Raw genomic sequence first — 55,441 nt, forward strand, 5'->3', positions numbered from 1 at the left:
GCCGAGAAACAGGAAGGAGGCGCGCGCCCCGCTGACCAACGTGCAGACGATCAACGCTGCAAACGTTGCCGCCGCCAAAATGCGGTGCCTCGGCCTGGTCTTGCGTGCTTCGAAGATGCCGAGCGCGAACGGCGCGCACATTGCCGCGAACGTGACGAAGCCCGCGGTGAAGCTGAAAGTGCCCGTCGTTCGTACCACGCCCGCCGTCAATTGGAAGACTTCGTCGACGTCATCGCCGAGCGACTTGTTGATGAAGCTCTCGGGCGGTGCCTGGCGCTGCAGCGCGACGAGCGGGGCCATCAGCAACAGGGCCAGCATGAGGACGCGCAAGGCGACGACGTAGTCGCGTTCGTTCATGCCCGCGGCGGCAGCGACTGCGAACCAGAACGAGAGCAGCCAGAAGCGCAGGCCGATCAGGAAGACGGTGAAGGTGCTTTCGCCGAGGGTCAGCTGCAGCAGGCCCCAGCCGACGACGCAGCAGGTCCACAGCAGCATCGCCCGCGACAGGAGGGGCAGGCGGGCGAAATGACCCAGCCAGAAGGCGCGGCCGATGGTGAAGACGACCAGCAGGTCGCGCAGCCCGATCAGCGGCGTCGACATGGCGTTGGACACCCATTTGCGCACCGCTCCCTCGTAGATCAGGATGAGCATCACGGCAATGAATAGCTTGCCCGTGGTCGAAACCCGGCCCGCGACGGCAAGCCTCGGCGGCGCAGTCCCGGGGGCAGCGGCCGGCCTGCCGGTGAAGCTCGGCGTCATGGCGTGGCGCATATCAGTTCCCGCAGGGACATGGCGTGGGCTTCGGCGCGGTGCGGCTGGTACCAGGCGAAGGCGGCCTCGCCGACGGACTGCGCTTCGGACTGCGCCTGGCCGAGTGCCGCGGTGCCGGCCAGGTAATGGCGGCCCGCCGACAGCCCGTCATGCAGCGGGTACCGTTGCGTCAGCAGCAGGGTGCACACGCCATGCGCGCAGTACGCGGCATAGACCCCGCTCTTGGCCAGCACGTGCGTGGGATAGGACAGGACGCCGAACCGGGCCTGTGCCAGGTGGCGGCTGACATCCGCGGCCGGCAGGGGGCCGTGGGCCTGGATCTGGCCGGTCGTTACCAGCTCGCGGTAGCCCTGCGAGTCGATGACCGGGCCGATGTCATGGATCTCCAGGCCTTCGCTGCGAACCCATTGCCAGAACGAAGGGTCCAGACGGGCGTAGGCCATCGCGCGAATCTGGGGGCCGCCAAATACCACCACCGTGTTCGAGCGCGGCCCGGGTAGCGCTTCAGGTTCACCTACGTTGGAGCAGACCGGCAGCACCCGGTTCGGCACTTGCGGGCAGTGTCCGCGCAGCCAGCGGGCTCCCGCGTCATAGCTGGTCAGCCAGTAGCTCGACAATCCGCCCAGTTCGCCGGCGATGTGCCGTTGCAGCGGGGCGAGCCAGAAGGCCGAACGCCACGGCACGGTGGCCCCCATGAACAATTCGTGGAAGTAGATGCCGATACGCGCACCGCGCTCGCGCAGTTGCCGCATGCGCGTCACCAGCCACGTTGGAATGCCGCGCGGATGGTAGCCGTAGCCGCTGAAGTGCAGCACGATGTCGCCATCGCCGTAGTCGGCCAGCGCGGTCTGCGGCGTCGGCGCAAGTATGCGGCTCGCCATGCGGCGCCCCAGGATCTGCGCGTAGTCGTGAACGCCGCCGGTTCCCGCCGGGATGAGCGAGACGACTTCCCTGGGCATGGTGCGGCTGTGTACGGCAAGGCTGGACATCGGCTGTTTCGCCTGTGCGTCGGCCGGCGCTCAGGCGGCGTGGGCGCTGGCGGCCTCCTGGGCATGCCGCGCCTGGAAGTCGGCGTAGGCGCGCTCCAGCCCGTCGCGCAAGGAGGTGCTGGCCTGCCATCCGAGCCGTCGCAGCAGGCCGACGTCGAGCAGTTTGCGCGGTGCCCCGTCGGGCTTGGAGGAGTCGTACTCGAGCCTGCCGCCGAAACCCACCACGTCGGCCACGAGTGCGGCCAGTTCGGCGATCGACAGGTCGTCGCCGGTGCCGACATTGACGTGGCTCTGCATCGGCCGCGTGTGGGCGGCCAGCTCGTGTGCCGGGAGGTTCATGACGTGAACGCAGGCCTCGGCCATGTCGTCGACGTAGAGGAACTCGCGCCGCGGCTTGCCGCTGCCCCAGATGGCCACGGAAGGCGCGTCGGCCAGCCTGGCGTCGTGCAGGCGCCGGATCAGCGCGGGCACCACGTGGCTGTTCTCGGGGTGGTAGTTGTCGCCCGGCCCGTAGAGGTTGGTCGGCATCACGCTGCGATAGTCGGTGCCGTATTGACGGTTGTAGCTCTCGCACATCTTGATGCCGGCGATCTTGGCGATCGCGTACGGCTCGTTGGTCGGCTCGAGACTGCCCTGGAGCAATGCCGATTCGTCCATGGGCTGGGCCGCCATGCGCGGATAGATGCAACTCGATCCGAGGAACAGCAGCTTGCGCACGCCGCTGCGCCATGCCTCGTGGATCACGTTGGCCTGCACCATCAGGTTGCCGTGAATGAACTCCGCCGGATAGGTGTTGTTCGCGTGGATGCCCCCCACCCGCGCGGCGGCCAGATACACCTCGTCGGGACGCTCGCTTTCGAACAGCGCGCGCACGTCGGCCTGTTGCGTGAGGTCCAACTCGGCATGCGTGCGCGTAATGATGTGGGCATGTTCCTGGCGTTGCAGGCAGCGCACGATCGCGCTGCCGACCATGCCGCGGTGACCGGCGACGTAGATGCGTTTTCGGATGTTGGGCATGGGGTGATGGGTCCCGGAATGCGGCGGCGATGCTGGCGGCCGCTCAGCGCGAGCCGTCACCGGTGAAGACCACCACAACCGTCTTCACGAGGATCTTGCAGTCCAGCCAGAGCGACCAGTGCGTCACATAGTACGCGTCGAGCTCGACCCGCCTGGCGTAGGGCAGCCGGTTGCGTCCGCTGACCTGCCACAGGCCGGTGATGCCGGGTCGCATGGCGCAGTAATGCTGCCAATCGCGGCCGTAGAGCGTGCGCTGGCGCTCCATGCAGGGGCGAGGCCCGACCAGGCTCATGTCGCCCTTGAGGACGTTCCAGAATTGCGGCAGCTCGTCCATGCTGAGCTTGCGAATGAGCTTGCCGATCGGCGTGATGCGGGGATCCCGCTCGAGCTTCTGGAAAGTATCCCATTCGGTCCTGGCCACGTCGTTCTTGCTCAGGAAGTGATCGAGCACCGCGTCGGAGTCCTGCACCATCGACCTGAACTTGTAGAAGCGGAAACGCCGCCCATCCTGGCCGAGCCGAATCTGGCCGAAGTGGACCGGGGCGCCCATGCTCACGCGCACGCACAGCGCAGTCAGCAGGTACAGCGGACCCAGGAGGATGAAGAACAGCAGCGCGCCGACGATGTCCATGCTGCGCTTGGCGGCCCGTTCCAGCAGGTTCAGGCGTTGCGGCGCGGCCGGCGCGCCAAAGGGCAGGGAGTGACCGCCTCCATCTGAAGGGAACTCTCGGTTCAGATGGCCGTGGGCACTGGAGTCGGGACGGAACATGCAGATTCCTTGTACGGGCGGCGCGGAAGCGTTCTAAAGGCCATGTAACGCTTTGCTACTACTGGCAAGAATTTGAACACAAAAGATAACTTATGTCCCGCCGTCGAACGGCGTACGCCAAACGATGCATGTCTCTCCGCTGCACCCCTACACGCGAGGCATACGCAACTCAGAAAACCGGGTCGCCCGCACGCCAAATGTGTAGTACTTTAGGTTTTAGCATGAGTAACGGAAGTCTGGAAATATTTGTTGTGTGTGTGCACCGACTTCTTCCAAAACGTTAACGAGAATCAATGTGCGGGGCAGGCCCATTCGCGTCGGCCAACCATGAAAAAAGGGCGGCCCGGAATGCTCCGGGCCGCCCTTGCGGACTTTGTTTGACGGCCGAGGGGCCGTCCGACTGATCAGGCCGCCGGTGTGTCGGCGCCCTTCTGGTCCTCGAACGGCAGGACCACGTTCGACAGGTCGCGCCGGGTTTCGACCAGGATCACGTCGTCGTCGAACTTGACCGGCACGGGCCGTTCGCGCGGCACATGGATCGGCTTCGGTTCGGCCGCGATGGAGGCCTGCACCTGCGCCACGCGTTCGGCGTCGGAATTGACCCATTGCAGTCCGGCACCTTGTGCGATCTGGGCCAGGTCGGCCGTCGGCAGGGCGAACGGCGTCACCCGTGGCATGGCGCCCCGGCCGGCCGATGCCTCGGCAGGCGCGGCGACCGGTGCGGCGGCGCTGGCCGTCGTCCCGACCGACTCCAGCACCGGCGCCGGGGCGACCGGAGCGGCGATCTGGACTGCGGGCGCGGCAACCTGCTCGTCCCGTGCCGTCATCGGCTCGGCGGCGGAGGTGTCCGGCGAGCCGGCTTCGTCGCGCGGGGCACGCTCGCGGCGATCGCGGCCATAGCGGTCTCGCGAGCGCGGACGGCGTTCCTCGCGTTCCGCGTCCTGCCCTGCAGCCGTGTTCACTTCTCCCGGCTGCACTTGCGCTGCGTCGGCCACTGGCTCCTGAGGAGCCTGGGCGTCTGCCTCGGCACGCTGGTCTTCGCGCGGGGCGCGTTCGGCACGGTCGCCACGCTCACCACGCTCACCACGCTCACGACGCGGGCGCTGTGCGCGTTCGCGCGGCGCTTCGTCGGTGAATCCTTCGCGCTCCGGTGCGGTCGACAGGGCTTCAGGCGCAGCGTCGGTCACGCCGTCCTGGCTGGGTGCCAGGGCTCGGACGTCATTGCCACGGCGTTCGCCGCGACCGCCACGGCGCTCGCCGTCGCGTCCTTCGCGCCGGTCGCCTTCACGCCCCTCGCGGCGCTCGTCACTGCGTACTTCGCGGCGCTCATCGCTGCGTCCTTCACGACGCTCACCGTCGCGCGCCTCACGGCGTTCGCCGTCGCGTGCTTCACCGCGTGCCTCACGGCGCTCGCCGTCCCGCCCTTCACGGCGCTCGTCGCCGCGTCCTTCGCGACGGTCGCCCTCGCGGCGCTCGCCTTCGCGCCCTTCACGGTTTTCCCGTGCCGGGCGGCCTTCGCGATCCTCGCGGCGCTCGCGCACCTCGGCGCCTTCGCGGTTGTCGCGGGCTTCGCGGACGGGCTGCTCACGCCCTTCGCGACCCGACTGGCCTTCCGGTCGCGCGTCCCGGCGCTGCTCGCCGTTGCGGCCACCGCGTCGGTCACCGCGTCCGCGGCCTTCGCCATCGCGGCCACCGGCACGGCGGGCTTCGCCGTCACGGCTGCGGCCGTCGCCTTCGCGGCGGCCGTCTCGCCGGCCCTGCCTGGGGGCTTCGGCCGGGGCAGCGACAGGAGCCGGGGCGGGCGCAGGCGCCGGAGCGGGGCTGATGCCGAACAGGCTCTTGATCCAGGCAATGAAGCCATGCTCGGCCGGAGCTGCGGTCGACGCAGCCGTCGCGGCGGCCGGCGCGGGTGCGGCGACAGGCGCGGCCGGCGCGCGGGCAGCCACTTCGGGGCGCGGGGTGGCGACCGGCGCCGGCGCGTCGGGCAGCACGCCCTTGATGACCGGTGTCTGGCGGTTCGTCGGCTCCTGCGAGCGGCGGGTGACGTCCGTCGGGTCCTCGACCGTGTCGGCCATCTTGTAGCTGGTCTTCACGTGGTCCAGGCGCGGATCGTCGTGCTTGAGGCGCTCGAGCTTGTAGTTGGGCGTTTCGAGCGACTTGTTGGGCACCATCAGCACGGTGACGCGCTGCTTGTATTCGATCTTGGCGATCTCGGGGCGCTTCTCGTTGAGCAGGAAGGAAGCCACTTCCACCGGCACCTGCACGTGCACGGCGGCGGTGTTGTCCTTCATCGACTCTTCCTGAATGATGCGCAGGATCTGCAGCGCGCTCGATTCGGTGTCGCGGATGTGCCCGGAGCCGCCGCAGCGCGGGCAGGGCACCGAGGCGCCTTCGCTCAGCGCGGGCTTGAGGCGCTGGCGGCTCATTTCCATCAGGCCGAACTTGCTGATCGAGCCGAACTGCACGCGCGCACGATCCTGGCGCAGCGCTTCGCGCAGGCGGTTTTCCACCTCGCGGCGATTCTTCGACTCGTCCATGTCGATGAAATCGATGACGATCAGCCCGCCCAGGTCGCGCAGGCGCATCTGGCGCGCCACTTCGTCGGCCGCTTCCAGGTTGGTGCGGGTAGCGGTTTCCTCGATGTCGCCGCCCTTGATGGCGCGTGCCGAGTTGACGTCGATGGACACCAGCGCTTCGGTGTGGTCGATCACGATGGCGCCGCCGCTGGGCAATTGCACCGTGCGGGCGTAGGCCGATTCGATCTGGTGCTCAATCTGGAAGCGAGAGAACAGGGCGGCGTCGTCGCGGTAGCGTTTGACGCGGGCGGCATGCTCGGGCATGACGTGCGCCATGAACTGCTGCGCCTGCTCGTAGATGTCATCGGTGTCGATCAGGATGTCGCCGATGTCATGGTTGAAATAGTCGCGGATGGCGCGGATGACCAGGCTCGATTCCTGGTAGATCAGGAAGGCGCCCTTGCCGCCCTTGGCGGCGCCGTCGATGGCGGTCCACAGCTTGAGCAGGTAGTTCAGGTCCCACTGCAGTTCGGGCGCGGTGCGGCCGATGCCGGCGGTGCGCGCGATCATGCTCATGCCCTTGGGGTACTCGAGCTGGTCCATCGCCTCCTTGAGCTCGGCCCGGTCGTCGCCCTCGATGCGCCGGCTGACGCCGCCGCCGCGCGGGTTGTTGGGCATCAGCACGACATAGCGGCCGGCCAGCGAGATGAAGGTGGTGAGCGCCGCGCCCTTGTTGCCGCGCTCTTCCTTCTCGACCTGGACGACCAGTTCCTGGCCTTCCTTGATCGCCTCGTTGATGCGCGCCGAGCTGGCGGAGACGCCGTCGGCGAAGTATTGCTTGGAGATTTCCTTGAACGGCAGGAAGCCGTGGCGGTCTTCGCCGTAGTCGACGAAGCAGGCTTCCAGGGAGGGCTCGACGCGGGTGACGACGGCCTTGTAGATGTTGCCCTTGCGCTGTTCGCGCCCTTCGATCTCGATCTCGTAGTCGAGGAGCTTCTGCCCGTCGACGATGGCCAGGCGGCGTTCTTCGGCCTGCGTGGCGTTGATCAGCATCCGTTTCATGATGCGTTGTCCTTGTTTCTATCGCTGTCACATGCCCATGACGGGCCAACGATGCACGGACGCTCGCTCGCGAAACGACGGGATTGCCGCTGGACTCCGGTTGCGCCAGGCATGTCGGCAGGCCTCGAGGCATGCCGACGGCCCGAGCATCAGCTCGTCAACCGGAGTGGGGGCGCGTGGATGGGGGCGAGCCCGATGTGATGCCGATGGGCCGCCGCTCGGGTGGCCTTGGGCGCAGCGCGGGGCGCTCGCACAAACGCCGACTCCACGGCCGCCGCCGCCGGTCGGAACCGGTGCAGTAGCCATTGAATCAGCATCATCAACACAAGAAAGCTCGCTTCGATCCGTCGGCAGAAGATGTCTGCCGACTGGGAATTCCGTAAGGTGTTTCGTGGGCGTCGCCTTGGCTCGTGCGGGATACCTGCCACCCACGGTGCTGGGGCACGGGGTTTGCCGGTACTCCGCCTAAGCGGCATCGACCTTCCGGCGCGGACCCTCCTTGTGCTCTAAACTTCTTCGCTTAAATCAAGCACTTACTAGACCGCGCTGGTGAAGAACATTATAGGTGGGAAGCAGGCGCCTGCGACAAGGCAGGCGCGGCCCGGCGCCGACGCCGTCAGGCACCTGACGGTCGACGAGTCGGGGGCCGGCCAGCGCCTGGACAATTTCCTGTTCCGCTCACTCAAGGGCGTTCCCAAGACGCATGTCTACCGGATCATCCGCTCCGGCGAGGTGCGAGTGAACAAGGGCCGTGCGCAGGCTGAGACCCGGGTAGAAGACGGCGATGTCGTGCGGCTGCCGCCGGTAAGGGTTTCCGAGCGTGCCACCGAGCCCGGCGCCGGGCCGCAGGCGCCAGCGCGGGAATTCGCGCTGTTGCATGAAGACGACGCATTGCTGGCGGTCGACAAGCCCGCCGGCGTCGCCGTCCATGGCGGCAGCGGGGTGAGCTTCGGGGTGATCGAGCAGTTGCGGGCCGCCCGGCCGGCTGCCCGCTTCCTTGAGCTGGTGCACCGGCTCGACCGGGAAACGTCCGGCGTCCTGCTGGTGGCCAAGAAGCGCAGCGCCTTGACGCGGCTGCAGGACCAGTTCCGGGAGCGCGAGACCGGCAAGACCTACCTGGCGCTGGTGCTCGGCGACTGGCCGGCCAACAAGAAGGTGCTGGACGCGTCGCTGGCGCGCTACCTGGTCAGCGGCGCGCCGGACGGCAAGGCCGAAGGCGAGCGGCGCGTGCGGGTGGTGCCCAAGGACCACCCCGACGCCATGCGGGCCGTGACCCTGGTGCGGGTGCTGGCGCGGACCACCGCCGGGCCCGAGGCGATGCCGCTGAGCCTGCTGGCCGTCACCATCAAGACCGGCCGAACGCACCAGATCCGCGTTCACCTGGCGTCGGCCGGCCACCCGATCGCCGGCGACGAGAAATACGGCGATTTCGCCGTCAACCGTGCCTTGCAGAAGGCAGGCCTCAAGCGCATGTTCCTGCATGCCTGGCGCCTGCGATTCACCCATCCCGCGAGCGGCGAGCCGATGGCGCTGGAGGCGGCCCTGCCCGCCGACCTGTCCGGTGTGCTGGCGCCCGCCGTCCTGACTGAAATATCTTCCGATGCCCGAATCTCCTGACCGCCGTTTCGACCTGATCGCCTTCGACTGGGACGGAACGCTCTTCGACTCCACCGCGATCATCGTGCGCTGCATCCAGTCGGCCGTGGTCGACGTCGGAGGCGCCCGCCCGGGCGACCGGGAGGCCGCCTGGGTGATCGGCCTGGGCCTGGCCGAAGCGCTGGCCAGGGTGGCACCCGACGTGGCCCCCGACCGGTACGTGGAACTGGGCGCCCGCTACCGCTTCCACTACACTCGCCACCAGGACGACCTGGTGCTGTTCGAGGGCGTGCTCGAGATGCTCGATGCCCTGCGCGGCCGCGGCCACCGGTTGGCGGTGGCGACCGGAAAGTCGCGCAAGGGTTTGAATGCGGCACTGGCGTCCACCGCGCTGCAGGGACGGTTCGACGGCTCGCGCACCGCCGACGAGACCGCCGGCAAGCCGCATCCGCGCATGTTGTTCGAGTTGATGGAGGCGCACGGCGTGTCCGCGGAGCGCACCCTCATGATCGGCGACACCACGCACGACCTGCAGATGGCGCGCAACGCCGGTTGCGCGAGCGTCGGCGTGAGCTACGGCGCGCACGCGCCGGACGCCTTCAACGCGCTCGGGCCTCTTTTCGTGGCGCATTCCGTGTCCGGCCTGCGCGACTGGCTGGCGGAAAACGCCTGAGCGGGCGAAGACCGGCATGGATGCACCGGGGGATCCCGTCGCGCTGTGTCGTTCGGCCGACCTGGCAGAGGGCGGCCGTGCGGTTTCCTTCGACGTCGTCTATGGCGGGCAGAGCTGCCGCGCGTTCGCCGTGCGCTTCGAGGGCGCCGTGCATGCCTATCTCAATCGCTGCTCGCACGTGGCCATGGAGCTCGATTTCAAGCCGGACCATTTCTTCGACGACACCGGCCAATGGCTGCTGTGCGCCACTCACGGGGCGGTGTACCGCCCCGACAGCGGCGAGTGCATGGGTGGACCCTGTCGCGGGGGGCTGGTGAAGATCGAGATCAGCGAACGCGACGGCGTGGTGCACTGGCATACTGCCTGGAACCTCAAGCCTCTCGTCTTTTGAGCACTTCATGACAGATTCGAACCGCACCGAGCCACGTGGGCTCGATACCTTTGCCGCTCAGGGCGCATCTCCGGGCACGGTCGCCCCTGGAGGCGAGGGCTCGGCGCGGCGCAGTTGGGAGCGAGACACGCTGGAGCGGCTGGCCTTCGCGGCATTGGCCGAGCAGCGCGCCGCCCGTCGCTGGAAGATCGGCTTGCGCCTGGCTTGGCTGGTCCTCATCCTGGCGCTGATCTGGATGGGCCTGTCGCGCAGCGCGACCACCGCGGCCGTCTCGACCAGCCCGCACACGGCCGTGATCGAGGTCAAGGGCGAGATTGCCGATGGCGCCGACGCCAGCGCCGAGGCCATCGTTGCCTCGATGAAGAGCGCCTTCGAGGACACCGGCGCCAAGGCGCTCGTACTGCTGATCAACTCGCCCGGCGGCAGCCCCGTCCAGGCCGGCATCGTCGCCGACGAGATCAAGCGCATGCGCCAGCGCTACAAGAAGCCGATCTACGCCGTGGTCGAAGAGAGCTGCACCTCGGCGGCCTACTACATCGCCTCGGCGACCGACAAGATCTTCGTCGACAAGGCCAGCCTGGTCGGCAGCATCGGCGTGCTGATCGACGGCTTCGGCTTCACCGGTGTCATGAATCGCGTCGGTGTCGAGCGGCGCCTGATCATCTCCGGCGAGAACAAGGGCTTCCTCGATCCGTTCACCCCGATGAGCGACGAGCAGCGGGCGCACGCGCAGCAGATGATCGACCAGATCCACGAGCAGTTCATCAATGTCGTCAAGGCGGGGCGAGGCGACCGGCTGAAGGCCCAGACACCCGGCTTGTTCAGCGGCCTGTTCTGGACAGGCCAGCAGGCGGTCGACATCGGCCTGGCGGATCAGCTCGGCAGCATCGACTACGTGGCCCGCGAAGTGGTCAAGGCCGAGGAAGTCGTCGACTACACCCGGCACGAGAACGTGGCCGAGCGCCTGGCGCGCCGTTTCGGGGCCACGCTGGCCGATGCGGCCTTCGGCGCCGTCTCCTCGCGCGCTGCGCCGTCCGTGCGCTAGGTATGCGCGAATCCGCCGCGGCTCACCGGCGGCGATTCAGGGTCCGAACGCAAACACCGTAGGCAGGCGGCTCGCCTCCTGCGGTGTCGCGGCTCGCCATGCCTTGACGGTGCGGCAGGTCACGGCGGCGCCGGGCAAGGTCAGGCCCGCCGCCAGGGCCAGCCGCGTGCCGGGCTGCAGCGTCTGCAGCAGTGCCTGCAGCAGCGCGGCGTTGCGGTAGGGCGTTTCGATGAACAACTGGGTCTGGCCGGTTCGCAGCGCCAGCGATTCGAGCTCCCGCACACGCTGGGCCCGCTGCGCCGGGTCCTGGGGCAGGTACCCGACGAAGGCAAAGTTCTGGCCGTTCAGCCCGCTGGCTGCCAGCGCCAGCAACAGCGAGACCGGGCCCGTCAGTGGGGTTACCGGCACTCCGGCTTCGTGCGCCGCCCGCACGACCGAGCTGCCCGGGTCCGCGACGGCCGGCATGCCCGCCTCGCTGAGCAGCCCGAGGTCGTGGCCTTCCAGCGCGGGTGCGAGCAACGCGCGGGCGTCGAACTGGCCGGCGTGGTCACCTTTCTTGTGGACAAGGCGGGGCAATTCCTGGATGTGCTGGGCCTGCAGCGGCACTGCCAGCGGATGCAGCTCGTTGATGCGCTTGAGGTAGGCGCGCGCCGACTTGGCGTTCTCGCAGATCCAATGGGTGATGCCGGCGGCGATGCCGAGCGTGCCGGCCGGCAGCACCTCCTGCAAGGGGGCCTGGACCTCGCAGCCGAAATCCAGCGGCGCCGGCACCAGGTACAGCGTGGCGGGCCGGGTCAAAGCAGGTCCACTCCTGCGGCGCGCAACATGCGGCACGTGCGGATCAGCGGCAGGCCGACCAGGGCGGTCGGGTCGTCGCTCTCGATGGCTTCGAGCAGGCCGATCCCCATGCCTTCGCTCTTGGCGCTGCCGGCGCAGTCGTATGGTTGCTCGGTGCGCAGGTAATGTTCGATGGCGGCATCGCCGAGGTCGCGGAACACGACACGCACCGGTGCGATGTCCTGCTGGCAGAAGCCTGCGTCCAGGCACACGACGGCGAGGGCCGTGTGGAAGATCAAGGTCTGCCCGCGCATCCGGCGCAACTGTTCGACGGCCCGCTCGTGGTTGCCCGGCTTGCCCAGCGCTTGCCCGTCCAGGTCGGCGACCTGGTCGGAGCCGATCACCACGGCCCCCGGAAACCGCGCGGCGACCGCCTGCGCCTTGGCGAGCGCCAGGCGCCGGGCCAGTTCGCGCGGCGCTTCGCCCGGCAGTGCCGTTTCGTCCACGCCCGGCGCGTGGACGTCGAATGGCAGGCGCAAGCGCTCGAGAAGTTCGCGCCGGTAGCGCGAAGTGGAAGCCAGGATGACGGTCCGGGTATGCATGGCTGGCGATTGTGCGTGATCGCGCGGCTCGGGTTTAGACTGCACCGATGACCCGAGTTTTTTCACCTGAGCGACTGGACGTTGCCGCCTTTGCGCAGGCCGGGGCGCGGTTGGCCGGCCAGGATCCGCTGACCCGCTACGTGCGCCTGTCGGCCGAGGCCGCGGTGCCGTCGCAGGAAACTTCCGTGCACTGGGAGGCGGCAGGCGAGTCGCGCCAGGACGGCGCCGGCCGGGCTGAGCCCTGGCTGCATCTTTTCGCGCACACGCGCGTGCCGCTGGTGTGCCAGCGTTGCCTGGCGCCGGTCCAGGTGCCGCTGGAGGTCGACCGCTGGTTCCGTTTCGCACCCGACGAGGCAACGGCGGCGCTGCTGGATGAGGAGGCCGAGGAGGACGTCCTGGCCGTCAGCCGTGATTTCGACCTCCATGCCCTGGTCGAAGACGAACTGCTCATGGCCTTGCCGATCACCCCGCTGCATGACGAGTGCCCGCAGGCGCTGCCTGCCTCGGCCATCGACCCCGAGTTCGAGCAGGCGCAGGAAGGCAAGCCCAACCCGTTCGCCGGCCTGGCCAAGCTTCGGCGCGACAGTGGTCACTGAGGCGTGTCGGCCAGGGCAGGCGGACGCGTGCCCAGGGCTGGCGCGGCGCGGAGGGCATGCGCTATAATCGAAGGCTTCGTGCGTGCGAACTGGCGAATTGGCGCCTGCGTCCGGGCCGTGCCGACAGGCGGGGCTGGACCAGCCGAGAAGCCCGGGCAGAGGCGAGTGAGTTGGCCAACTTCAGTTGATCAACTTAAGTAACTCGAATTTGGTCTGGGTGATATCTGGGTAAGTCTCGCAGATATCTGCCAAGGTAGGCGGCCGTTGTGTAATGGTCGTTGAATAATGGCCGTTGAGTGCGCGCCCCACGAGCATCGAGCTCACTTTAAGCAACCAACCGAATTCCAGGAGCCGACCATGGCCGTCCAGCAAAACAAGAAGTCGCCGTCCAAGCGCGGCATGCACCGTTCGCACAATGCATTGAACGTTCCCGGCATTGCCGTGGAGCCGACCACGGGCGAGACGCACCTGCGTCACCACATCAGCCCCAACGGCTTCTACCGCGGCCGCAAGGTTCTCAAGACCAAGTCCGAAGCCTGATCCATATTTCAGGCCAAGGCCCGAGGCTACCCAGGCTGTAGCGTCGGGCCTTTGTTTTTGATGGCTACGCCTTCTTCTTCCGCGCCCGCTTCGCAATCGGTGGTCACGCTGGCCGTCGACTGCATGGGCGGCGATCATGGGCCGTCCGTGACATTGGCGGCCTGCAGGGCTTTCCTGGCTCGCCACGAGCAGGCTTCGCTGCTTCTCGTGGGCAAGCCCGAGGCGCTCTCGTCCTTCTCGCATCCGCGGGCGCGCATCGTGCCGGCCAGCGAAGTGGTCGGCATGGACGACCCGATCGAGATCGCCCTGCGCAAGAAAAAGGACTCCTCGATGCGCCTGGCCATTGCCCAGGTGAAGGACGGTGCCGCGCAGGCCGCGGTGTCGGCCGGCAACACCGGCGCCCTGATGGCAATCGCCCGCTACCTGCTCAAGACCATGGACGGCATCGATCGGCCGGCCATCGCGCCGCAGCTGCCCAACATGAAGGGCGGCGCCACGACGGTGCTCGACCTTGGCGCGAATGTGGATTGCGACGCCGAGGATCTGCTGCAGTTCGCCGTCCTGGGCTCCGCGCTGGTGTCGGCCTTGACGGGCAACGACTCGCCATCGGTGGGCCTTCTCAATGTCGGCGAGGAGGCCATCAAGGGCAGCGAGACGATCAAGAAGGCTTCGCAACTGCTGCGCGAAGCCGGCCAGTCGCAGGATCTGAACTTCCACGGCAATGTGGAAGGCAATGACATCTACAAGGGCACGACCGATATCGTGGTGTGCGACGGCTTCGTCGGCAACGTGGCGCTCAAGGCCAGCGAGGGCGTCGCGACGATGATCAGCGACTTCATGCGCTTCGAGTTTTCGCGCAGCATATTCACGAAACTCGCCGCAATCGTCGCCTATCCGGTTCTAAGTTCCCTGAAAAAGCGACTTGATCACCGTCGTTACAACGGTGCGGCGCTGCTGGGCCTGCGCGGGCTGGTGTTCAAGAGCCATGGCTCGGCCGACGAGATGGCTTTCGGCTACGCCCTCGATCGCGCTTATGATGCCGCTCGCAACAACCTGCTCGAACGTGTTCGGGCCCGCATCGCGCACGCCGCACCACTCCTGGGGCGCCACGAAGCCGAAGCGCCGGCCGACGTGACGGCGCTTCAAGATTGATGTCCAGCTATTCCAGAATCACCGGCACCGGCAGCTACCTGCCGCCGCGCCGCGTCACCAACGACGACCTCGCGCGCGAACTGGCGCAGCGTGGCATCGAGACTTCCGACCAATGGATCGTCGAGCGCACGGGCATTCGTGCGCGCCACTTTGCCGCGCCGGACGTCGCCAGCAGCGAACTGGGCTACCAGGCTGCGCGCCACGCGCTGGAAGCCGCAGGGCGCACCGCCGCCGAGGTGGACCTGATCATCGTGGCCACGTCCACGCCGGACATGGTCTTCCCGTCCACGGCCGCAATCCTGCAGAACAAGCTCGGCATCGCCGGCTGTCCTGCGTTCGACGTGCAGGCCGTGTGCAGCGGGTTCGTGTACGCGCTTACCGTGGCCGACGCGATGATCCGCACCGGCAGCGCGAAGTGCGCGCTTGTCATCGGCGCCGAGGTTTTCTCGCGCATCCTCGATTTCAATGACCGCACGACCTGCGTGCTGTTCGGCGACGGGGCCGGGGCAGTCGTGCTCGAAGCCAGCGAAACGCCCGGCATCCTGGCCAGCGACCTGCACGCGGACGGCAAGCACGTGGGCATCCTTTGCGTTCCGGGCCATGTCTCCGGCGGCGACGTGCTGGGCAAGCCCCTGCTTCACATGGACGGCCAGGCGGTGTTCAAGCTGGCGGTCCGGGTGCTGGAAGAGGCCGCCCGGACCACCTTGGCGAAGGCCGGCCGCACCGATGCCGACATCGACTGGCTCATCCCCCACCAGGCCAACATCCGCATCATGGAAGGCACGGCCAAGAAGCTGAAGCTGCCGCGCGAGAAGCTGGTGGTCACCGTGCACGAGCACGGGAATACCTCGGCCGCCTCGATCCCGCTGGCGCTCGACCAGGCGGTGCGCGAGGGCAAGGTCAAGCCGGGTGACACCGTCATGCTCGAAGGCGTGGGCGGGGGCTTCACCTGGGGAGCCGTGCTGCTCGACATGTGAGCACCGGCCGCCGATGCGGCGGCGCGGACGCCAAGCAGGAGACTGACATCACAATGAATTCGTTTGCCTTTGTTTTTCCGGGACAGGGTTCGCAAGCCGTCGGCATGCTCGACGCGTGGGGCGACCATCCGGCCGTGCGCGACACCCTGGCCGAGGCCTCCGAGGCGCTCGGCGAGGACGTCGCCAAACTGATCCACGAAGGGCCCAAGGAGGCGCTGGCGCTGACGACCAACACCCAGCCGGTGATGCTGGTGTCGGCCATCGCCGCCTGGCGTGCCTGGCTGGCCGAGGGTGGCGCTGCGCCATCGATGCTCGCCGGCCATTCGCTGGGCGAGTATTCGGCGCTGGTCGCGTCGGGCGTCCTGACCTTGACCCAGGCCGCTCCGCTGGTGCGTTTTCGGGCGCAGGCCATGCAGCAGGCGGTGCCCGTCGGTGTCGGTGCCATGGCGGCGGTGCTGGGCATGGACGCTGCCAAGGTCGTGGCCGGCTGTGCCGAGGTGACGGCGTCCTTCGGCGCCGGCTCTGCCGAGGTCGTCGAGGCGGTCAACTTCAATGATCCGATGCAGACGGTGATCGCCGGCAGCAAGGCCGCCGTCGACAAGGCCTGCGAAGCCCTCAAGGCCAACGGCGCCAAGCGCGCGCTGCCGCTGCCGGTGTCGGCCCCGTTCCATTCGAGCCTCATGAAGCCGGCCGCCGACGCGCTGCGCGAGCGCCTGGCCGACGTGGCGTTCGCCGCGCCCCGGATCCCCGTGCTCAACAACATCGACGTCCAGGCCGAGACCGATCCTGCGCGCATCCGCGACGCCCTGGTACGCCAGGCGGCCGGCCCGGTGCGCTGGGTCGAGACGGTGCAGGGCTTGCAGGCGCGCGGCGCCCAGGCCATCATCGAATGCGGTCCGGGCAAGGTGCTCGCCGGCATGGCCAAGCGCATCGCGCCGGAGCTGGCCTCGGGCAGCATCTACGATCCGGCTTCGCTGGCCAGCGTTCGCCAGCAACTGGCGCCAAATACCTGATTCCATGAGCAACACCATTTCCATCGAAGGCCAGGTCGCCCTGGTGACCGGCGCCACGCGCGGCATCGGCGCTGCCATCGCCCTGGAGCTGGCGCGACGCGGCTACAAGGTCATCGGTACCGGCACCACCGAACAGGGCGCGGCTGCCATCTCGACGGCGCTCTCGGCGCACGGCGGCGTGGGATGCGCGTTCAACGTCAACGACCTCGCGGCCACCGATGCGCTGGTGGACGAGATCGTCAAGGTCCACGGCGGACTGCATGTGCTGGTGAACAACGCCGGCATCACGCGCGACACGCTGGCCATGCGCTTGAAGGACGACGACTGGGACGCCGTGCTCGACACCAACCTCAAGGCGGTGTTCCGTCTGTCGCGGGCCGTCATTCGCCCGATGATGAAGCAGCGCTATGGCCGCATCGTCAACATCACCAGCGTGGTGGGCGCATCCGGCAACCCGGGGCAATCGAACTACGCGGCGGCCAAGGCCGGCGTCGCAGGCATGGCCCGCGCATTGGCGCGCGAACTCGGCAGCCGCAACATCACCGTCAACTGCGTGGCGCCCGGCTTCATCGAGACCGACATGACCGCCTCGCTGCCGGAAGCGCAGCAGCAAGCCCTGTTGTCCCAGATCCCGCTGGGACACCTGGGCAAGCCGGCGGACATCGCGCACGCGGTCGCCTACCTGGCGTCGCCACAGGCGGCATACGTGACAGGCCAGGAATTGCACGTCAACGGCGGCATGTATATGTAGGCCCATTCGGGCCCCCAGATTTCTCCCAAGCGGCGGGTGGCGGGACAATGTGTCCGGCCCGCTAAAATCCACCGGTTTACTTACAACCCTTAGAGGGAACCAAATGAGCGATATCGAAGCACGTGTCAAGAAAATCATCGCCGAGCAACTCGGCGTCGAAGAGTCCCAGGTCACCAATGAAAAGGCCTTCGTGGCCGATCTGGGTGCGGACTCGCTGGACACGGTCGAACTGGTGATGGCGCTCGAGGACGAGTTCGGCATCGAGATTCCCGACGAGGACGCCGAGAAGATCACCACCGTGCAGAACGCCGTCGACTACGCCGTCAAGCACCAGAAGGCCTGAACGGCAACGCCAGTATCCGTTTCGGACGCGTCGCCCCGCTTCGGGCGCGATGCACCGGCGGACGTCATCTCCCCAGAAAGGTTTGCCGGCATGACCAAACGCCGCGTTGTCGTAACCGGGCTGGGTTGCCTGGCCCCCGTCGGGAACACCGTCGGGGAAGCCTGGGCCAACCTGTTGGCCGGTCGCTCGGGTATCGACACGATCAGCAGCTTCGATGCCTCGAACCTGGCCTGCCGCTTCGCCGGTGAGGTCAAGGGTTTCGACATCACCCAATACATTCCCGAGAAGGAAGCGCGCCACATGGACCGCTTCATCCATCTCGGGCTGGCGGCGGCCGTCCAGGCCGTGCACGACAGCGGCCTGCCGACCGGCGACGCGCTGTCGCCCGACCTGGCCGTGCGCATCGGCTGCAACATCGGCTCGGGCATCGGCGGACTGCCGATGATCGAGCAGACCCATGCCGAACTGACCAACCGCGGACCGCGTCGCATTTCGCCGTTCTTCGTGCCGGCGTCGATCATCAACATGATCTCGGGCCACGTGTCGATCAAGTTCGGCTTCAAGGGGCCCAACATTGCGGTGGTCACGGCCTGCACGACCGGGCTGCACGCCATCGGCATGGCCGCGCGCATGATCGAGTACGGCGATGCCGACGTGATGATCGCCGGCGGCGCCGAGTCCACCGTCTCCCCGCTGGGCATTGGCGGGTTCGCCGCGGCGCGTGCGTTGAGCACACGCAACGACGATCCCAAGACCGCCTCCCGCCCCTGGGACAAGGATCGCGACGGCTTCGTGCTGGGCGAGGGCGCCGGCGTCATGGTCATCGAAGAGTACGAGCACGCCAAGGCGCGCGGCGCGAAGATCTACGCCGAGGTTGCCGGTTTCGGGATGTCGGGCGACGCCTATCACATGACGGCGCCGGACGTGGACGGCCCGCGCCGCTCGATGGCCAACGCACTTGCCAACGCCGGCGTCAACGCCGACGAGGTGATGTACGTCAATGCGCACGGCACGTCGACGCCGCTGGGCGACGTGAACGAGACCAACGCCATCAAGCTCGCCTTCGGCGACCAGGCGAAGAAGATGGTTGTGAATTCCACCAAGTCGATGACGGGACACCTGCTCGGCGGTGCCGGCGGCATCGAGTCGGTGTTCACGGCGCTGGCGGTGCATCACCAGAAGAGCCCGCCGACCATCAACATCTTCAACCAGGATCCGGAGTGCGATCTCGACTACTGCGCCAACGAGGCGCGTGATCTGAAGATCGACGTGGCCGTCAAGAACAACTTCGGCTTCGGCGGCACCAACGGCACGCTGGTGTTCAAGCGCGTTTGAGTTCTGTATCTGCCCTGAGCATCGCACCATGCGCAGCGCCCCATCGGTGATCTATCCGGTGGGGCGTTCGCGCTTGGCGGGCGGCCTGTTGCTGGGCCTTTGGCTGCTGGGCGCCGGGGCTGCGGCTGCCTGGTGTTCGCAGGCGGCCCTGGCTCCCTGGCAAGGGGCGCTGCTGGCTGCGGCGCTTGCGACCGCCGCGGGCGGGGCCATGCGTGCGGCGCGTCTGGGCGCGGGCATGCGCCTGCGCTGGGACGGCCGCGAATGGCGCATCGAAGGACGCGCCGCACCGGGTACGGGCGAAGCGGTGGTTCACCTGGATTTCCAGTCGCTGCTGCTGGTGCGCCTGCGGCGGGCCGGCGCGCCATCGGCCTGGATGTGGGCGGAACGCGCAGCCGATCCGGCGCGATGGCCAGCCTTGCGGCGGGCGCTGTACGCGCCGGTGCCGATCGCGGCGTCGGCACGAAGCGCACCCGGGCGCCCATGAATAGCGACGACGACCACCCCACGCCGGCCCAGGAGCCGGCCTCTGCGCGACCACCCGACGTCGACTTCCAGGTCGTGCAGCGGGTGCTCGCCGGAGACAGCCGGGCCTTCGAGCTGCTGGTGCTGAAGTATCAGCGCCGCATCGAGCGCCTGATCGGCCGCATGGTCCGTGACGTCGACCTGGTGGAGGACATCGCGCAGGAAACGTTCATCCGCGCCTACCGGGCCCTGCACCAGTTCCGCGGCGAGGCCCAGTTCTACACCTGGCTCTACCGCATCGCCGTCAACACCGCCAAGAAGGCGCTGGTCGACATGAAGCGCGATCCGACGATCAGCGAGGCCGCCTTGCGCGCCAGCGACGACGATGATGAAACTTACCGGCCCGGAAACGAACCAATCACGGACGAAAGCCCCGACACCATCCTGGCCGCCAAGGAAATCGCGGCCGCGGTGAACGCTGCCATGGAGGCGCTGCCCGCGGAGCTACGCCAGGCGGTCACGCTGCGCGAAGTCGAAGGCTTGAGTTACGAAGAGATCGCCCAGGTCATGAATTGCCCCATCGGAACCGTGCGCTCGCGCATCTTCCGGGCTCGCGAGGCTATTTCAACCCGGGTCAAACCTCTTCTTGAGAGCCAATCCGGCAAACGGTGGTAGCGAGACAGGTGACGATATGAATGACGACGACAGCATGCGCGAACAGGTGTCCGCCCTGACGGACGGCCAGGTCCAGGACGAGTCCCTGGCCCGTCTGATCGAGCGGGTATGCAGTGACGACGCATTACGCGATACCTGGCGCACCTATCACCTGGTGGGCGAGGTGCTGCGATCGGGCCAGCACAGCGTGTGCGCAGATTCCGACCTTTTCGTCGCGCGGTTCCGGCAAACGCTCTCCGCCGAAGCCGCCGCACCAGCTTCATTTGCGCAGGACGTGTCGCAGGCGCAGCCGGCGCCCCGCATACGCGCTGAGGCGGCCAACGAACCCGTGTTCCGGTGGAAGATCGCGGCCGGCGTGGCGTCTCTCGCCGCCGCGGCGGCGATCGGCTGGAACTGGATCGGCGGAGTTCCCGGCCAGGCGCCGGCGGGCACGCAACTGGCGCAGCAGGCACCGGCGGCGGTCGTCTCCGGCGTGGTGACGCCAAGTACGCCGCTCGTGGCGGCGGGCGAGCGCCAGCAGGCCGACCTGATGCTGCGGGACCCGCGCCTCGATGCGCTGCTGCAAGCGCACCAGCAAGCCGGCGGCGCATCCAACATGCCCTCCGCGTTCCTGCGCAACGCCACCTTCGAAGGACCCAGCCGCTGATCGCCGTCACACGTCCGACCATGAGTGCCTGCGTGCGCTGCCCGGCGCAGTCGATATTCGTTGCACTGGCCGCGGCGGCCATGCTGCACGGCGCGAATGCACAGGAAGCGCCCGCGCCCGCGGCGCCCCAGCGGCAGGCCGCCCAGCCTGACGCTGCTGCGCACCAGCGCGGAGTGATCGACTGGCTCAGGCGAATGCACGAGGCCTCGCGCCGGGTTTCCTACATCGGAACCTTCGTCGTCTCGGCAGGGGGGAACGACTGGTCCAGCGCGCGCATCTGGCATGCATGCGACGCCGGCGGCACGACGCAGGTCGAGCGCGTCGAGGCGCTGACCGGCGCACCGCGAACCACTTTCCGGCGGGGAGAGCAGGTGCTGACGTTTCTGCCGGAGCGCCGCATCGTGCGCAGCGAAAAGCGCATCGATCTCGATCAGTTTCCCAGCCTGAGCAAGCCGGACGAGGCGATCGCCACGTACTACGACGCCAAGGTCGTCGGCGAGGCGCGCGTCGCCGGCTTCGACACGGACGTGGTCCAGCTGGTGCCGCGCGATGCACTCCGGTTCGGCTATCGGATGTGGGTCGAGCGCGGGTCCGGCCTGCTGACCAAGCTCCAGACGCTCGACGCCGCCGGCCGCACGGTTGAGCAGTCGGCATTCTCCGAGCTCGAACTGGATGCGCCGGTGAAGGTTCAGGCGCTGTCGCAGATGATGGCCAAGACCGATGGCTATCACCTGGAGGCGGTCGACGTCGAGCGGATCGACGCCGCGGCCGAGGGCTGGATGCTCAAGCAGCCGGTGCCCGGTTTCCGGGAGATGCATTGCTTCCGCCGTGCTGCGAACGGGCAGGGCGCGCGCACGGTTCAGTGGATCTTCTCCGATGGGTTGGCCTCGGTGTCGCTGTTCGTGGAGCCCGATGATGCGAACAGCCATCGGCGCGAGGGCTTGCTTGCCCTCGGGGCGACCTATACGCTCACGCGGCGGCTATCCGGCGGCGGACAGGACTGGTGGCTGACGGCCGTAGGCGAAGTCCCCCCGCAGACGTTGGAGCGATTTGCCACCAGTCTTGAGCGCGTGCCGCGCTGAAGCCCCGCCTGCATCTCGCCGGCATCGACGGCAGCCCACACACTGTCAACCTCTAGCTATCGATTGAACACCTATGCTTCCAAGAGTTGAAGGAAAGATCCGCACCTTCCTGGCGGCCGGCGCCCTGGTGCTGGGCGGCGCGCTCGGATTCGTTCCGGCCGCGCCGGCATCTGCCCAGGTACGAGCATTGCCCGACTTCACGGACCTGGTCGACCAGGTCGGCCCGTCGGTGGTGAATATCCGTACGATCGAGCGCGTCACTCAGCGGGGCAACCCCGAGATGGACGAGGAAATGCAGGAGTTCTTCCGGCGCTTCTTCGGCCAGCCGCTGCCCGGCCCGACACCGCGCGGGCGTCCCGAGCCGCGCGAGGAGGAGCGCCCGCGCGGCGTCGGCTCCGGCTTCATCCTGACCACCGACGGCTTCGTGATGACCAATGCACACGTCGTGCAGGACGCCTCCGAGGTGCTGGTCACGCTGCCGGACAAGCGCGAATTCAAGGCCAAGCTGATCGGCGCCGACAAGCGCACCGACGTGGCGGTCGTGAAGATCGACGCCACCGGGCTGCCGGCGGTCAAGGTCGGAGACGTCTCCAAGCTCCGCGTGGGCGAATGGGTCATGGCCATCGGCTCGCCGTTCGGCCTGGACAACACGGTGACCGCGGGCATCGTCAGTGCAAAGCAGCGCGACACCGGCGACTACCTGCCGTTCATCCAGACCGACGTTGCGATCAACCCCGGGAACTCCGGCGGACCGCTGATCAACATGCAGGGCGAGGTGGTGGGCATCAACAGCCAGATCTATTCGCGCTCGGGTGGCTTCATGGGGATTTCCTTCTCGATTCCGATCGACGAGGCCATCCGCGTGAGCGACCAGTTGCGGGCCACGGGGCGCGTGTCGCGCGGCCGCATCGGGGTGCAGATCGACCAGGTGACCAAGGAAGTCGCCGAGTCGATCGGCCTGGGCAAGCCTGAAGGCGCGCTGGTGCGCAGCGTCGAGGACGGCTCGCCGGGCGAGAAGGGCGGCATCGAGGCTGGCGACATCATCACCGCGTTCGATGGCAAGAAGATCGAGCGTTCGAGCGATCTGCCGCGTCTGGTGGGCAACACCAAGCCGGGTTCGAACAGCACCGTCACCGTATTCCGCCGCGGCAAGGCGGTCGACCTGAAAGTCACGATCGGCGAGTTCGAGCCCGACAAACCGGCCCGCGTGCCGACCAGCGAACCGCCCTCGCCGAAGGCGCCGTCCGGCGTGGCCAAGACCATTGGGCTTCAGGTGACGAATCTGAACGAGCAGCAAAAGCGCGACCTCCGCCTCAAGGGTGGTGTGGTGGTGGAGGTGGCCACGGAGGCCGCTGCCCGCGCCGGGCTGCGTGAAGGCGACGTCATCGTCGCGGTGGGCAACACCGAGATCGCCAACGTCAAGGAGTTCGACAGCGCCTTGGGCAAGGCAGACAGATCCAAGCCGGTCAACATGCTTTTCCGGCGGGGCGACTGGGCCCAGTACGCACTGGTCCGGCCCCCCCGTTGATCGACGGCGCCGTCAAGTGGCCCCAACCGGCAGTCGGGATTGGGGCCACTTTTTGGTGTCCGTCCCACGCCATCGAAAAATATTCCGCCCGCCTTCCGGCTCTTTAAGTTAGTTTGCACATACTAACTATCTCGCGAGCTTATGACGTCATTTGATAGAATAGACCGCCTTGCGGCAGGCCAAACGCATAAGACGGAGGGGACGGTTCACGATGCGATACGGCATGTGACAGTCCACCGACACTCCACAGATCGCCCACAAGTTGTCCAACAAACAGCACACAGCGTCTGTTGATAATCTGTAGATAACTTCCTTGTTGTGGTCCTGCAACGAGCTTCCCGGCCGGTCTTCGCGGCTGTACGCGCCCCCCTTTTTGCCTACAATGAAGCTCCAACTACTGCAGTTGCCATTGCTTGTTGGTTCAGGGCGCGTCTCCTAGAGGACGCGCCCTTTTTTCTTGTCCGCTGGCGCATGCCACGAGCCAATTCAAGTACTTAAGCTTTCTCGTTGATGAATCACATCAGAAACTTTTCGATCATCGCGCACATCGACCATGGCAAGTCGACGCTCGCTGATCGCCTCATCCAGCGCTGTGGCGGCCTCACCGAACGCGAGATGGAAGCGCAAGTGCTCGACTCGATGGACATCGAACGCGAGCGTGGGATAACCATCAAGGCACAGACCGCAGCGCTGCAATACAAAGCGCGTGATGGGCAGGTCTACAACCTCAATCTGATCGACACGCCCGGTCACGTGGACTTCTCCTACGAGGTCTCGCGTTCGCTGTCGGCGTGCGAAGGCGCGTTGCTCGTCGTCGATGCGTCGCAGGGCGTCGAAGCACAGACAGTCGCGAACTGCTACACCGCGCTCGACCTCGGCGTCGAGGTGCTGCCCGTGCTCAACAAGATGGATCTGCCGCAGGCCGACCCCGACAACGCAAAGGCCGAAGTCGAGGATGTGATCGGCATCGACGCCTCCGATGCGATCCCATGCTCGGCCAAGACCGGCCTGGGCATCGACGAGATCCTCGAGGCCATCGTCGCGAAGGTTCCCGCGCCGCGTGGCAATCCGCAAGCCGCGCTGCGCGCCATGATCATCGACAGCTGGTTCGATGCGTACGTGGGCGTGGTCATGCTGGTGCGCGTGGTCGACGGTCGCCTGGCCAAGGGCGAGCGCATCAAGATGATGGCCACCGGCGCGACCTACAACGCGGACAACCTGGGCGTGTTCACGCCGGGCAACTCGCCGCGTGAATCACTCGAGGCCGGCGAAGTGGGCTACATCATCGCGGGCATCAAGGAGTTGCAGGCCGCCAAGGTGGGCGACACCGTGACGCTGATCAAGACCGGCAGCGGCGGCGCGGCCGCCACCGCGACCGAGCCGTTGCCTGGCTTCAAGGAAATCCAGCCGCAGGTCTTTGCAGGCCTCTATCCGACGGAGGCGAGCGAGTACGACCAGCTGCGCGACGCGCTCGAGAAGCTCAAGCTCAACGACGCCTCGCTGCACTACGAGCCCGAGGTCAGCCAGGCCCTGGGCTTCGGCTTCCGGTGCGGCTTCCTCGGATTGCTGCACATGGAAATCGTGCAGGAGCGCCTGGAGCGCGAATTCGACCAGGACCTCATCACGACCGCGCCGAGCGTGGTCTACGAAGTGGTCAAGAGCGACGGCGAGGTCATCATGGTCGAGAACCCCTCGAAGATGCCCGACGTCGGCCGCATGGCGGAGATCCGCGAGCCGATCGTGACGGTGCACCTGTACATGCCGCAGGACTACGTCGGGCCGGTGATGACGCTGGCCAACCTCAAGCGCGGCGTGCAGATCAACATGGCCTATCACGGCCGGCAGGTCATGCTCACGTACGAGATGCCGCTGGGCGAGATCGTGCTGGACTTCTTCGACAAGCTCAAGTCGGTCAGCCGCGGCTACGCGTCGATGGACTACGAGTTCAAGGAGTACCGGGCTTCGGACGTGGTGAAGGTCGACATCCTGCTCAATGGCGAGAAGGTCGATGCGCTGTCGATCATCGTGCACCGGTCACAGTCGCAGTATCGCGGCCGCGCCGTGGTAGCCAAGATGCGCGAGATCATTTCCCGCCAGATGTTCGACGTCGCGATCCAGGCGGCCATCGGAGCCAACATCATTGCGCGTGAGACAATCAAGGCCCTTCGCAAGAACGTCCTGGCCAAGTGCTACGGGGGCGACATTACCCGCAAGCGCAAGCTGCTCGAAAAGCAGAAGGCGGGCAAGAAGCGCATGAAGCAGATCGGTGCGGTGGAAGTGCCCCAAGAGGCTTTCCTGGCGATCCTGCAAGTCGAAGACTAACAAGTACAAATGCCCTTTCTCACTTCCATCATCCTGGCCGCGTTCGTCGGCTACATCGGCGCCTGGTACGTGGGCGCAGTCGAAGGCAATTTCGCTCTCCTGCTTTTCCTGGCGACCGTCGTCACCGGCGTGTACTGGCTGGCCGAGCGGCTGTACTTCCTGCCGCGCCGCCGTCGCGCCGCCGCGACGTACGAGCAGAATCTGGCGCAGCGCAAGGAAGAACTGGCCAGGCAAGGCATCAGCCAGACCGACGCGGTGGACCCGAAGGCAAGCGAGCGCCTGCTCATGCAGCCCTGGTGGCTCGACTGGACCGCCGGCCTGTTTCCGGTGATCCTGGCGGTCTTCCTGCTGCGTTCGTTCCTGTTCGAGCCGTTCAAGATTCCGTCCGGATCGATGATGCCGACGCTGCTGACCGGCGACCTGATTCTGGTCAACAAGTTCACCTACGGACTGCGCCTGCCGATCGTCAACACCAAGCTCACCGAGGGCACGCCGCCCAAGCGCGGCGACGTCATGGTGTTCCGCTATCCGCCCCAGCCGAGCCTCGACTACATCAAGCGGGTGGTCGGCGTGCCCGGCGACGAAGTGGCCTACCTGAACAAGCGCCTGACGGTGAACGGCAAGCCCATTTCCAAGGAAGCCATGCCGGACTACTTCGACCAGGAGACCATGCGCTACCTCAAGGAATACAAGGAAGACCTGAGCGGCGTCGAGCACAAGATTCTCAACGACGAATCACGGCGTGCCGGCTTGTCGGAGGCGGAGGTTTCGCAGTTCCCAAATCGTGACAATTGCCGTTACAGTGTTGAAGGCGTTGTATGCAAGGTGCCGCCCGGCCATTACTTCATGATGGGCGACAACCGTGACAACTCGCTGGACTCGCGCTATTGGGGCTTCGTTCCGGACAAGAACATCGTCGGCCGGGCGTTCGTCATCTGGATGAACTTCGGAGACTTCAAGCGCATCGGTTCGTTCCAGTAGTCGGCAGTCAGTACAAACAATTCAGTCTCGAGAGGGAATCGGCATGAGGTCTATGCGTTGGGCGGGTGCGGCGCGGCAGCGGGGTATCTCCTTCATCGGCCTGCTGTTCGTTGCCATCGTGGTCGGCTGCATCGGTGTGGTCGTGGCACAGGTGATTCCGACGCTGATCGAATACCAGGCCATCCTGAAGGCGTCCAAGAAGGCGGCCGAAGGCACGACGGTGCCAGAGGTGCGGGCCATCTTCGACCGCGCGCAGTCCATCGACGACTTCCAGGCCGTCAACGGCAAGGACCTGCTGGTGCAGAAGCAGGGCGACAAGGTGGTGGTGTCCTTCAACTACGAGAAGGAGATCCACCTGTTCGGCCCGGCCTTCCTGTTGCTCAAATACGCGGGCAGCTCGAGCTAGCCCCGCGACTGAACGTTCCCCAGCCGTGTCGGAAAGCGCTCTCGCCGCGCTGCAAGCGCGCATCCGACACCGTTTCTCGGATCCGCGCCTGCTGGAGCGCGCGCTCACTCATCGCAGTTTCTCCGCTGATCACAACGAACGCCTGGAATTCCTGGGCGATTCGGTGTTGAACCTGGCGGTGTCGCACCTGCTGTTCAGCCGCCTGTCCCAATTGCCGGAAGGCGACCTCTCGCGCGTGCGTGCCAACCTGGTCAAGCAGGACACCCTGCACCGCCTGGCCGTGCAGCTGGCGCTGTCGCCGCTGTTGCGCCTGGGCGAAGGGGAGTCCAGGTCCGGCGGGGCGAATCGGCCGTCCATACTGGCCGACGCACTCGAGGCGCTGATCGGGGCCGTCTACCTGGATGCAGGCTTCGAGTCGGCGCGGGCCCTGGTGCATCGCCTGTTCGAGGGTATCGAGATCAGCGCGCGGATGGACGCAGCCGCCAAGGATCCGAAGACCGAATTGCAGGAATGGCTGCAGGGTCACAAAATGAAGCTGCCCGCCTACCGCGTGGCGGCAACGCTGGGCGCGGCCCACAAGCAGACCTTCGAGGTGGAATGCGAAGTCGTCGAACTCGGCTGGAGCGAACGCGGCATCGGTGCCTCCCGCCGAGCCGGAGAGCAGGCGGCGGCCGCTGCCATGCTGCTGCGCCTGAAGGCGCGCAACCAGGGAAAGAAATGAACCAGCACACCCCCAAGCAGCCCCCTTCGCCCGACGTACCGGATGCGGCGGGATCAGCCGGCGAGCAGGCGGGTCCGGAGCCAGCCACGCTTCCGGAAATGCCGGAAATGCCGGAAATGCCGGAAATGCCGGCCGCCGTACCCGGCCGCCGCTGCGGCCTGGTGGCGATCGTCGGCAAGCCCAACGTCGGCAAGTCGACGCTGCTCAACGCGCTGGTGGGCCAGAAGATCAGCATCACCTCGCGCAAGGCGCAGACCACGCGCCACCGCATCACCGGCATGCGCACCCTGGCGCAGCCCGACGGCACCGGCACCCAGTTCGTGTTCGTCGACACGCCCGGATTCCAGACCCGGCACGCCAATGCCCTGAACCGCTCGCTCAACAAGACGGTGCTGGGCGCCGTGGCCGATGTCGACCTGATCCTGTTCGTCGTGGAAGCCGGCAGCTTCACCCCGGCAGACGCAAAGGTGCTGTCGTTGCTGGGCAAGGGCATTCCGGTGTTGCTCATCGCCAACAAGCTCGACAACGTCCATCGGCGCGCCGACCTGGCGCCCTGGCTGGCCAGGATGCAGAAGGACCATCCCTTCGCTGAGTACATGCCCATGACGGCCAAGAACGCGGCCGACGTCAAGCGTCTGCTGGCCTTGTGCGAGAAATACCTGCCCGAGCAGGACTGGTGGTACGACCAGGAGGAACTGACCGATCGCAGCGAACGCTTCCTGGCGGGCGAGACGGTGCGCGAGAAGCTGTTCCGCCTGACCGGCGACGAACTTCCGTACACCTCGACCGTGGTGATCGACAAGTTCGAGGAAGAGCCGCCGCAGCGCAAGGGCAACAAGCGCCTGCTGCGCATCGCCGCCACGATCGTGGTCGAGCGCGACGGCCACAAGGCGATGGTCATCGGGGACAAGGGCGAGCGCATCAAGCGCATCGGCACCGAGGCGCGGCAGGAGCTCGAGAAGCTCATGGACGCCAAGGTATTCCTCGAGATGTGGGTCAAGGTGCGCTCGGGCTGGGCTGACGACGAAGCGCGCGTGCGCTCCTTCGGCTACGAGTAGCCGTGGCCACGAATCGCGTCGCGCACGAGCCGGCGTTCGTGCTGCACCGCTATGACTGGAGCGAATCCAGCCTCATCCTGGAGACCTTCACCCGTCACCACGGGCGCGTGGCGCTGGTGGCCAAGGGCGCCAAGCGGCCGTCGTCGAACTTCCGGCCGGTGCTGCTGCCGCTGCAGCCGCTGCACGTGAGCTTCGGCGGCGACGCAGAGATCCGCACGCTCAAGTCCGCCGAGTGGATGGGTGGCCACGTCATGCCGACCGGCGAAGCGCTCCTGGCCGGCTACTACCTGAACGAACTGCTGATGCGCCTGCTGGCGCGCGACGATCCGCATCCGGCCCTGTTCGATGCCTACGGCGGCGCCGTGGAGGTGCTGGCCGGCGATCACGCCGCCGCGCGCGGCGCGGCGCAGTCGGCGGCGATGCGCGCGTTCGAACTCATCCTGCTGCGTGAAGTCGGCCTGCTGCCCGCGCTGGATGCCCAGACTTCCACGCTGGCGCCGGTGGAAGACGCCCGGGCCTACGCCCTGGTGCCGGAGGCCGGGCTGCGCGAGGCCGAAGGGGGAGAAAACGCCCTGTCGGGCGCGCAATGGCAGGCCCTGCAAGGCGCACTCGACGCGCGGCTGCCCTTTACCGCCGCGCTGCGCCAGATCGCGGGGCTCGCCGCCGGCGGCAACGCTGCGCTCAGGCATCAACTGCGCGTGCTGCTCAACTACCATTGCGGCGTCGCGACGCTGCGCACGCGGCAATTGATGCGGGACCTGCAAGCACTATGAGCCATCCGACGACCGCCCTTTCAATCAACCTCAACAAGGTCGCCCTGGTGCGCAACACGCGCCACCTGGGCATCCCCAGCGTGACAGTCGCTGCTGCCGCCTGCCTGGAGGCGGGGGCGCAGGGCATCACCGTGCATCCACGTCCCGACGAACGCCATATGCGCGCGCAGGACGTGCACGAGTTGTCCGGACTGCTGCGGCGCGATTGGCCGGCAGCCGAATTCAACATCGAAGGCAACCCGTTCCACAACCTGATGCCGTTCGTGCGCGAACTGCGCCCGCAGCAGGCCACCTTCGTGCCGGACAGCGAGGACCAGTTCACCAGCGATCACGGCTGGACCTTTCCGCAGGACGCGGAGCGGCTGCAGCCGCTGGTGGCCGAGTGCCGCGCCCTGGGCGTGCGGGTGAGCCTCTTCATGGATCCGGTGCCCGGAATGATGGCCGCCGCCCGCGCCACCGGCGCCGACCGGGTCGAGCTCTATACGGAGGGATATGCCGCGGCGCGCGGTACCGCGCGCGCCGACGCCGTGCTGCGCCAGTATGCCGAGGCGGCTCGCGCCGCGCAGGCAGCGGGCCTGCAGGTCAACGCCGGCCATGACCTGAACCGCGAGAACCTGAGCGACTTCCTGCATGCGGTGCCGGGCGTGTGCGAGGTCTCGATCGGCCACGCCTTCATCGCCGATGCCCTCGAAATGGGCTATTCGGCGGCCACGCGCGACTACCTGCGCTGCATCGAGGCGGCGCGGTGATCTACGGCATCGGCACCGACGTGTGCGACATCCGCCGTGTTGCCGCGACCTTCGAGCGGCAAGGCGAGCGCTTTGCCACCCGCGTGCTGGGCGACGCCGAACTGGTGGTGTGGCGCAGCCGCAGCGCCCGCTGGCCCAAGCGCGGCCTGCGCTACCTGGCGACCCGCTTCTCGGCCAAGGAAGCCTTCAGCAAGGCCATCGGCAAGGGAATGCGTTCGCCCATGAGCTGGCGCCTGTGCGAGATACTCAACCAGCCGAGCGGCCAGCCGCAGATCGTGCTGCATGGCGCGCTCAAGGAGTGGTTCGAGGCACGCGGCCTGGCCGCCCACGTCACCGTGACCGACGAAACCGACTACGCCGCCAGCTTCGTGGTGGTCGAGCGCACCGCATGAACCGCCACACCATCGACCATGCGCCGCTCGTCATCGACGTCGCAGGCCCGGCGCTCGACGCCGCCGATCGCCGCCGCCTGCAGGATCCGCTGGTGGGCGCCGTCATCCATTTCGCGCGCAACTGGAAGGACCGCGCCACGCTGGCCATGCTCAACCGCGAGATCAAGGCGATGCGCCCGGACCTGCTGATCTGCGTCGACCAGGAGGGCGGGCGAGTGCAGCGCTTCCGCACCGATGGCTTCACGCGCCTGCCGCCGATGCGCGCGCTGGGCGAACTGTGGATGAAGGATGCAATGCGCGCCGTGCAGGCTGCCACCGCCTGCGGCCTTGTGTTGGCGACCGAACTGCGCGCTTGCGGCGTCGACTTCAGCTTTGCCCCGGTGCTCGACCTCGATCATGGCTGCAGCGGCGTCATCGGCGACCGCAGCTTTCATCGCGACCCGCGCGTCGTCGCGCTGCTCGCGCAGGCAGTCGCGCACGGCATGCTGCAGGCGGGCATGGCCTGTTGCGGCAAGCATTTCCCGGGACATGGCTTCGTCAAGGCGGACTCGCATGTCGAGATTCCGGTGGACCGGCGCAGCCTCAAGGCGATCCTGGCGGACGATGCGCGACCCTTCGAGTGGCTGGCCGGCAGCCTTGCGGCCGTGATGCCGGCGCACGTCATCTATGCGAAGGTGGACGATCTTCCGGCCGGATTCTCTCCGCGCTGGCTGCAGGAGATCCTGCGTGGCCGCCTGGGCTTCGAAGGCGCCATCTTCAGCGACGACCTCAACATGGAGGCGGCGCGCCACCTGCGCGGCGAGCAGTTGGGTTTTGCCGATGCCGCGCTGGCGGCGCTGGCCGCCGGCTGCGACATGGCGTTGCTGTGCAACCGCAGCCTGGGCGACGGCGCCGTGCTGGACGCCTTTTTGCGCGACGTCGCGAGCGCACGCCGGGATGGCCGCTGGCAACCGAGCGCCGCCAGCGAGGCGCGCCGCCAGGCCTTGTTGCCGCGCGGCCCGGCGCCGACCTGGGAATCGCTGGCCCAGGCACCCGCGTATCAACGTGCGGTGGCGCTGGTGCGCACGCTCGTGGCGGCGCCGGGCGCCTGATCGGTCGCTACCGGGCTGCTGCGTCGGGCGCGGCGCCCGCGGCCGGCCAGAGCGGCTCCCCGTTCGCGTCGAGGTGCGTAAGGTATAGGCGCAGGTCGAACTCGTACTGGTGGTAGTGCGGCTCCATGTGCGTGCACAACGCGTAGAAGGCCTTGTCGTGGGCGCCTTCCTTCATGTGCGCGAGCTCGTGCACGACGATCATGCGCAGCCATTCGAGCGGCACGTTGCGAAACACGCTGGCGATCCGGATCTCCCGCTTGGCCTTGAGGCGACCGCCCTGCACGCGCGAAACCGTGGTGTGGGTGCCCAGGGCATTGCGGATCACGTGCAGCTTGTTGTCGTAGGCCACCTTCGCCAGCGGCCCCGCATTGCCCATCGATTCGCTCTTGAGCGTGCTGACGTAGTCGAACAGGGCGCCGTCGGTGCGCACCGCGTGCGCCGTGGGGTAGCGCTGCAGCAGCAGGCCACCGAGGCTGCCGGCGGCGATGCACTCGCGGGCCTGCGCGAGCAGGGCCGGCGGGTAGCCGCTCAGGTATTTCATCGGGTCGCGCTGCCGTAGCGTGCGCGCGCGGCGTAGGCCAGGCCGGCAGCGACGCCGCCGAACAGGTCGCCCTCGACCAGCGGCACGTCGACGAAGGCCTTGCGCAAGGCGTGCTGGAATGGCCGCAGCGCGGAAGACCCGCCGGTCAGGTAGATCGCCGCAAGGTCACCGGTGCGCAGGCCCGCCGCCCGCACGCAGGCCCGCGCGCAGACTGTGACGTCCTCGAGTGCCGCGGCCAGGTGCTGTGCCATATCGCCGGGCGACAGCGTGGCGGCGAGGTCGCGCTCGGCAAAGGACAGGTCGACCTGCATCGGCTGGTCTTCCATCGAAACGCGGATCTTGGCCTGCTCGACCTCGTTTGCGATGCGGTGGCCGTGACGGCCTTCCAGCACCGCCATCAGTCGGTCGTGCATGCGCCGCTCGCTGTAGTTGCTGCGCAGCCGTGCCGCCTGGGCCATCGCCTTGGGGGCCTGTAGCCAGTGGATCAGGTGCCAGGTGGACAGGTCGAAGAACACGCTGCTGGGCACCTCGCGCCCGTCCGGTCCAACGTGGCGGTAGCCGAGCAGCGGCATCACGCGCTCGAGGTTCAGGCGCTGGTCGAAGTCGGTGCCGCCGATGTGGACGCCGCTGGTGGCCAGGATGTCCTGCTCTCGGTCGGAAGCGGCGATGCGCTCCGGTCCGAGGCGCACCACAGTGAAGTCGGACGTGCCGCCGCCGATGTCGACGATGAGCACCAGCGCTTCGCGGGTCACGCGCTGCTCGTAGTCGAAGGCTGCGGCAATCGGCTCGGGCTGGAAGGCCACGTCCCGGAAGCCGGCGCTGTGTGCTGCCTGGCGCAGGCTGTCTTCGGCGCGCGCGTCGCGCTTGGCATCGTCGTCGACGAAGTGCACCGGACGCCCGATCACCGCTTGCACGGGGCGCGTGCCCAGTTCACGCTCGGCCCGGACGGCCAGTTCGTGCAGGTAGCGCGCAATGATGTCCTGGAAGCTCACCAGGCCGTCGTAGACGGCGGTCGTCTCCTGCATGAGCGCGCTGCCCAGCAGGCTCTTGAGCGAGCGCATCAGGCGGCCTTCGGTGCCAGCCAGGTAGTGGGCGATGGCATCGCGGCCGAAGTGCGTGCAGCGATCCTCGGCGTTGAAGAACAGCGCCGTTGGCATGGCCGTGTTCTCGCCCTCGATGGGCAGGAGCCGGGCCGGCGCTTGCGCAAGGGCGCAGGCCGCGGCCGAGTTCGAGGTGCCGAAGTCGACACCGATCGCGTAGTGCTGACTGCTCAAGTTTTCTTCTGGAGCAAGGTCAACCTTCCCGCCGCAGCGCGGGGAACAGGATCACGTCGCGGATGCTGGGCGAATCGGTCAGCAGCATCATCAGCCGGTCGATGCCAATGCCGCAGCCGCCGGTGGGCGGCATGCCGTATTCGAGTGCGCGCACGAAATCGTGGTCGAAGAACATGGCTTCGTCGTCGCCGCTGTCTTTGGCCGCCACCTGGGCGTTGAAGCGCGCGGCCTGGTCCTCGGCGTCGTTGAGTTCCGAGAAGCCGTTGCCGAACTCGCGCCCGGTGATGTAGAGCTCGAAGCGCTCGGTGACTTCGGGCCGGTCGTCGTTGGCACGTGCCAGCGGCGAGATCTCGGTCGGGTGCTCCATGATGAAGGTCGGCTGCCACAGCTTTTCCTCCACCGTCTCCTCGAAGTACATCACCTGCAGGCTGGCCAGGCTGCGGCCGGCCAGGCGGTCTTTTTCCTCGCTCAGGCCCAGCTTGCGCAATTCGGCGCGCAACCACTGCGCATCGTCGACATGGTCGCCGGCCGCGGTGTGGGCGATGATCGCCTCACGGATCGTCAGGCGTGCGAACGGCTGGCCGAGGTCGACCGGCTTTCCCTGGTAGTCCAGTTGGAGCGAGCCGACGGTCTTCTCGGCGATGCTGCGAATCAGCGTCTCCGTGAAGTCCATCAGGTCGCGGTAGTTCCAGTAGGCCGCGTAGAACTCCATCATGGTGAATTCCGGGTTGTGCCGGACCGAGATGCCCTCGTTGCGGTAGCTGCGGTTGATCTCGAACACGCGCTCGAAGCCGCCCACGATGAGCCGCTTGAGGTACAGCTCCGGCGCGATGCGCAGGAACATTTCCTGGTCGAGCGCGTTGTGGTGTGTCTTGAAGGGCTTGGCGTTGGCGCCGCCCGGAATCGGGTGCAGCATCGGCGTCTCGACCTCCAGGAAGTCGTGCGACACCATGAAGTCGCGCAGGGCGCTGACCGCCCGGCTGCGGCGGGTGAACCGCTCGCGCGCCGATTCGTCGGTGATCAGGTCCACATAGCGCTGGCGGTATTTCTGCTCCTGGTCCGCCATGCCATGGAACTTGTCGGGCAGCGGCCGCAGGCTCTTGGTCAGCAGGCGCAGGCGCGTCACCTTGACTGACAGCTCGCCGGTCTTGGTCTTCATCAACGTGCCTTCGGCCCCCAGGATGTCGCCTAGGTCCCAGCGCTTGAAGTCTGCATAGACTTCCTCGCCGAGCGCGTCGCGCGTGACGTACAACTGGATCCGGCCGGTGGCGTCCTGGACGGTGGCGAAGCTCGCCTTGCCCATGACGCGCTTGAGCATCATGCGTCCGGCAACGCTCACGCCGACCGGTTGTGCCTCAAGTGCCTCGGCCGTGCTCTGGGCATGGGCGGCGAGCAGTTCGGCGGCGCGTTGCCCGGGCTTGAAGTCGTTCGGGAAGGCCACCCCCTTGCCGTCGGCCTGGGCCGCCCGCAGGGCCTTGAGCTTCTCGCGGCGCTCCGCGATCAGTTGGTTGTCATCGGTCGCGGGGGGCGCGGCGGGTGGCGTGGCTTGGGTCATGGGAACGAGGATAGGTGCCCGGGGTACGCGCCGGGATGCGCGGGGAATCAGGGAAGAAGGCGAGGGCGTCGGAAAGGGCCGCCGAGCAGAACCGTGCCGGTTCGAAGCAAGGCCCGCCTTCAGCGCAACCCGCTATTTTAAGGCGACGGGGCCCATCGCGCGGCGACGGCTCCGCCGGGGCGCTCAGCCCCTGGCAATGCCGGTGCGGGCCAGCAGGTCGCTCACCAGCTCCAGTCGCAGCAACGGGCTGTCCAGCTCCATCAGACGCTGGCGCAATTCCGGTGGCAGGGGCAGCAGTTCGCACCAGCGGTTGGCCACCCAGCCGCAGTCGTCGAGCCGGTGGGGCAGGGCGATGGGCGGCCCCGCGGCTTCCGCGTCGTCCGCCTGGCGCCGCAGCGACAGGGTGGCGATCACGCGCTCGAGTGCGCGAACGCAGTGGGCAAGGTCATCGGGCACGGGCGTGGCCACGTCGTCCGGCACCCAGGCCACGCGGGCCGTCCACAGGCCGTTCTTTTCCTGCCGGCTGTCGACGACGCGGAAGCGCCGGGTGCCGCGGCACTCGATGCGCAGCAGAGCCGGCTGCGGGGCCTCGTAGCGGCTGATCCCGGCCAGCGTGCCGACGCTGGCAAATCGCTCCGCCGGTGCGCCGGCCACGCGGACTTCGGCGCCCTGGGTCAGCCCGACCACGCCGAATGGCGAGCCGGTCTTGTGCGCCTGTCCGACCATCTGCAGATAGCGCAGCTCGAAGACGCGCAGCGACAGGACGCCGTCCGGGAAGAGCACGCTGCCGAGCGGGAACAAAGGCAAGTGGGTGAGGTCGGTCGTTGTCATGAAGGGCGTCCGGGCGTGGCTATCATCGCATTCCGGATCTCCACGGCGCGCCAATGCTCTACCAAATCCCCTCGTTCCTTCTCGACGTGATCGCAGGCCTGTTCGGTGGCGCCTGCCTGCTGCGCCTGTACATGCAGTACCACCGGGTGCCGTTCGGCAATCCATTGGGGCGATTCATCTTCGCCATCACCGATTGGATCGTGCTGCCGCTGCGGCGCGTCCTGCCGTCGGTGCGGCGCTGGGACCTGGCCAGCCTGGTCGCCGCCTGGCTGCTGGTGATGGCCAAGTTCCTCATCTTCTTCCTGCTGATCGGCGCGGGCGCGCGCTTCAGCGTGCTGCCGCTGATCTCGGTGATCGGGCTGCTGCAACTGACGGTGTCCGGCCTGACGGCCCTGCTGATCGTCTACGCCATCCTGTCGTGGGTGCCGACGGCCTCGTCGATGCTGCACGACCTCGTGTCCCGCCTGGCCGAGCCGCTGGTGCGGCCTGTGCGCAAGCGCATCCCGCTCGTCGGCGGCGTCGACTTGTCGCCGCTGGTTGTCATCGTCCTGCTGCAAGTGGTGGCGATCGCGCTGGGCGACGCCCAGGCGTGGGCCTACGGCCTGGGACGCTGAAGGCGAAAAAAAGCCCCGCGTTCGCGGGGCGCGCTTGCGGCCGGGCGGCCGCGCGGCGTTCAGGCCACCGCGTCGGCCGGCTGGCGCTGCAGCATGGCCAGGGTGCTGGCAATGGTCTTGCGCAGTTCGCGCCGGTCGCAGATGAAATCGACCGCACCCTTTTCCTGAAGGAACTCGGCGCGCTGGAAGCCAGCGGGCAGCTTCACGCGCACGGTGGACTCGATCACGCGCGGGCCGGCAAATCCGATCAGTGCCTTGGGCTCGGCAATCACGACGTCGCCCATGAACGCGAAGCCGGCGCTCACGCCGCCCATCGTCGGGTCGGTCAGCACGCTGATGTACGGCAGGCCCTTCTTGGCCAGGCGCGTGAGCGCCGCATTGGTCTTGGCCATCTGCATGAGCGACAGCAGCCCCTCCTGCATGCGCGCGCCGCCGGTGGCGGTGAAGCAGACGAACGGCACTTTCTGGTCGATGGCGGTTTCGACCCCGCGCACGAAGCGCTCGCCCACCACGCTGCCCATGCTGCCGCCCATGAATTCGAATTCGAAGCAGGCTGCAACCAGATTGATGGTGTGGACGGAGCCGCCCAAGACGATCAGCGCGTCGGTCTCGCCGGTGTTCTCGAGCGCTTCCTTGAGGCGCTCGGGATAGCGGCGGCTGTCCTTGAACTTCAGGGCGTCGACCGGCAGGACCTCCTGGCCGATTTCGTAACGCCCCTCGGCATCGAGAAAGGAGTCGAGCCGGGCGCGGGCGCCAATCCGGTGGTGGTGCGCGCAGTTGGGGCAGACATTCTGGTTGTGCTCCAGGTCGGTCTTGTAGAGAACCGTGTCGCAACTCGGGCACTTGATCCACAGGCCCTCGGGCATCTGGCGGCGTTCGCTCGGCGGGGTCTGGGATATCTTGGGGGGAAGCAGTTTTTCAAGCCAGCTCATGGTTCTTAGCTCCTGGTGCGGGCGGTATTGTGCAGCAGTCGGCGGATTCACCCGCCGGATGCGTTCTTGGCGGTGGCGGCCGGAAGCGCGTCCAGAGCCTCGCGGATCTCGGCGAGGAAGGCGGACACCCGGGCGATGGCCTGTTCGCGCGGCTGGTCTTCGGCCAACTGAATGATCCGGCTGCCGATCACCACCGCGTCGGCCGCGCTGCCTACCGCCTGGGCGGTGCGCGCATCGCGGATGCCGAAACCCACGCCAACCGGAATCTTCACATGCTCGCGAATGCGCGGCAGCATGCGGCCGACCGCCTCGGTATCGAGGTGTCCGGCGCCCGTGACGCCCTTGAGCGACACGTAGTAGACGTAGCCCGAGGCGATGCGCGCCACCTGCTGCATGCGTTCGCTGGTGCTGGTCGGCGCCAGCAGGAAGATCAGGTCGATGCCGTGGCCGCGCAGCGCCTCGGCAAACGCCTCGCATTCCTCCGGCGGATAGTCGACCACCAGCACGCCATCGACGCCGGCGGCGGCCGCGTCGCGCACGAACGCGCCGGCGCCGTTCACTTGCTCGTAGCGTTCGATCGGGTTGGCATAGCCCATCAGCACGACCGGCGTGGCGCCGTCGCGGATGCGGAAGTCGCGCACCATGTCGAGCACCTGGCGCATGCCGACGCCCAGTGCCAGCGCGGCCTCGCCGGCCTTCTGGATCACCGGGCCGTCCGCCATGGGGTCGGAGAAGGGTACGCCCAGTTCGATCACGTCGGCGCCCGATTCGACCATGGCGTGCATCAGCGCCGGGGTGATGTCGGCCTGCGGGAAGCCGGCGGTCACGTAGGGAATCAGTGCGCGCCGGCCTTCGGCGCGCAACCTGGCGAAGGTGTCGGCGATGCGGGTCATGCCTGGCCTCCCTTGACGGTATGGCCGCGCATGGACGGCCGGTCGTAGAAGTCGATGCCCGACAGGTCGGCAACGGTGCCGATGTCCTTGTCGCCCCGGCCGGACAGGTTCACCAGGATCGACTGGTCCGGCCGCATGGTCGGCGCCAGCTTGAGCGCATGCGCGACCGCGTGGCTCGATTCGAGCGCCGGAATGATGCCTTCGGTCCGGCACAGGTGATGGAAGGCGTCGAGCGCTTCCTTGTCGGTGATGCCGACGTATTCCGCCCGGCCGATGTCCGCCAGGTAGGCATGTTCGGGGCCCACGCCGGGGTAGTCCAGCCCGGCGCTGATGCTGTGCGTCTCGGTGATCTGGCCGTCGGTGTCCTGCAGCAGGTAGGTGCGGTTGCCGTGCAGAACGCCCGGGCTGCCGCGCAGGATGGAGGCCGCGTGCTTGCCGCTGTCCAGGCCCTGGCCGGCCGCCTCCACGCCGATCAGCCGGGTCGAGGCGAACGGGATGTACGGGTGGAAGATGCCGATGGCGTTGCTGCCGCCGCCGACGCAGGCGATCACCACGTCCGGCTGCTTGCCTTGCGCTTCGCCGGTGATGCCCTGGTCGGCGAGCATGCCCGGCATCTGCGCAATGCATTCCTGGCCGATCACGCTCTGGAAATCGCGCACCATGGTCGGGTAGGGGTGCGGGCCGGCCACGGTGCCGATGATGTAGAAGGTGTCTTCGACGTTGGTGACCCAGTCGCGCATGGCTTCGTTCAGCGCGTCCTTGAGGGTGCGGCTTCCCGATTCGACCGGCACCACCCTGGCGCCGAGCAGATGCATGCGGTAGACGTTCGGGCTCTGGCGCTTGACGTCTTCTGCGCCCATGTAGACCACGCATTCCAGACCGTAGCGGGCACAGATGGTGGCGGTGGCCACCCCGTGCTGGCCGGCGCCGGTCTCGGCGATCACGCGCGGCTTGCCCATGCGACGCGCCAGCATGGCCTGGCCGATGGTGTTGTTCACCTTGTGTGCGCCGGTGTGGTTCAGGTCTTCGCGCTTGAGGTAGATCTGCGCGCCGCCCAGCTCGCGGCTGGTGCGCGCGGCGTGGTAGATCGGCGATGGCCGGCCGACGAAATGGGCCAGTTCATAGCGGAATTCGGCCTGGAAGTCCGGGTCGTCCTTGTAGCGGGCGTAGGCGTCGCGCAGCTCGTTGATCGCGTGGGTGAGCGTCTCGCTGGCGAAGGTGCCGCCATAGATGCCGAAATGGCCGCTGGCGTCGGGTTGCTGGTAGTCGAACATGATGGTGTCTCGAAGCCTCGAGGGTGGTCCGCCGGAGGCGGCCCTCGAATGGCTGCCGGCGGCGGATGGAATCTAGGAGGCGAAGGCGTCGGCCGCCCGAACGGCAGCCACGAATTCGCGGATCTTGCCGGCGTCCTTGATGCCCTTGGCGGACTCGACGCCGGAACTCACGTCAACGGCCGGCGCCTGGCAGCGCGGCCGCAGCCAGGCGATGCCATCGCCGACGTTGGCAGGCGTCAACCCACCAGACAAGACGAGGTGAGCGTTTGCGACGTGTGGAAGGAGTGACCAATCGAATGCCTTGCCGCCCCCGCCGTATCCCTCGACATGGGCGTCGAGCAGGATGGCCTGGGCGTCCGAGAATTCCTGGGCGTATTTTACGAGGTCGAAGGCTCCCGCGGCGGGGCCGAGCGGAATGCGGGCCGCTCGCAGGAACCGATGGGCGCCCGCGCCGCTGCCGGCGCGGCACTGGGCGGCGGTCTCGTCGCCGTGGAATTGCGCCAGCGAACCCGGCACGGCGGCAAGCGCGCGCGCGGAAACCGCGGGTTCCTCGTTCACGAAAAGCAGCACCGGCGTGACGAACGGCGGCAGCCGCGAGGCCAACTGCGCTGCCCGCTCGGCGCTCACGGCGCGCGGGCTCGGCGGGTAGAGCACGAAGCCGATCGCGTCGGCGCCGGCGTCGACGGCGGCGTCGACGTCCTGCTCGCGAGTCAGGCCGCAGATCTTGATGCGAGTGCGCGGTATGGCCATTGGCGGGAGGTCAGGCTGCCGATAGGCGGCGGCTGCAGGCGGGCTTGCTCATGGCAGCCCATCATACGAACTCGCCGCCGCACCCGCCGTCACCTCCGGCGGCAGACCCCACTGCGCGTCGTACTGCGGCCCGAGGAAGTAAAGTCCTGCCGGGGAAAAGGTCGGGGCCGCTGCCAGCCGGCTGCGCGCGGCCAGCACCTCGCGCATCCAGTCGGGCGCGGCCTGGCCCTGGCCGATGCGCACCAGGCAGCCCATGATGTTGCGGATCATGTGGTGCAGGAAGGCATCCGCCTCGAACTCCACATGCCACCGGCAGCGTTCGCCCGCGCCGATGCGGCGGATTTCGATGTATCTGAGGTTCTTGACAGGCGACAGCGCCTGGCAGGCCGAGGCCCGGAACGAACTGAAGTCGTGGGTCCCCAGCAGATGCGCGGCGCCGGCGCGCATGGCGTCGCCGTCCAGCGGATACATCGACCACCCGACCCGGCCGGCGTCGAGGCTGGGCCGCACCGGCGACTGGGCGAGGATGTAGAGGTAGCGCCGCGACACCGCGCTGGCCCGGCAATGGAATGCGGCGGGCACCTCCTGCGCCCACTGCACCGCGATGTCCTCGGGAAGGTATCGGTTGGTGCCGCGCACCCAGGAGAAGGGGGCGCGCTGGACCTCGGTGTCGAAGTGCACGACCTGCATCAGGCCATGCACCCCGGTGTCGGTGCGGCCGGCGCACAAGGTGCGGATGGGCTTGCTCGCCAACTGGGCGAGGGCGGCTTCGAGCTTGTCCTGGACGGTGCGTCCCGAGGGCTGGCTTTGCCACCCCTCGTAGGCCCGACCGTCGTAGCGGATGCCGAGGGCCAGCCTCACCGATTCATGTCCAGGGCCCGCCGCCGGCTCAGCGCAGTTGGACGAGCAGTTGCTGCGCCTGCGCGTGGAGGTCGCCGGACGTCTCGGCCGCCACTTCCTCGACCAGCGAGCGGGCGCCTTCGGCATCACCGAGGGCGTGCAGCTCGCGCGCCAGCGTCAGCTTGACGGCATGCGGGTTCTCGCCGGCGTCGTCCACCAGCGGCTCGAGCGCGGCCGGCGAGGTGTTCGAACCCAGAAGGCCGGAACGGGTGCTGATGTCGAACTCGACGTAGCCGGAATCGCCCGGCAGGCCGGCGCGCAGGGTGGCCGGCTGCGTGTGTTCTTCGTCGTCGGCCAGGCGCGAACTGCGTCGCGGCGTCGCCTCCAGGGCGGCGGGCGCGGTGTCGAAATCGTTCTCCAGCGCGCCGAAGTCGATGCCGTTGCTCATCTCCAGGCTTGGCTCGGCGACCCTGGCCGGCTTCGCGGCGACGGGGGGCAGGCTTGCGCTGACCGGCATCGGCGCCGTCTCCGGCAGGTTGCTCGGCTTGGGGTCCAGTTCGAGGTCGAAGTCCAGCGGTGCCACGGAGGGCACGAAGGCCGGCGGCGGCGGTTCCTCGTCCTTGGCGGCCACGGTGGCTGCCAGCGCGGCGGCTAGCGGTGCCGCGACGGGGGCTGCCGCCGGTGGCGCCGGCACGCGAGCCGGCGCGGGCGACGCGGCCCCCTGGCTCTGGTAGAGCGGGTTGCCAGGATCCAGTTCGCGGCCCAGTTCGACGGCGCGCGTCCAGTCGGCGCCGGTGCCTCCGGTCATCTTGCGAACTTCCGTGGCTTGCGCCTCGAAGGCGCGCAGGTCGCGGCGCTTGGCATGTATCTCGAGCAGCTTGAGATGAATCGCGGCGCGCTCGGGGTTGATGCGAAGGGCTTCGCGGAGGATTTCCTCGGCCTGCAGGTCGCGCCCGTACGCCAGGTAGACGTCGGCCTCGGCGACAGGGTCGACGTCGCCGGTGTCGAGCTGGCTCGGCGAGTAGGACATCGACGAAGTGGCGATGCTCTGGTTCTTGGTGTCCACCGACTCGCCGCCGCTGGAGCCGAAGAACGAATCCTTCGGGATGCGGCTTTCCAGGAACACGCTTTCGCTCGACGATGCCTTGCGCCGGTTGAACACGCGCAGGGCAAGGAAGGCGATCAGCAGGGCGATCAGGCCGACGGCGATCAGGACCAGGCGGTTGTCCATCAACTCGTCGACGAAGCTGCGCGGAGGCGGCGGTGGCGCCGTGACCTTCGGCTTGGGCTTGGCCGGGGCGGCCGCGGCAGGTGCGGGCGCCGGTGCAGGCGCCGCAGCGCCCGCGGCGGGCGCCGCGGCGGCGGGCGGCGTCGCGGAGGCGCCGGCTGGGGCGGCAGCCACGCCGGGCGCGGCCGTGCCCGCGGTGGCGGGCGGCGTCGCTGCACCAGCGCCAGCGCCTGCAGGCAGCGGCACCGCGATGCCCGGCGCGCTGCTGGCTGCCGGCGCGGCGGCGCCTGCAGCGGGCGTGGCCGGGGCGGGCGCGGCGCCGGAGCCTGCCGGGGCTGCGCCGCCGGCGGACTGGAGCTTGTTCAGTTCATTGAGGTTGCGCGACAGCTCGGCAACGCGCGCGGCGTCCTCGGCAGCCTGCCGGTTCTTGACCAGGGTTTCGTCGGACGCCGCCTGCCGGGCAGCACCGCCCGGGGTGATGGTGAGCTTGTCGGGTGCCTGCGCGGCCGCGTTGCGGTCCTCGACATTCGCCTGCAGCTTGCCGCCGGCGGTGGTGCGGTCGGCATCGGGCTTGCTGGATGCCGGCGCTGCCTCGGCCAGGCCGCGGCGGTACTGGTTGAAGTCGCGGCTTTGGGCGACCAGCAGGCGCTTGGCCTCGGGGCGCGAGACCGAGCCGGCTTCGGCGGCGCTGGGAATGGACAGCACCGCGCCGGCCCGGACGCGGTTCACGTTATTGCCGATGAACGCGTCCGGATTGGCACGCAGCATCGCCACCAGCATCTGCTCGAGCGAAATCTCGGGTGCCTTGTTGGCGCGGGCGATGGCGCCGGCGGTGTCGCCGCGCTGCACGGTGACCTGCTGGCCGGCGGATGCGCCGCCGGTGCTCACCGATGCCTCGACCGGCGCTGCCGGTGCCGGTGCCGAACGTGCGGCCGGCGCCGGAGCGGCGGGCACCGTGCGGGGCGGGTCGAACGACACCACGGGGGGCGTCGCCGCCGGCCGCGCCGCGCTGCGTGCGGTGCCGACCTGCGGCGCCACGGGGGTGAACGCCTGTTGCGATTTCGGGCTGGACGGCGGGTCCAGCAGCACGGTGTAGTCACGTACCACGCGGCCCGAGCGCCAATTGGCCTCGAGCAGGACGTCCAGGAAAGGCTCGTTGAGCGAACGGTTGCCGGCCAGCGTGATCACGTAGCGGCTGCCGCGCCGCTCGACGTTGACGCGCACGTCGGCCAGGGCGGGATGGTAGGTCACGCCGGCTGCGCTGAAGGCGCCCGGCGACGCGAGGTTGACCCGCAGGCTGTCGGCCTCGGCGGCGGTGATCTGCGGGACTTCGACTTCGGCGCGCAGCGGCTCGCCCAGCGCCGAGGTCACCCGCATCGGACCGAGTGCCAGCGCGCTGGCGTCGGTGCTCAGGGTGGCCAGGGCCAGCGCTAGCGCAGCGCCCAGGACTGTCAGCTGACTACGACACTGCAATGGGCCGCCCTGCGGGGCTGCATGGCGGGTCGTCGCCGCTTCGGCGGCCGGCAAAGAATGTCTTGTCATGCTGATGGGGGCACCATTGCCCAAAAGTGTAAGTGGACGTTAACACCATCACCTATCACTGACAAGGCAACAGAGCACGTCAACGCCGCGTGTACGAATTAACGTGCACGTCTGTCGTTGTTGGCCTGCAACGCACCGGTTCCGGCCGGGACGTCGCAGCCCGGCATCAAGCCTCGAGCAGGATGCGCAGCATACGGCGAAGCGGCTCGGCCGCGCCCCACAGCAACTGGTCGCCGACGGTAAACGCGCCCAGGTAGTCCGGCCCCATGGCCAGTTTGCGCAGCCTGCCGACCGGAATCGACATGGTCCCGGTCACCGCCACCGGCGTCAGTTCGCGCATGGTGGCTTCGCGGGTATTGGGCACCACCTTCACCCACTCGTTGTCGGCGGCGATCATGGCCTCGATGTCGGCCAGCGGAACGTCCTTCCTGAGCTTGAACGTCAAGGCCTGGCTGTGGCAGCGCATGGCGCCGATGCGTACGCAGAAGCCGTCCACCGGCGTGGCAGCGGTACCGAAGGCAGGGCCTCGGCCGAGGATCTTGTTGGTTTCGGCGCCCGCCTTCCACTCTTCCTTGCTGGAACCGTCGCCCAGGTCCTTGTCGATCCAGGGGATGAGCGAGCCGCCCAGCGGCACGCCGAAGTTGGCGGTTTCCTGAGCCGAAAGGCTCTGCTGCCGGGCAAGTACCTTGCGGTCGATCTCCAGGATGGCGCTCTTGGGGTCGTGCAGCAGGTCGCGCACCTCGGCGTTGAGGGTGCCGAACTGGGTCAGCAACTCGCGCATGTGCTGCGCACCGCCGCCCGAGGCGGCCTGGTATGTCATGCTGGTCATCCATTCGACCAGGCCGGCCTTGTACAGGGCGCCGACGCCCATCAGCATGCAGCTGACGGTGCAATTGCCGCCGATCCAGTTGTTGCCGCCCTTGGCGAGCGCGTTCTTGATCACCGGCAGGTTGACCGGGTCCAGGACGATGACCGCGTCGTCCTTCATGCGCAGGGTGGACGCGGCGTCGATCCAATGGCCCTTCCAGCCTTCGGCACGAAGGCGCGGGAACACCTCGGTGGTGTAGTCGCCGCCCTGGGCCGTGACGATGATGTCGCAGCGCTTGAGGGCTTCGATGTCGAACGCGTTCTGCAGCGTGCCTTCGTTCCGTGCCATGGCCGGCGCCTTGCCCCCGGCGTTGGAAGTGGAGAAGAACAGCGGCTCGATGAGGTCGAAGTCGCGCTCTTCGACCATGCGGTCCATCAGGACGGAGCCGACCATGCCGCGCCAGCCGACCAACCCTACCAACTTGCTCATTTTCAGATGCCCTTTCAGATGTGAATGACTAACAAACAGTGCCGAAGGGACTGATCGCCCGGCTCGTCAGGGCCAGGAAGGGCGCACGACGAACCAGGCTGGGTCAGCCCTTAATGGTCGTCGTGGTTTTTTTCGCGGGGGAGGCGTCGCCCGGCATTGCTGCGCACACGCCCACGCGAGCCGGGTCGGCTGGCGTGCAGATCGAGGCGGATGGGAAAGGGACGCACATTGTGTCAATTGTAGCGGAACGCCTGCCCACGCGGGCGGCCGCGAGCCCCGCAGCAGGCGCGCGTTTTGCGGATGCTAAATTCCGAGACGGCCGCGCTGCCTGCGTCCTGCATCAGAGCGCGCCGGATAGCTAGACAGGGAGTTGAAAAAACATGCAAGACAACGCTTTCGCGTTGAGCCGCCGGCGTGCGCTCTTCGCTTCGGGCCTGACGGCCTGCGCATCCATGCTGCCGGCTGCGGCGCATGCCAGTCATCATTTCGAGTCTGCCGCGTCGCGCAGCAATCCCAGGATCGCCTTGACGGACTTCTACGTCTTCAAGGCCGAGGAAGGGAATCGGACGGTGTTCCTGCTGGACGTGAACTTCGCGCCGAAAGCGGGCGAAGACCTCCTCGACCGCGCTGCCGCCTACAACATCCATTGCGCCACTGGCGACGACCTCAAGGCCGGCTTCACGTGGACCTTCGCCTACGACGGCGCCCAACTCGCGTGCCACCAGCTCGGGGAGGCCAACGGGGCATTGGGCGCAAAGGGGCGCAAGCTCGGCCCCGTGACCGAGGGCAAGGCCACCGAACTGCCGGGCGGCATCCGTGCCTGGGTCGGCCGCGCCAAGGACCCTTTCTTCGGCAATTCTCCGGCCCTCGGCGCCTTCCGCGCGCAGCTGGCACAGGGCAAGTATGACCCGAAGGTCTGGGAGAAGGCGTCGGGCAAGAACATCTTCCTGGGCCGCACGTGCGGCGTGCTGGTCCTCGAGGTGCCCAACACGCTGCTGGGTCGCCAGATCAGCGCCTTCACCACGGTCGCGGTGAACGAGGCCGGCAAGTGGCGCCAGGTGCAGTACATGGCCAAGTGCCTGATGGCACACGTGATGCTGTTCGAGGACGAGGCACTCAAGGCGGCTTTCGATGCGTCGCGCCCCGACACACAGAGCCAGTTCGTCAACTTCTTCAGTGCGCGCATCGCCCGTTCGGCGCACTTCGCCAAATCGCGGTCGGATCCCTTCGCCTACGGCGACGAGACGGCCGGGCGGCTCCTGCCCGACGTGCTGCCCTACGAGGTAGGAAGCGATGCAGCCTATACGCCAGAGCGTTTCAACGGCCGCAAGCTCAGCGACGACGCCATGTCGACGACGCTCTCATTGCTCATTGGCCAGCCGGTTGACCAGCATCTGGAGGATCTGCGCAACTACACCAGCAAATTCCCGTACGTCATTCCCGTATGAGACCGCTACTGCCCGGCGCCGGCCGCGGGCGTATGGCGCGGCGTGTCCTGTGGGCAATGGCGTGCGGCATGCTGTTGCCGGCAACCGTCTGGGCGCATGCGTTCTGGCTCGTCCCCTTCGGACCGACGCCCGAGCGGGGCCAGGACGTGGCGCTCGATCTGCGAATCGGGCCACGGTGGCCCGGTGCCTCGACCCCGAGGCTGCCCGGCATGGTCGCCGAGTTCCAGGTCGTCGATGCCGAGGGCAGTCGCGACGTCCCCGGACGCAGCAATGGGCGGCCGGCAGGGCACTTCAAGGCCCGTGCTGCGGGTGCGTCGATCGTGTCGATGCAGACGAACCCCAGCACCATTGCGCTTGCGGGGCCGGCTTTTGAGGCATACCTGAAAGAGGAGGGCCTGGATGATGCGTTGCGGCTTCGGCGCGAACTCGGTGTTGCCGACGCGCCGGGGCGCGAGGACTTCACGCGCGCTGCCAAGTCCCTCGTGCTTGTCGACGGCAAGTCGCGTGGCTATGACCGCGTCCTCGGGCTGCCGTTCGAGCTGGTGCCGCTCACCGATCCGCTCGCGTACCGCCCCGGAGGCCCGTTTCGCCTGAAGCTGCTGCTGGCGGGGCGGCCTGCCGGCCACGCCCGGGTGGCCGCATTGCCCAGGGACCTACCGGACCAGATCGTCGAGGCGCGCACGTCGGCGGCCGGCGAGGTCGAACTGGCATTGCCTCATGCCGGCCTTTGGACGATCTATGCAGTGCACATCGAGCCGGCAGCGCGGCCACCGGCGGACTGGAACAGCATCTGGGCATCGCTCACCTTCTCTCTGCCTGGGGCGCCGTGACGATGGACAAGGACAAGACGCCTCCTCGAGTTGCCATGGTTCTGGCCAGTCTTGCGGCGGCGGCGCCGGCCCAGGCGCACACCGCCGGCAACCCAGGCGTTCTGGCGGCCTGGCTGCACCCGCTCAGCGGTGCCGATCATCTCGTGGCGATGGTGGCGGTCGGCGCCTGGAGCGCATTGCTCGGCCGCCGCGCGATCCTGGCGGTGCCCGGTGCCTTCCTCCTCATGATGTGCATGGGTGGCGTGGTTGGCCTGCAACTGGTTGATGTTCCCGGCGCCGAGGTCGGCGTGGCGCTCTCGGTGCTTCTGCTGGGCCTGGCAATCGCGCTGGGAGAACGCGTCCCGTGGCCCGTGGCCGTCGGCGCAGTCGGCATCTTCGGCTTTTGCCATGGCTATCTTCATGGCTACGAACTGACTGTCATCGAGTCGCCTGTCCTGGCGACGATCGGTTTCCTCACCACGACGGCGATATTGCACGTGGCAGGCCTGTTCGGAGCGGGCCTGGCGGTGCGCCTCAGGGCAGGCTGTTGGCTACTGCAGGCCTGCGGCTGGTTTGCCGCGATCTTCGGGGTGTGGTTGCTGGCGGCGCCGGCCGTCGGCTGAGCGGCGGCGCATGCCGCCGCCGCACGTCGCCGGCCGGCGTTCTCCTGGCGGTGTAGAACCTAGAGCGCCTTGAGCACCGCGTCGCCCATCTCGCGCGTGCCGACGCGCGTCGTGCCTTCGCTATGGATGTCGGGCGTGCGCAGGCCCTGGGCCAGCACCTTCTTGACGGCGTTCTCGATCCGCTGGGCGGCTTCTTCCTGGTCGAGCGAGAAGCGCAGCATCATCGCCGCCGACAGGATGGTGGCCAGCGGATTGGCCACGCCCTTGCCGGCGATGTCGGGTGCGCTGCCGTGGCTGGGCTCGTACAGGCCCTGGCGGCTGGCGTTCAGGCTGGCCGAGGGCAGCATGCCGATCGACCCGGTGAGCATGGCGGCCTCGTCCGACAGGATGTCCCCGAACATGTTGCCGGTGACCACGACGTCGAATTTCTTGGGCGCCTTGACCAGTTGCATGGCGGCGTTGTCCACGTACATGTGGTCGAGTTCGACGTCCGGATAGTCCTTGTGCACCTCGGTCACGACGTCCTTCCAGAACTGGAAGGTCTCGAGCACGTTGGCCTTGTCGACGCTGGTCACGCGCTTGCTGCGCTTGCGTGCGGCCTCGAATGCGACGCGCGCGATGCGCTCGATCTCCGGGCGCGTGTAGCGCATGGTGTCGAAGGCTTCCTCGGCACCGGGGAAGTTGCCGTCCGGCGAGGTGCGCTTGCCGCGCGGCTGGCCGAAGTAGATGTCCCCGGTCAGTTCCCGGATGATGAGAATGTCCAGCCCTGCGACCAGTTCCGGCTTGAGGCTGGAGGCGTGCGTGAGCTGTTCGTAGCAGATGGCCGGGCGGAAGTTGGCGAAAAGGCCGAGGTTCTTGCGCAGGCCCAGGATGGCCTGTTCCGGGCGCAGCGCGCGCTCGAGCTTGTCGTATTTCCAGTCTCCGACGGCGCCGAAAAGCACCGCGTCGGCTTCCTTGGCCAGCTTGAGCGTCGATTCCGGCAATGGATGACCGTGCGCCTCGTAGGCGGCGCCGCCCACCGGCGCGGTTTCCATCTCGAACTTCAGGTCCAGCGCGTTGAGCACGCGCACGGCCTGCTCGATGATTTCGGTGCCGATGCCGTCACCGGGAAGAACTGCGATTTTCATGAGGTCATGCTTCTTGAAGGAGATAAGGGGAACGCTCAGCCGGCCATCTGGTGGGCGAGCCAGGGCTTGGTGGCCAGGCGTTCTGCCTCGAACGCCTTGATCTTGTCCTTGTGGCGCAGGGTCAGACCGATGTCGTCGAGGCCATTGATCAGGCAGAACTTGCGGAAAGCCTGGACGTCGAAGGCGATCTCCTGGCCGTCGGGCTTGACGATCACCTGGCGCTCCAGGTCGATGGTCAGCTGGTAGCCTGGGAAGGCCCGCACTTCGTCGAACAGCTGCGACACGGTCGCCTCGGGAACGACGATGGGCAGCAGGCCGTTCTTGAAGCTGTTGTTGAAGAAGATGTCCGCAAAGCTCGGCGCAATGATGGCGCGAAACCCGAACTGGTCCAGCGCCCACGGCGCGTGCTCGCGCGACGAGCCGCAGCCGAAGTTCTTGCGCGCCAGCAGGATGGACGCGCCGGCGTAGCGGGGCTGGTTGAGCACGAAGTCGGGGTTCGGCTTGCGGCTGGCCGGATCCATGCCCGGCTCGCCATGGTCGAGGTAGCGCCACTCGTCGAACAGGTTGGGGCCGAAGCCGGTCTTCTTGATCGACTTGAGGAACTGCTTGGGAATGATGGCGTCGGTGTCGACGTTCTCGCGGTCCATCGGGGCCACGAGGCCTTGGTGCACGGTGAATTTCTGCATGTCTTTTCCTTGTCGCTGCGGTCGCGCTCAGGCGATCGTGCGCACGTCGACGAAGTGGCCCTTGATGGCTGCGGCGGCGGCCATGGCGGGGCTCACCAGGTGGGTGCGGCCGCCGGCGCCCTGGCGGCCTTCGAAGTTGCGGTTGCTGGTGGAGGCGCAGCGCTCGCCCGGCTCCAGCCGGTCGGCGTTCATGGCCAGGCACATGGAGCAGCCCGGCTCGCGCCATTCGAAGCCGGCAGCCTTGAAGATCTCGTGCAGACCCTCGCGCTCGGCCTGTTCCTTCACCAGGCCCGAGCCGGGCACGACCATGGCGAGCTTGACGTTCCTGGCCACTTTCTGACCCAGCTTCCTGACCACTGCCGCGGCCTCGCGCATGTCCTCGATGCGGCTGTTGGTGCAGCTGCCGATGAACACCTTGTCGACGAAGATGTCGTTCAGCGGCTTGTTCGGCTCGAGCCCCATGTAGGTGAGCGCGCGCTCGATGGCGCCGCGCTTGTTGGCGTCCTTCTCCTTGTCGGGGTCGGGCACGCGGCTGTCGATCGGCAGGACCATCTCGGGCGAGGTACCCCAGGTCACTTGCGGCTTGATCTGGGCGGCGTCCAGTTCGACCACGGTGTCGAAATGCGCGCCCGGGTCGGAATGGAGCGTTTTCCAGTAGGCCACCGCGTGGTCCCATTCGACGCCGGTCGGCGCGAGCGGACGGCCCTTGACGTAGTCCAGCGTCTTCTGATCGACCGCCACCATTCCGGCGCGCGCGCCGGCCTCGATGGCCATGTTGCACACGGTCATGCGGCCTTCCATGGTGAGGTCGCGAATGGCCGAGCCGGCGAACTCGATGGTGTAGCCGGTGCCGCCTGCCGTGCCGATGCGGCCGATGATGGCCAGCACGATGTCCTTGGCGGTGCAGCCCGGGGCCAGCGTGCCTTCCACCTTGATGAGCATGTTCCTGGCCTTCTTGGCCAGCAGCGTCTGGGTGGCCATGACATGCTCGACCTCGCTGGTGCCGATGCCATGGGCCAGTGCTCCGAACGCGCCGTGGGTGGACGTATGGCTGTCGCCGCACACCACCGTCATGCCCGGCAGCGTGGCGCCGCTTTCCGGCCCGATGACGTGCACGATGCCCTGACGCCTGGACAGGAAGGGGAAGAATGCAGCCGCACCGAACTCTCCGATGTTGGCGTCCAGCGTGGTGACCTGTTCCTTGCTGATCGGGTCATCGATGCCGTCGTAGCCGCGTTCCCAGCCGGTGGTGGGCGTGTTGTGGTCGGCGGTCGCGACCACCGAGCTGATGCGCCACAGCTTGCGGCCGGCCTCGCGCAGGCCCTCGAAGGCTTGCGGGCTGGTCACTTCGTGCACCAGGTGCCGGTCGATGTAGAGGATGGCGGTGCCGTCCTCCTCGGTATGGACGACGTGTTCGTCCCAGATCTTGTCGTAGAGCGTGCGTGCCATGGAGTCTCTCGTGGGGAAGGGATGGTTTTGCGTGAATGATTCGGAGCCGGGCGCCTGGCCGCCTAGATCGCCGCCAGGGCCGGGCGCGCCTGCGCGCCGGCGTGCAAGTGTTCGACCAGTGTGCGCGCTGCCACCGGCAACGTCGAGAAGTCTCGCGCCACAAGGCGGATCTGGCGTTCGGCCCAGGCGTCGGCCAGGGCCACGCCGACCAGGCGATGGCCGATGCCGCCGCGCATCAGCTCGAACGCGCGTGCCGGCATGATGCCAACGCCCAGGCCGTTGTCGATCATGCGGCACATGGCGTCGAGCCCGGTGACGTGGATGCGCAGCTTGATGCTGCGCCCCGCCTCGAGCGCGGCCTGGTGCATGGCCACGTAGATGGAGCTGTTGGTATGCAGACCGACGTGGTCATGCTCGAGCGTTTCGACGAACGCGACCTGCGGCGCACGGGCCAGGACATGCCCGACCGGTACCACCAGCACCAGCCGGTCCTGCCGGTAGGGCAGGCTCTGGAGTTCGTGCGAGCCCGGCGCCGCATGGCAGATGCCCAGGTCGGCGGCGCCTTCCTGCACCGCCCGCAGCACCTCGCTCGACAGGTGCTCCTCGAGGTCGATCTTGATGGCTTCGTGCGCGCTCGCGAAGGAACCCAGGTCCTCGGGCAGGTACTGGACGATGGCCGAGATGTTGGCGTGCACTCGGACGTGGCCACGCACGCCGTCCGCGTACTCCGACAGTTCGCCCTGCATCTTTTCGAGGCTGTAGAGCACCGAACGCGCGTGGTGCAGCAACGTTTCACCGGCAGGCGTCAGGTCGACGCCGCGGGTATGCCGGTACAGCAGGGGCGTGTGCAGCGTCGCCTCGAGGTCGGACAGCCGCTTGCTGATGGCCGACGCGGCGATGAACTCGCGCTCGGCCGCCCGTCCGATGCTGCCGAGTTCGCAAACTGCGACGAACAGCTGCAACGACGTCAGATCGACGCGTCGGACAAAGTTGCGTTCAGGTTGTGTGGGGGTGGGCATGGGCGAAAGGCATCGCGATTCACGATGCATTTCGCCATTTTGCGCCAGAATCTTGGGTGCGGCCATCGCCGAATGCGATGGCCGACCTGCCGGCGGGCGAGGATGGCCCTGCCGGGGGGCGACGGCAGCGGGCAGGGCCGCCGCCGGCTTGGCTTGGCTTACTTCTTCTTGTCAGCGGCGTTTTCGAGCTTCTGGCCGCCCTTTTGAATGTCCTGGCCGGCGCCTTCGATGGTGTTGCAGCCTGCCAGCGGCACGGCGAGGGTGAAAGCGATGGCGAGCAGACTGGTGAGTTTCTTCATGGCATGGACTCCTTCGGGTTGAACAGGGCGCGCTGATCGCGCACACCCCGAAGGTAGCGATCGCCGGCGATGCCGCGTGTCGGCCAGAACGCAGGAAGGCTGCCCGTGGGCAGCCTTCGTGGTGATGTCGTCTCGGCCTACAGAGACCGTGGCGGATGGCCGATCAGCGTTGCGCCATCGGCTTGACGTCGCGCTTGGGCGAGCCTTCGAACAGCTGGCGCGGGCGGCCGATCTTGTAGTCGGGGTCGCCGATCATCTCGTTGAGCTGCGCGATCCAGCCGACCGTGCGGGCCAGGGCGAAGATGGCGGTGAACAGCGGCACCGGGATGCCGATGGCGCGCTGGACGATGCCGGAATAGAAATCGACGTTCGGGTAGAGCTTGCGCGAGACGAAGTACTCGTCTTCCAGGGCGATCTTCTCGAGCGCCATGGCCAGCTTGAACAGGGGGTCGTTTTCCAGGCCCAGTTCGGACAGAACTTCCTTGCAGGTTTCCTGCATCAGCTTGGCACGCGGGTCGTAGTTCTTGTACACGCGGTGGCCGAAGCCCATCAGCTTGACGCCGGAGTTCTTGTCCTTGACCTGCTTGATGAACTCGCCGATCTTCTCGACGCCGCCGGCCTTCTGAATGTCGCCCAGCATGTTCAGCGCCGCCTCGTTGGCGCCGCCGTGCGACGGGCCCCACAGGCAGGCCACGCCGGCCGCAATGGCTGCGAACGGGTTGGTGCCCGACGAGCCGCACAGGCGCACCGTAGAGGTGGAGGCGTTCTGCTCGTGGTCGGCATGCAGGATGAAGATGCGGTCGAGTGCGCGCTCGAGCACGGGGCTGACCTTGTACTCCTCGCACGGCGTGGCGAACATCATGTGCAGGAAGTTGCCGGCGTAGCTCAGGTCGTTGCGCGGGTACATGTACGGCTGGCCGATCGTGTACTTGTAGGCCATCGACACCAGCGTGGGCATCTTCGCGATCAGGCGCACGGCGGCGATCTCGCGGTGCTTCGGATTGTTGATGTCGGTGCTGTCGTGATAGAAGGCCGACAGCGCGCCCACCAGGCCGGTCATGATGGCCATCGGATGCGCGTCGCGGCGGAAGCCGCGCAGGAAGAACTGCATCTGCTCGTTGACCATGGTGTGGTGCGTCACCAGGTCGTCGAACTTGGCCTTCTGCTGGGCATTGGGCAGATCCCCGTACAGCAGCAGGTGGCAGGTGTCGAGGAAGTCGCAGTTCGTGGCCAGTTGCTCGATCGGGTAGCCGCGGTACAGCAGTTCGCCCTTGTCGCCGTCGATGAAGGTGATGGCGGATTCGCACGAGGCGGTCGACATGAAGCCCGGGTCGTACGTGAACATGCCGGTCTGTGCGTACAGCTTGCGGATGTCGATGACGTCGGGGCCCATCGTGCCCTTGTAGATCGGCAGGTCGACGTTCTGGCCGCCGTTGCTGAACGACAGGGTGGCCTTGGTATCGGAGGCTTTCATGGCTGGGTCTTTCTCTCGAGAGGGGTGAACCGGAGGTTGATGGGAGGACGTGGGTGGCTGCTCAGGTTCTATCGCGCAGCATCTGCAGGACGGGTGCCACGCCGGCCCCGGCCAATTCTGGCTCGGGCTCCTTTCTGCGCAGCAGCAGGTCCATCAGGTCGTTGTCCGACAGGTCCATCAGCGTCTCCAGCGCCTGCGCCTGCCCTCGCGTGAGGGAGGCTTCGTATCGCTCGAAGAACCGGGCGATGAACAGGTCGTTTTCGAGCAGGCCGCGCCGGCAGCGCCACTTCAACCGGCTCAACGCTCGGGCGTCGATCGGCTGGTCCGGGTCGGAGGAGGCGGCTTGCATGATGGAAGATGTGTCAGACAGCCCGGCGGACCATCAGTTCCTTGATCTTGCCAATGGCTCGCGTGGGGTTCAGGCCCTTCGGGCACACGTCCACGCAGTTCATGATGGTGTGGCAGCGGAACAGCCGGTACGGATCTTCCAGGTTGTCCAGGCGCTCGCCGGTATGGTCGTCGCGGCTGTCCGCGATGAAGCGGTAGGCCTGCAGCAGGCCGGCCGGACCCACGAACTTGTCGGGGTTCCACCAGAAGCTGGGGCAGCTGGTCGAGCAGCTGGCGCACAGGATGCACTCGTACAGCCCGTTGAGTTCATCCCGTTCTTCCGGCGACTGCAGGCGCTCCTTCTCGGGCGGCAGCACGTCGTTCTGCAGATACGGCTTGATCGAGTGGTACTGGTTGAAGAACTGCGTCATGTCGACGATCAGGTCGCGAATGACGGGCAGGCCCGGCAGCGGCTTCAACACGACGGTGCCCTTTAGGGTGTTCATGTTGGTCAGGCAGGCCAGGCCGTTCTTGCCGTTGATGTTCATCGCGTCGGAGCCGCACACGCCTTCGCGGCAGGAGCGGCGGAAGGCGATCGAGGGGTCCTGCGCCTTGAGCTTGATCAGGGCGTCGAGCAGCATGCGCTCGTGGCCGTCGAGCTCGATCTCGACGGTCTGCATGTACGGCTTGTCGTCCTTGTCCGGGTCGTAGCGGTAGATCTGGAAAGTGCGCTTCATCGTTGGGAACCTTGTTCTTTGGCGGACGGCATCAGAAGGTGCGGACCTTCGGCGGGATCGATTCGACGGTC

General features: G+C 67.4%; 57 protein-coding genes (2 of these 57 only partly in view). 30 read left to right on the top strand and 27 right to left on the bottom strand.

The window, feature by feature from the left end; translation table 11 throughout:
• From VES41_RS15325 to VES41_RS15345, 5 genes are all read right to left on the bottom strand, one after another.
• Nucleotides 1-759 carry the 5' portion of a hypothetical protein gene (locus VES41_RS15325; protein ID WP_324818592.1) on the bottom strand. 594 nt of this gene lie to the left of the window's left edge, so the window shows 759 of its 1,353 coding nt (coding positions 1-759); its start codon is at nt 757-759; the stop codon falls past the left edge of the window.
• Nucleotides 756-1,760, bottom strand: a complete 1,005-nt coding sequence (locus VES41_RS15330) for a hypothetical protein (RefSeq protein WP_324818594.1) — start codon at nt 1,758-1,760, stop codon at nt 756-758. The genes VES41_RS15325 and VES41_RS15330 overlap by 4 nt, the downstream gene beginning before the upstream one ends.
• Nucleotides 1,761-1,790: 30 nt before the next feature.
• The gene (gene fcl, locus VES41_RS15335; RefSeq protein WP_324818595.1) at nt 1,791-2,777 is read right to left on the bottom strand and encodes a GDP-L-fucose synthase; all 987 of its coding nucleotides are present in this window, start codon (nt 2,775-2,777) and stop codon (nt 1,791-1,793) included.
• 43 nt (nt 2,778-2,820) lie between these two features.
• Nucleotides 2,821-3,546 carry a sugar transferase gene (locus tag VES41_RS15340; RefSeq protein WP_324818598.1) on the bottom strand — a complete coding sequence of 242 codons (726 nt, stop codon included), beginning with the start codon at nt 3,544-3,546 and terminating at the stop codon, nt 2,821-2,823.
• Between the two features lie 404 nt (nt 3,547-3,950).
• Nucleotides 3,951-7,124: an Rne/Rng family ribonuclease gene (locus VES41_RS15345; RefSeq protein ID WP_324818600.1), complete on the bottom strand. Its 3,174-nt coding sequence runs from the start codon at nt 7,122-7,124 to the stop codon at nt 3,951-3,953.
• A gap of 549 nt (nt 7,125-7,673) precedes the next feature.
• Here VES41_RS15345 and VES41_RS15350 point away from each other — a divergent pair.
• The 4 genes from VES41_RS15350 to VES41_RS15365 are packed head-to-tail and all read left to right on the top strand — an operon-like array spanning nt 7,674 to nt 10,829.
• Entirely contained in the window at nt 7,674-8,741 is a 1,068-nt protein-coding gene (locus tag VES41_RS15350; RefSeq protein WP_414719147.1) for an RluA family pseudouridine synthase, read from the top strand.
• A complete protein-coding gene (locus tag VES41_RS15355; RefSeq protein WP_324818602.1) occupies nt 8,725-9,393 on the top strand; it encodes an HAD-IIIA family hydrolase in 669 nt (222 codons plus the stop codon). The genes VES41_RS15350 and VES41_RS15355 overlap by 17 nt, the downstream gene beginning before the upstream one ends.
• A 16-nt stretch (nt 9,394-9,409) precedes the next feature.
• A complete protein-coding gene (locus VES41_RS15360) occupies nt 9,410-9,784 on the top strand; it encodes a Rieske (2Fe-2S) protein (RefSeq protein ID WP_324818604.1) in 375 nt (124 codons plus the stop codon).
• Between the two features lie 7 nt (nt 9,785-9,791).
• Nucleotides 9,792-10,829: a S49 family peptidase gene (locus tag VES41_RS15365; RefSeq protein WP_324818607.1), complete on the top strand. Its 1,038-nt coding sequence runs from the start codon at nt 9,792-9,794 to the stop codon at nt 10,827-10,829.
• Nucleotides 10,830-10,865: 36 nt separating this feature from the next.
• Here VES41_RS15365 and VES41_RS15370 read toward each other — a convergent pair whose 3' ends face one another.
• The gene (locus VES41_RS15370) at nt 10,866-11,627 is read right to left on the bottom strand and encodes an SAM-dependent methyltransferase (protein WP_324818610.1); all 762 of its coding nucleotides are present in this window, start codon (nt 11,625-11,627) and stop codon (nt 10,866-10,868) included.
• Nucleotides 11,624-12,208, bottom strand: coding sequence for a Maf family nucleotide pyrophosphatase (locus VES41_RS15375; RefSeq protein ID WP_324818613.1), 585 nt, complete (start codon nt 12,206-12,208; stop codon nt 11,624-11,626). Before VES41_RS15375 ends, VES41_RS15370 begins: the two co-directional genes overlap by 4 nt.
• A gap of 47 nt (nt 12,209-12,255) precedes the next feature.
• On the opposite strand from VES41_RS15375, the gene VES41_RS15380 reads away from it, so the two are divergent.
• The 22 genes from VES41_RS15380 (at nt 12,256) to nagZ (ending at nt 31,801) form a co-directional block, all read left to right on the top strand.
• The gene (locus VES41_RS15380; RefSeq protein WP_324818615.1) at nt 12,256-12,804 is read left to right on the top strand and encodes a YceD family protein; all 549 of its coding nucleotides are present in this window, start codon (nt 12,256-12,258) and stop codon (nt 12,802-12,804) included.
• Between the two features lie 357 nt (nt 12,805-13,161).
• On the top strand, nt 13,162-13,344 hold the full coding sequence (rpmF, locus tag VES41_RS15385) for a 50S ribosomal protein L32 (RefSeq protein WP_057676887.1): 183 nt from the start codon (nt 13,162-13,164) through the stop codon (nt 13,342-13,344).
• Between the two features lie 99 nt (nt 13,345-13,443).
• Nucleotides 13,444-14,496 (top strand): phosphate acyltransferase PlsX, encoded by a 1,053-nt coding sequence (gene plsX / locus VES41_RS15390; protein ID WP_324819540.1) that lies wholly within the window; start codon nt 13,444-13,446, stop codon nt 14,494-14,496.
• On the top strand, nt 14,496-15,473 hold the full coding sequence (locus VES41_RS15395) for a beta-ketoacyl-ACP synthase III (protein WP_324818621.1): 978 nt from the start codon (nt 14,496-14,498) through the stop codon (nt 15,471-15,473). Before plsX ends, VES41_RS15395 begins: the two co-directional genes overlap by 1 nt.
• Before the next feature lie 53 nt (nt 15,474-15,526).
• Nucleotides 15,527-16,486, top strand: a complete 960-nt coding sequence (gene fabD / locus VES41_RS15400; RefSeq protein WP_324818624.1) for an ACP S-malonyltransferase — start codon at nt 15,527-15,529, stop codon at nt 16,484-16,486.
• Nucleotides 16,487-16,490: 4 nt separating this feature from the next.
• Nucleotides 16,491-17,237, top strand: coding sequence for a 3-oxoacyl-ACP reductase FabG (gene fabG, locus VES41_RS15405; RefSeq protein WP_324818627.1), 747 nt, complete (start codon nt 16,491-16,493; stop codon nt 17,235-17,237).
• Nucleotides 17,238-17,340: 103 nt separating this feature from the next.
• Entirely contained in the window at nt 17,341-17,580 is a 240-nt protein-coding gene (acpP, locus tag VES41_RS15410; RefSeq protein ID WP_286658656.1) for an acyl carrier protein, read from the top strand.
• A gap of 90 nt (nt 17,581-17,670) precedes the next feature.
• Nucleotides 17,671-18,915: a beta-ketoacyl-ACP synthase II gene (fabF, locus tag VES41_RS15415; RefSeq protein WP_324818631.1), complete on the top strand. Its 1,245-nt coding sequence runs from the start codon at nt 17,671-17,673 to the stop codon at nt 18,913-18,915.
• Nucleotides 18,916-18,943: 28 nt separating this feature from the next.
• Nucleotides 18,944-19,399, top strand: a complete 456-nt coding sequence (locus VES41_RS15420; RefSeq protein ID WP_324818634.1) for a hypothetical protein — start codon at nt 18,944-18,946, stop codon at nt 19,397-19,399.
• Nucleotides 19,396-20,052 carry an RNA polymerase sigma factor RpoE gene (gene rpoE, locus VES41_RS15425; protein ID WP_324818636.1) on the top strand — a complete coding sequence of 219 codons (657 nt, stop codon included), beginning with the start codon at nt 19,396-19,398 and terminating at the stop codon, nt 20,050-20,052. The genes VES41_RS15420 and rpoE overlap by 4 nt, the downstream gene beginning before the upstream one ends.
• Nucleotides 20,024-20,698, top strand: a complete 675-nt coding sequence (locus VES41_RS15430) for a sigma-E factor negative regulatory protein (protein ID WP_324818638.1) — start codon at nt 20,024-20,026, stop codon at nt 20,696-20,698. The genes rpoE and VES41_RS15430 overlap by 29 nt, the downstream gene beginning before the upstream one ends.
• Before the next feature lie 20 nt (nt 20,699-20,718).
• Nucleotides 20,719-21,780 (top strand): MucB/RseB C-terminal domain-containing protein, encoded by a 1,062-nt coding sequence (locus VES41_RS15435; RefSeq protein WP_324818640.1) that lies wholly within the window; start codon nt 20,719-20,721, stop codon nt 21,778-21,780.
• Nucleotides 21,781-21,853: 73 nt separating this feature from the next.
• A complete protein-coding gene (locus tag VES41_RS15440) occupies nt 21,854-23,308 on the top strand; it encodes a DegQ family serine endoprotease (protein WP_324818643.1) in 1,455 nt (484 codons plus the stop codon).
• A 510-nt stretch (nt 23,309-23,818) separates the two neighbouring features.
• Nucleotides 23,819-25,630: a translation elongation factor 4 gene (gene lepA / locus VES41_RS15445; protein ID WP_324818646.1), complete on the top strand. Its 1,812-nt coding sequence runs from the start codon at nt 23,819-23,821 to the stop codon at nt 25,628-25,630.
• Nucleotides 25,631-25,639: 9 nt separating this feature from the next.
• Complete coding sequence (gene lepB, locus VES41_RS15450; RefSeq protein ID WP_324818648.1) at nt 25,640-26,611, top strand: signal peptidase I; 972 nt, start codon at nt 25,640-25,642, stop codon at nt 26,609-26,611.
• A gap of 43 nt (nt 26,612-26,654) precedes the next feature.
• Complete coding sequence (locus VES41_RS15455) at nt 26,655-27,017, top strand: DUF4845 domain-containing protein (protein ID WP_324818650.1); 363 nt, start codon at nt 26,655-26,657, stop codon at nt 27,015-27,017.
• A 25-nt stretch (nt 27,018-27,042) separates the two neighbouring features.
• A complete protein-coding gene (rnc, locus tag VES41_RS15460) occupies nt 27,043-27,738 on the top strand; it encodes a ribonuclease III (RefSeq protein WP_324818652.1) in 696 nt (231 codons plus the stop codon).
• 98 nt (nt 27,739-27,836) lie between these two features.
• Complete coding sequence (gene era / locus VES41_RS15465; protein WP_324819542.1) at nt 27,837-28,796, top strand: GTPase Era; 960 nt, start codon at nt 27,837-27,839, stop codon at nt 28,794-28,796.
• Nucleotides 28,797-28,798: 2 nt separating this feature from the next.
• On the top strand, nt 28,799-29,569 hold the full coding sequence (recO, locus tag VES41_RS15470; RefSeq protein WP_324818655.1) for a DNA repair protein RecO: 771 nt from the start codon (nt 28,799-28,801) through the stop codon (nt 29,567-29,569).
• Complete coding sequence (locus VES41_RS15475; RefSeq protein ID WP_324818658.1) at nt 29,566-30,318, top strand: pyridoxine 5'-phosphate synthase; 753 nt, start codon at nt 29,566-29,568, stop codon at nt 30,316-30,318. The genes recO and VES41_RS15475 overlap by 4 nt, the downstream gene beginning before the upstream one ends.
• Nucleotides 30,315-30,710, top strand: coding sequence for a holo-ACP synthase (gene acpS, locus VES41_RS15480; RefSeq protein ID WP_324818661.1), 396 nt, complete (start codon nt 30,315-30,317; stop codon nt 30,708-30,710). Before VES41_RS15475 ends, acpS begins: the two co-directional genes overlap by 4 nt.
• Nucleotides 30,707-31,801 carry a beta-N-acetylhexosaminidase gene (nagZ, locus tag VES41_RS15485; protein ID WP_324818664.1) on the top strand — a complete coding sequence of 365 codons (1,095 nt, stop codon included), beginning with the start codon at nt 30,707-30,709 and terminating at the stop codon, nt 31,799-31,801. Before acpS ends, nagZ begins: the two co-directional genes overlap by 4 nt.
• 7 nt (nt 31,802-31,808) lie before the next feature.
• Here the strand turns inward: nagZ and VES41_RS15490 are convergent, their stop codons facing one another.
• The 4 genes from VES41_RS15490 to VES41_RS15505 all read right to left on the bottom strand — a co-directional run bounded on the left by VES41_RS15490 (nt 31,809) and on the right by VES41_RS15505 (nt 36,002).
• Nucleotides 31,809-32,342 (bottom strand): YgjP-like metallopeptidase domain-containing protein, encoded by a 534-nt coding sequence (locus VES41_RS15490; RefSeq protein WP_324818666.1) that lies wholly within the window; start codon nt 32,340-32,342, stop codon nt 31,809-31,811.
• The gene (locus VES41_RS15495; RefSeq protein WP_324818669.1) at nt 32,339-33,616 is read right to left on the bottom strand and encodes an Hsp70 family protein; all 1,278 of its coding nucleotides are present in this window, start codon (nt 33,614-33,616) and stop codon (nt 32,339-32,341) included. Before VES41_RS15495 ends, VES41_RS15490 begins: the two co-directional genes overlap by 4 nt.
• 19 nt (nt 33,617-33,635) lie before the next feature.
• Entirely contained in the window at nt 33,636-35,171 is a 1,536-nt protein-coding gene (gene lysS, locus VES41_RS15500; protein ID WP_324818671.1) for a lysine--tRNA ligase, read from the bottom strand.
• 183 nt (nt 35,172-35,354) lie between these two features.
• Complete coding sequence (locus VES41_RS15505) at nt 35,355-36,002, bottom strand: LON peptidase substrate-binding domain-containing protein (protein WP_324818673.1); 648 nt, start codon at nt 36,000-36,002, stop codon at nt 35,355-35,357.
• A 53-nt stretch (nt 36,003-36,055) separates the two neighbouring features.
• Here VES41_RS15505 and VES41_RS15510 point away from each other — a divergent pair, with 53 nt between their 5' ends.
• Nucleotides 36,056-36,616: a YggT family protein gene (locus tag VES41_RS15510; RefSeq protein WP_324818676.1), complete on the top strand. Its 561-nt coding sequence runs from the start codon at nt 36,056-36,058 to the stop codon at nt 36,614-36,616.
• Nucleotides 36,617-36,675: 59 nt separating this feature from the next.
• On the opposite strand, the gene accD is transcribed toward VES41_RS15510, so the two are convergent.
• The 7 genes from accD to asd form a co-directional block, all read right to left on the bottom strand.
• Nucleotides 36,676-37,548 carry an acetyl-CoA carboxylase, carboxyltransferase subunit beta gene (gene accD, locus VES41_RS15515; RefSeq protein WP_324818678.1) on the bottom strand — a complete coding sequence of 291 codons (873 nt, stop codon included), beginning with the start codon at nt 37,546-37,548 and terminating at the stop codon, nt 36,676-36,678.
• Between the two features lie 47 nt (nt 37,549-37,595).
• Nucleotides 37,596-38,441 carry a tryptophan synthase subunit alpha gene (gene trpA, locus VES41_RS15520; protein ID WP_324818680.1) on the bottom strand — a complete coding sequence of 282 codons (846 nt, stop codon included), beginning with the start codon at nt 38,439-38,441 and terminating at the stop codon, nt 37,596-37,598.
• Complete coding sequence (gene trpB, locus VES41_RS15525; RefSeq protein WP_324818683.1) at nt 38,438-39,715, bottom strand: tryptophan synthase subunit beta; 1,278 nt, start codon at nt 39,713-39,715, stop codon at nt 38,438-38,440. Before trpB ends, trpA begins: the two co-directional genes overlap by 4 nt.
• 72 nt (nt 39,716-39,787) lie before the next feature.
• Nucleotides 39,788-40,465 (bottom strand): phosphoribosylanthranilate isomerase, encoded by a 678-nt coding sequence (locus tag VES41_RS15530; RefSeq protein WP_324818685.1) that lies wholly within the window; start codon nt 40,463-40,465, stop codon nt 39,788-39,790.
• A 48-nt stretch (nt 40,466-40,513) separates the two neighbouring features.
• Nucleotides 40,514-41,326 (bottom strand): tRNA pseudouridine(38-40) synthase TruA, encoded by an 813-nt coding sequence (truA, locus tag VES41_RS15535; protein WP_324818687.1) that lies wholly within the window; start codon nt 41,324-41,326, stop codon nt 40,514-40,516.
• Between the two features lie 28 nt (nt 41,327-41,354).
• Entirely contained in the window at nt 41,355-44,075 is a 2,721-nt protein-coding gene (locus tag VES41_RS15540) for a FimV/HubP family polar landmark protein (RefSeq protein ID WP_324818690.1), read from the bottom strand.
• Nucleotides 44,076-44,241: 166 nt separating this feature from the next.
• Nucleotides 44,242-45,372 (bottom strand): aspartate-semialdehyde dehydrogenase, encoded by a 1,131-nt coding sequence (gene asd / locus VES41_RS15545; protein WP_324818693.1) that lies wholly within the window; start codon nt 45,370-45,372, stop codon nt 44,242-44,244.
• 380 nt (nt 45,373-45,752) lie between these two features.
• Between asd and VES41_RS15550 the strand changes: the two genes are divergently transcribed.
• The 3 genes from VES41_RS15550 to VES41_RS15560 all read left to right on the top strand — a co-directional run bounded on the left by VES41_RS15550 (nt 45,753) and on the right by VES41_RS15560 (nt 48,252).
• Nucleotides 45,753-46,820 (top strand): hypothetical protein, encoded by a 1,068-nt coding sequence (locus tag VES41_RS15550; RefSeq protein ID WP_324818695.1) that lies wholly within the window; start codon nt 45,753-45,755, stop codon nt 46,818-46,820.
• Nucleotides 46,821-46,888: 68 nt separating this feature from the next.
• A complete protein-coding gene (locus VES41_RS15555) occupies nt 46,889-47,650 on the top strand; it encodes a DUF4198 domain-containing protein (RefSeq protein ID WP_324818698.1) in 762 nt (253 codons plus the stop codon).
• Between the two features lie 2 nt (nt 47,651-47,652).
• Complete coding sequence (locus VES41_RS15560; protein ID WP_324818700.1) at nt 47,653-48,252, top strand: HupE/UreJ family protein; 600 nt, start codon at nt 47,653-47,655, stop codon at nt 48,250-48,252.
• Between the two features lie 59 nt (nt 48,253-48,311).
• On the opposite strand, the gene leuB is transcribed toward VES41_RS15560, so the two are convergent.
• From leuB to sdhA, 9 genes are all read right to left on the bottom strand, one after another.
• Nucleotides 48,312-49,379, bottom strand: coding sequence for a 3-isopropylmalate dehydrogenase (gene leuB / locus VES41_RS15565; RefSeq protein WP_324818703.1), 1,068 nt, complete (start codon nt 49,377-49,379; stop codon nt 48,312-48,314).
• Between the two features lie 35 nt (nt 49,380-49,414).
• On the bottom strand, nt 49,415-50,065 hold the full coding sequence (leuD, locus tag VES41_RS15570; RefSeq protein WP_324818706.1) for a 3-isopropylmalate dehydratase small subunit: 651 nt from the start codon (nt 50,063-50,065) through the stop codon (nt 49,415-49,417).
• Between the two features lie 27 nt (nt 50,066-50,092).
• The gene (gene leuC / locus VES41_RS15575; RefSeq protein ID WP_324818709.1) at nt 50,093-51,514 is read right to left on the bottom strand and encodes a 3-isopropylmalate dehydratase large subunit; all 1,422 of its coding nucleotides are present in this window, start codon (nt 51,512-51,514) and stop codon (nt 50,093-50,095) included.
• A 62-nt stretch (nt 51,515-51,576) separates the two neighbouring features.
• A complete protein-coding gene (locus VES41_RS15580; protein WP_324818712.1) occupies nt 51,577-52,533 on the bottom strand; it encodes a LysR substrate-binding domain-containing protein in 957 nt (318 codons plus the stop codon).
• A gap of 158 nt (nt 52,534-52,691) precedes the next feature.
• Nucleotides 52,692-52,832: an entericidin A/B family lipoprotein gene (locus VES41_RS15585; RefSeq protein ID WP_324818716.1), complete on the bottom strand. Its 141-nt coding sequence runs from the start codon at nt 52,830-52,832 to the stop codon at nt 52,692-52,694.
• Nucleotides 52,833-52,995: 163 nt separating this feature from the next.
• The gene (gene gltA / locus VES41_RS15590) at nt 52,996-54,306 is read right to left on the bottom strand and encodes a citrate synthase (RefSeq protein WP_324818719.1); all 1,311 of its coding nucleotides are present in this window, start codon (nt 54,304-54,306) and stop codon (nt 52,996-52,998) included.
• Nucleotides 54,307-54,367: 61 nt separating this feature from the next.
• Nucleotides 54,368-54,655: a succinate dehydrogenase assembly factor 2 gene (locus VES41_RS15595; protein WP_324818722.1), complete on the bottom strand. Its 288-nt coding sequence runs from the start codon at nt 54,653-54,655 to the stop codon at nt 54,368-54,370.
• 13 nt (nt 54,656-54,668) lie between these two features.
• Nucleotides 54,669-55,370, bottom strand: coding sequence for a succinate dehydrogenase iron-sulfur subunit (locus VES41_RS15600; RefSeq protein ID WP_324818725.1), 702 nt, complete (start codon nt 55,368-55,370; stop codon nt 54,669-54,671).
• A gap of 31 nt (nt 55,371-55,401) precedes the next feature.
• Nucleotides 55,402-55,441, bottom strand: partial view of a succinate dehydrogenase flavoprotein subunit gene (sdhA, locus tag VES41_RS15605; protein ID WP_324818727.1) — the end only. The gene runs 1,772 nt beyond the window's last position; the window shows 40 of its 1,812 coding nt (coding positions 1,773-1,812); its start codon lies beyond the right edge, outside the window — the gene reads right to left on this strand; it ends in the stop codon at nt 55,402-55,404.

The sequence above is a fragment of the Variovorax sp. genome (assembly GCF_035634955.1).
Classification (GTDB): Bacteria; Pseudomonadota; Gammaproteobacteria; order Burkholderiales; family Burkholderiaceae_C; genus Variovorax.

What these genes read in the sequence shown, in the direction of transcription:
- VES41_RS15330 (WP_324818594.1), bottom strand. Translation starts at nt 1,760, where the DNA reads ATGTCCAGCCTTGCCGTACACAGCCGCACCATGCCCAGGGAAGTCGTC.
- fcl (WP_324818595.1), bottom strand. Translation starts at nt 2,777, where the DNA reads ATGCCCAACATCCGAAAACGCATCTACGTCGCCGGTCACCGCGGCATG.
- VES41_RS15340 (WP_324818598.1), bottom strand. Translation starts at nt 3,546, where the DNA reads ATGTTCCGTCCCGACTCCAGTGCCCACGGCCATCTGAACCGAGAGTTC.
- VES41_RS15345 (WP_324818600.1), bottom strand. Translation starts at nt 7,124, where the DNA reads ATGAAACGGATGCTGATCAACGCCACGCAGGCCGAAGAACGCCGCCTG.
- VES41_RS15355 (WP_324818602.1), top strand. Translation starts at nt 8,725, where the DNA reads ATGCCCGAATCTCCTGACCGCCGTTTCGACCTGATCGCCTTCGACTGG.
- VES41_RS15360 (WP_324818604.1), top strand. Translation starts at nt 9,410, where the DNA reads ATGGATGCACCGGGGGATCCCGTCGCGCTGTGTCGTTCGGCCGACCTG.
- VES41_RS15365 (WP_324818607.1), top strand. Translation starts at nt 9,792, where the DNA reads ATGACAGATTCGAACCGCACCGAGCCACGTGGGCTCGATACCTTTGCC.
- VES41_RS15375 (WP_324818613.1), bottom strand. Translation starts at nt 12,208, where the DNA reads ATGCATACCCGGACCGTCATCCTGGCTTCCACTTCGCGCTACCGGCGC.
- VES41_RS15380 (WP_324818615.1), top strand. Translation starts at nt 12,256, where the DNA reads ATGACCCGAGTTTTTTCACCTGAGCGACTGGACGTTGCCGCCTTTGCG.
- rpmF (WP_057676887.1), top strand. Translation starts at nt 13,162, where the DNA reads ATGGCCGTCCAGCAAAACAAGAAGTCGCCGTCCAAGCGCGGCATGCAC.
- VES41_RS15395 (WP_324818621.1), top strand. Translation starts at nt 14,496, where the DNA reads ATGTCCAGCTATTCCAGAATCACCGGCACCGGCAGCTACCTGCCGCCG.
- fabD (WP_324818624.1), top strand. Translation starts at nt 15,527, where the DNA reads ATGAATTCGTTTGCCTTTGTTTTTCCGGGACAGGGTTCGCAAGCCGTC.
- fabG (WP_324818627.1), top strand. Translation starts at nt 16,491, where the DNA reads ATGAGCAACACCATTTCCATCGAAGGCCAGGTCGCCCTGGTGACCGGC.
- acpP (WP_286658656.1), top strand. Translation starts at nt 17,341, where the DNA reads ATGAGCGATATCGAAGCACGTGTCAAGAAAATCATCGCCGAGCAACTC.
- fabF (WP_324818631.1), top strand. Translation starts at nt 17,671, where the DNA reads ATGACCAAACGCCGCGTTGTCGTAACCGGGCTGGGTTGCCTGGCCCCC.
- VES41_RS15420 (WP_324818634.1), top strand. Translation starts at nt 18,944, where the DNA reads ATGCGCAGCGCCCCATCGGTGATCTATCCGGTGGGGCGTTCGCGCTTG.
- rpoE (WP_324818636.1), top strand. Translation starts at nt 19,396, where the DNA reads ATGAATAGCGACGACGACCACCCCACGCCGGCCCAGGAGCCGGCCTCT.
- VES41_RS15435 (WP_324818640.1), top strand. Translation starts at nt 20,719, where the DNA reads ATGAGTGCCTGCGTGCGCTGCCCGGCGCAGTCGATATTCGTTGCACTG.
- VES41_RS15440 (WP_324818643.1), top strand. Translation starts at nt 21,854, where the DNA reads ATGCTTCCAAGAGTTGAAGGAAAGATCCGCACCTTCCTGGCGGCCGGC.
- lepA (WP_324818646.1), top strand. Translation starts at nt 23,819, where the DNA reads ATGAATCACATCAGAAACTTTTCGATCATCGCGCACATCGACCATGGC.
- lepB (WP_324818648.1), top strand. Translation starts at nt 25,640, where the DNA reads ATGCCCTTTCTCACTTCCATCATCCTGGCCGCGTTCGTCGGCTACATC.
- VES41_RS15455 (WP_324818650.1), top strand. Translation starts at nt 26,655, where the DNA reads ATGAGGTCTATGCGTTGGGCGGGTGCGGCGCGGCAGCGGGGTATCTCC.
- era (WP_324819542.1), top strand. Translation starts at nt 27,837, where the DNA reads ATGCCGGAAATGCCGGAAATGCCGGAAATGCCGGCCGCCGTACCCGGC.
- VES41_RS15475 (WP_324818658.1), top strand. Translation starts at nt 29,566, where the DNA reads ATGAGCCATCCGACGACCGCCCTTTCAATCAACCTCAACAAGGTCGCC.
- nagZ (WP_324818664.1), top strand. Translation starts at nt 30,707, where the DNA reads ATGAACCGCCACACCATCGACCATGCGCCGCTCGTCATCGACGTCGCA.
- VES41_RS15490 (WP_324818666.1), bottom strand. Translation starts at nt 32,342, where the DNA reads ATGAAATACCTGAGCGGCTACCCGCCGGCCCTGCTCGCGCAGGCCCGC.
- lysS (WP_324818671.1), bottom strand. Translation starts at nt 35,171, where the DNA reads ATGACCCAAGCCACGCCACCCGCCGCGCCCCCCGCGACCGATGACAAC.
- VES41_RS15505 (WP_324818673.1), bottom strand. Translation starts at nt 36,002, where the DNA reads ATGACAACGACCGACCTCACCCACTTGCCTTTGTTCCCGCTCGGCAGC.
- VES41_RS15510 (WP_324818676.1), top strand. Translation starts at nt 36,056, where the DNA reads ATGCTCTACCAAATCCCCTCGTTCCTTCTCGACGTGATCGCAGGCCTG.
- accD (WP_324818678.1), bottom strand. Translation starts at nt 37,548, where the DNA reads ATGAGCTGGCTTGAAAAACTGCTTCCCCCCAAGATATCCCAGACCCCG.
- trpA (WP_324818680.1), bottom strand. Translation starts at nt 38,441, where the DNA reads ATGACCCGCATCGCCGACACCTTCGCCAGGTTGCGCGCCGAAGGCCGG.
- trpB (WP_324818683.1), bottom strand. Translation starts at nt 39,715, where the DNA reads ATGTTCGACTACCAGCAACCCGACGCCAGCGGCCATTTCGGCATCTAT.
- VES41_RS15530 (WP_324818685.1), bottom strand. Translation starts at nt 40,465, where the DNA reads ATGGCCATACCGCGCACTCGCATCAAGATCTGCGGCCTGACTCGCGAG.
- VES41_RS15540 (WP_324818690.1), bottom strand. Translation starts at nt 44,075, where the DNA reads ATGACAAGACATTCTTTGCCGGCCGCCGAAGCGGCGACGACCCGCCAT.
- asd (WP_324818693.1), bottom strand. Translation starts at nt 45,372, where the DNA reads ATGAGCAAGTTGGTAGGGTTGGTCGGCTGGCGCGGCATGGTCGGCTCC.
- VES41_RS15550 (WP_324818695.1), top strand. Translation starts at nt 45,753, where the DNA reads ATGCAAGACAACGCTTTCGCGTTGAGCCGCCGGCGTGCGCTCTTCGCT.
- VES41_RS15555 (WP_324818698.1), top strand. Translation starts at nt 46,889, where the DNA reads ATGCTGTTGCCGGCAACCGTCTGGGCGCATGCGTTCTGGCTCGTCCCC.
- VES41_RS15560 (WP_324818700.1), top strand. Translation starts at nt 47,653, where the DNA reads ATGGACAAGGACAAGACGCCTCCTCGAGTTGCCATGGTTCTGGCCAGT.
- leuB (WP_324818703.1), bottom strand. Translation starts at nt 49,379, where the DNA reads ATGAAAATCGCAGTTCTTCCCGGTGACGGCATCGGCACCGAAATCATC.
- leuD (WP_324818706.1), bottom strand. Translation starts at nt 50,065, where the DNA reads ATGCAGAAATTCACCGTGCACCAAGGCCTCGTGGCCCCGATGGACCGC.
- leuC (WP_324818709.1), bottom strand. Translation starts at nt 51,514, where the DNA reads ATGGCACGCACGCTCTACGACAAGATCTGGGACGAACACGTCGTCCAT.
- VES41_RS15580 (WP_324818712.1), bottom strand. Translation starts at nt 52,533, where the DNA reads ATGCCCACCCCCACACAACCTGAACGCAACTTTGTCCGACGCGTCGAT.
- VES41_RS15585 (WP_324818716.1), bottom strand. Translation starts at nt 52,832, where the DNA reads ATGAAGAAACTCACCAGTCTGCTCGCCATCGCTTTCACCCTCGCCGTG.
- gltA (WP_324818719.1), bottom strand. Translation starts at nt 54,306, where the DNA reads ATGAAAGCCTCCGATACCAAGGCCACCCTGTCGTTCAGCAACGGCGGC.
- VES41_RS15595 (WP_324818722.1), bottom strand. Translation starts at nt 54,655, where the DNA reads ATGCAAGCCGCCTCCTCCGACCCGGACCAGCCGATCGACGCCCGAGCG.
- VES41_RS15600 (WP_324818725.1), bottom strand. Translation starts at nt 55,370, where the DNA reads ATGAAGCGCACTTTCCAGATCTACCGCTACGACCCGGACAAGGACGAC.